The 54,932-nt window shown below is 40.9% G+C and carries 52 protein-coding genes, 2 tRNA genes and 3 pseudogenes; 27 read left to right on the forward strand and 30 right to left on the reverse strand.

What is annotated here, in order from left to right; genetic code table 11:
• Window positions 1–236 precede the first annotated feature (236 nt).
• Window positions 237–596 (reverse strand): PipX family protein, encoded by a 360-nt coding sequence (locus tag ACE1B6_RS16815; protein WP_413258407.1) that lies wholly within the window; start codon window positions 594–596, stop codon window positions 237–239.
• 241 nt (window positions 597–837) lie between these two features.
• Between ACE1B6_RS16815 and ACE1B6_RS16820 the strand changes: the two genes are divergently transcribed.
• From ACE1B6_RS16820 to ACE1B6_RS16860, 9 genes are all read left to right on the forward strand, one after another.
• Window positions 838–2,325 carry a hypothetical protein gene (locus tag ACE1B6_RS16820; RefSeq protein ID WP_413258408.1) on the forward strand — a complete coding sequence of 496 codons (1,488 nt, stop codon included), beginning with the start codon at window positions 838–840 and terminating at the stop codon, window positions 2,323–2,325.
• 292 nt (window positions 2,326–2,617) lie between these two features.
• Complete coding sequence (rimP, locus tag ACE1B6_RS16825) at window positions 2,618–3,079, forward strand: ribosome maturation factor RimP (protein WP_413258409.1); 462 nt, start codon at window positions 2,618–2,620, stop codon at window positions 3,077–3,079.
• A gap of 150 nt (window positions 3,080–3,229) precedes the next feature.
• The gene (gene nusA / locus ACE1B6_RS16830) at window positions 3,230–4,531 is read left to right on the forward strand and encodes a transcription termination factor NusA (protein WP_413258410.1); all 1,302 of its coding nucleotides are present in this window, start codon (window positions 3,230–3,232) and stop codon (window positions 4,529–4,531) included.
• Window positions 4,528–4,836 (forward strand): YlxR family protein, encoded by a 309-nt coding sequence (locus ACE1B6_RS16835; RefSeq protein WP_413258411.1) that lies wholly within the window; start codon window positions 4,528–4,530, stop codon window positions 4,834–4,836. Before nusA ends, ACE1B6_RS16835 begins: the two co-directional genes overlap by 4 nt.
• Before the next feature lie 55 nt (window positions 4,837–4,891).
• Window positions 4,892–5,053: a hypothetical protein gene (locus tag ACE1B6_RS16840; protein WP_413258412.1), complete on the forward strand. Its 162-nt coding sequence runs from the start codon at window positions 4,892–4,894 to the stop codon at window positions 5,051–5,053.
• Window positions 5,054–5,271: 218 nt separating this feature from the next.
• The gene (infB, locus tag ACE1B6_RS16845) at window positions 5,272–8,427 is read left to right on the forward strand and encodes a translation initiation factor IF-2 (RefSeq protein ID WP_413258413.1); all 3,156 of its coding nucleotides are present in this window, start codon (window positions 5,272–5,274) and stop codon (window positions 8,425–8,427) included.
• A 96-nt stretch (window positions 8,428–8,523) separates the two neighbouring features.
• Entirely contained in the window at window positions 8,524–9,186 is a 663-nt protein-coding gene (locus tag ACE1B6_RS16850; RefSeq protein WP_413258414.1) for a low-complexity tail membrane protein, read from the forward strand.
• A gap of 25 nt (window positions 9,187–9,211) precedes the next feature.
• On the forward strand, window positions 9,212–9,409 hold the full coding sequence (locus ACE1B6_RS16855) for a hypothetical protein (protein ID WP_413258415.1): 198 nt from the start codon (window positions 9,212–9,214) through the stop codon (window positions 9,407–9,409).
• A 280-nt stretch (window positions 9,410–9,689) separates the two neighbouring features.
• Window positions 9,690–11,402 (forward strand): DUF1565 domain-containing protein, encoded by a 1,713-nt coding sequence (locus ACE1B6_RS16860; RefSeq protein WP_413258416.1) that lies wholly within the window; start codon window positions 9,690–9,692, stop codon window positions 11,400–11,402.
• A 414-nt stretch (window positions 11,403–11,816) separates the two neighbouring features.
• On the opposite strand, the gene ACE1B6_RS16865 is transcribed toward ACE1B6_RS16860, so the two are convergent.
• Window positions 11,817–12,104, reverse strand: coding sequence for a DUF3493 domain-containing protein (locus ACE1B6_RS16865; RefSeq protein WP_413258417.1), 288 nt, complete (start codon window positions 12,102–12,104; stop codon window positions 11,817–11,819).
• Window positions 12,105–12,215: 111 nt separating this feature from the next.
• On the opposite strand from ACE1B6_RS16865, the gene ACE1B6_RS16870 reads away from it, so the two are divergent.
• The 4 genes from ACE1B6_RS16870 (at window position 12,216) to ACE1B6_RS16885 (ending at window position 15,622) form a co-directional block, all read left to right on the forward strand.
• A complete protein-coding gene (locus ACE1B6_RS16870; protein WP_413258418.1) occupies window positions 12,216–14,039 on the forward strand; it encodes an ABC transporter ATP-binding protein in 1,824 nt (607 codons plus the stop codon).
• A gap of 309 nt (window positions 14,040–14,348) precedes the next feature.
• A complete protein-coding gene (locus ACE1B6_RS16875) occupies window positions 14,349–15,356 on the forward strand; it encodes a hemolysin family protein (protein ID WP_413258419.1) in 1,008 nt (335 codons plus the stop codon).
• Window positions 15,357–15,456: 100 nt separating this feature from the next.
• Window positions 15,457–15,538, forward strand: a tRNA-Tyr gene (locus ACE1B6_RS16880).
• A gap of 12 nt (window positions 15,539–15,550) precedes the next feature.
• Window positions 15,551–15,622: transfer RNA gene (locus tag ACE1B6_RS16885), tRNA-Thr, on the forward strand.
• A 146-nt stretch (window positions 15,623–15,768) separates the two neighbouring features.
• On the opposite strand, the gene ACE1B6_RS16890 is transcribed toward ACE1B6_RS16885, so the two are convergent.
• Complete coding sequence (locus ACE1B6_RS16890; RefSeq protein ID WP_413258420.1) at window positions 15,769–16,512, reverse strand: DUF4058 family protein; 744 nt, start codon at window positions 16,510–16,512, stop codon at window positions 15,769–15,771.
• A gap of 64 nt (window positions 16,513–16,576) precedes the next feature.
• On the opposite strand from ACE1B6_RS16890, the gene ACE1B6_RS16895 reads away from it, so the two are divergent.
• Window positions 16,577–17,254, forward strand: coding sequence for a Uma2 family endonuclease (locus tag ACE1B6_RS16895; RefSeq protein ID WP_413258421.1), 678 nt, complete (start codon window positions 16,577–16,579; stop codon window positions 17,252–17,254).
• Between the two features lie 88 nt (window positions 17,255–17,342).
• Here the strand turns inward: ACE1B6_RS16895 and ACE1B6_RS16900 are convergent, their stop codons facing one another.
• A complete protein-coding gene (locus tag ACE1B6_RS16900; RefSeq protein WP_413258422.1) occupies window positions 17,343–18,734 on the reverse strand; it encodes an NB-ARC domain-containing protein in 1,392 nt (463 codons plus the stop codon).
• Window positions 18,735–18,891: 157 nt separating this feature from the next.
• Here ACE1B6_RS16900 and ACE1B6_RS16905 point away from each other — a divergent pair, with 157 nt between their 5' ends.
• From ACE1B6_RS16905 to ACE1B6_RS16925, 5 genes are all read left to right on the forward strand, one after another.
• On the forward strand, window positions 18,892–19,146 hold the full coding sequence (locus tag ACE1B6_RS16905; RefSeq protein ID WP_413258423.1) for a hypothetical protein: 255 nt from the start codon (window positions 18,892–18,894) through the stop codon (window positions 19,144–19,146).
• 44 nt (window positions 19,147–19,190) lie between these two features.
• Entirely contained in the window at window positions 19,191–19,652 is a 462-nt protein-coding gene (locus ACE1B6_RS16910) for a GIY-YIG nuclease family protein (protein ID WP_413258424.1), read from the forward strand.
• 182 nt (window positions 19,653–19,834) lie between these two features.
• Complete coding sequence (locus tag ACE1B6_RS16915; protein WP_413258425.1) at window positions 19,835–20,644, forward strand: CFI-box-CTERM domain-containing protein; 810 nt, start codon at window positions 19,835–19,837, stop codon at window positions 20,642–20,644.
• A gap of 22 nt (window positions 20,645–20,666) precedes the next feature.
• Window positions 20,667–20,984 (forward strand): ParB N-terminal domain-containing protein, encoded by a 318-nt coding sequence (locus tag ACE1B6_RS16920; protein WP_413258426.1) that lies wholly within the window; start codon window positions 20,667–20,669, stop codon window positions 20,982–20,984.
• 73 nt (window positions 20,985–21,057) lie between these two features.
• Window positions 21,058–21,876, forward strand: coding sequence for a hypothetical protein (locus ACE1B6_RS16925; protein WP_413258427.1), 819 nt, complete (start codon window positions 21,058–21,060; stop codon window positions 21,874–21,876).
• 76 nt (window positions 21,877–21,952) lie between these two features.
• Here ACE1B6_RS16925 and ACE1B6_RS16930 read toward each other — a convergent pair whose 3' ends face one another.
• From ACE1B6_RS16930 to ACE1B6_RS17015, 18 genes are all read right to left on the reverse strand, one after another.
• Entirely contained in the window at window positions 21,953–22,228 is a 276-nt protein-coding gene (locus ACE1B6_RS16930; RefSeq protein ID WP_413258428.1) for a type II toxin-antitoxin system RelE/ParE family toxin, read from the reverse strand.
• A 29-nt stretch (window positions 22,229–22,257) separates the two neighbouring features.
• On the reverse strand, window positions 22,258–22,518 hold the full coding sequence (locus tag ACE1B6_RS16935; RefSeq protein WP_413258429.1) for a type II toxin-antitoxin system ParD family antitoxin: 261 nt from the start codon (window positions 22,516–22,518) through the stop codon (window positions 22,258–22,260).
• Between the two features lie 62 nt (window positions 22,519–22,580).
• Window positions 22,581–22,745 carry a hypothetical protein gene (locus ACE1B6_RS16940; protein ID WP_413258430.1) on the reverse strand — a complete coding sequence of 55 codons (165 nt, stop codon included), beginning with the start codon at window positions 22,743–22,745 and terminating at the stop codon, window positions 22,581–22,583.
• Between the two features lie 56 nt (window positions 22,746–22,801).
• Window positions 22,802–23,239 (reverse strand): DUF7689 domain-containing protein, encoded by a 438-nt coding sequence (locus ACE1B6_RS16945; protein WP_413258431.1) that lies wholly within the window; start codon window positions 23,237–23,239, stop codon window positions 22,802–22,804.
• Entirely contained in the window at window positions 23,232–23,705 is a 474-nt protein-coding gene (locus ACE1B6_RS16950; protein WP_413258432.1) for a hypothetical protein, read from the reverse strand. Before ACE1B6_RS16950 ends, ACE1B6_RS16945 begins: the two co-directional genes overlap by 8 nt.
• A gap of 186 nt (window positions 23,706–23,891) precedes the next feature.
• The gene (locus ACE1B6_RS16955; RefSeq protein ID WP_413258433.1) at window positions 23,892–24,056 is read right to left on the reverse strand and encodes a hypothetical protein; all 165 of its coding nucleotides are present in this window, start codon (window positions 24,054–24,056) and stop codon (window positions 23,892–23,894) included.
• A 51-nt stretch (window positions 24,057–24,107) separates the two neighbouring features.
• A complete protein-coding gene (locus ACE1B6_RS16960) occupies window positions 24,108–24,365 on the reverse strand; it encodes a hypothetical protein (RefSeq protein WP_413258434.1) in 258 nt (85 codons plus the stop codon).
• On the reverse strand, window positions 24,325–24,687 hold the full coding sequence (locus tag ACE1B6_RS16965) for a DUF6972 family protein (protein WP_413258435.1): 363 nt from the start codon (window positions 24,685–24,687) through the stop codon (window positions 24,325–24,327). The genes ACE1B6_RS16960 and ACE1B6_RS16965 overlap by 41 nt, the downstream gene beginning before the upstream one ends.
• Window positions 24,688–24,690: 3 nt before the next feature.
• Window positions 24,691–24,909, reverse strand: a complete 219-nt coding sequence (locus ACE1B6_RS16970; RefSeq protein ID WP_413258436.1) for a hypothetical protein — start codon at window positions 24,907–24,909, stop codon at window positions 24,691–24,693.
• A 123-nt stretch (window positions 24,910–25,032) separates the two neighbouring features.
• The gene (locus tag ACE1B6_RS16975; protein ID WP_413258437.1) at window positions 25,033–25,452 is read right to left on the reverse strand and encodes a type II toxin-antitoxin system VapC family toxin; all 420 of its coding nucleotides are present in this window, start codon (window positions 25,450–25,452) and stop codon (window positions 25,033–25,035) included.
• Entirely contained in the window at window positions 25,431–25,685 is a 255-nt protein-coding gene (locus tag ACE1B6_RS16980) for a hypothetical protein (protein WP_413258438.1), read from the reverse strand. Before ACE1B6_RS16980 ends, ACE1B6_RS16975 begins: the two co-directional genes overlap by 22 nt.
• Window positions 25,686–25,976: 291 nt before the next feature.
• Window positions 25,977–26,300 carry a Grx4 family monothiol glutaredoxin gene (grxD, locus tag ACE1B6_RS16985; RefSeq protein WP_413258439.1) on the reverse strand — a complete coding sequence of 108 codons (324 nt, stop codon included), beginning with the start codon at window positions 26,298–26,300 and terminating at the stop codon, window positions 25,977–25,979.
• Between the two features lie 161 nt (window positions 26,301–26,461).
• Complete coding sequence (locus ACE1B6_RS16990; RefSeq protein WP_413258440.1) at window positions 26,462–26,698, reverse strand: BolA family protein; 237 nt, start codon at window positions 26,696–26,698, stop codon at window positions 26,462–26,464.
• Window positions 26,699–26,772: 74 nt separating this feature from the next.
• On the reverse strand, window positions 26,773–27,255 hold the full coding sequence (locus ACE1B6_RS16995; RefSeq protein ID WP_459563045.1) for a hypothetical protein: 483 nt from the start codon (window positions 27,253–27,255) through the stop codon (window positions 26,773–26,775).
• Window positions 27,256–27,897: 642 nt separating this feature from the next.
• Window positions 27,898–28,623, reverse strand: a complete 726-nt coding sequence (locus ACE1B6_RS17000) for a lysophospholipid acyltransferase family protein (RefSeq protein WP_413258441.1) — start codon at window positions 28,621–28,623, stop codon at window positions 27,898–27,900.
• A 203-nt stretch (window positions 28,624–28,826) separates the two neighbouring features.
• Window positions 28,827–29,297, reverse strand: a complete 471-nt coding sequence (gene tadA, locus ACE1B6_RS17005; RefSeq protein WP_413258442.1) for a tRNA adenosine(34) deaminase TadA — start codon at window positions 29,295–29,297, stop codon at window positions 28,827–28,829.
• A 20-nt stretch (window positions 29,298–29,317) separates the two neighbouring features.
• Entirely contained in the window at window positions 29,318–29,632 is a 315-nt protein-coding gene (gene grxC, locus ACE1B6_RS17010; RefSeq protein WP_413258443.1) for a glutaredoxin 3, read from the reverse strand.
• A gap of 97 nt (window positions 29,633–29,729) precedes the next feature.
• On the reverse strand, window positions 29,730–30,368 hold the full coding sequence (locus ACE1B6_RS17015) for a peroxiredoxin (RefSeq protein WP_413258444.1): 639 nt from the start codon (window positions 30,366–30,368) through the stop codon (window positions 29,730–29,732).
• A 360-nt stretch (window positions 30,369–30,728) separates the two neighbouring features.
• Between ACE1B6_RS17015 and glpX the strand changes: the two genes are divergently transcribed.
• The 3 genes from glpX (at window position 30,729) to ACE1B6_RS17030 (ending at window position 36,825) form a co-directional block, all read left to right on the forward strand.
• Window positions 30,729–31,766, forward strand: a complete 1,038-nt coding sequence (gene glpX, locus ACE1B6_RS17020; RefSeq protein ID WP_413258445.1) for a class II fructose-bisphosphatase — start codon at window positions 30,729–30,731, stop codon at window positions 31,764–31,766.
• Between the two features lie 308 nt (window positions 31,767–32,074).
• Window positions 32,075–33,370, forward strand: coding sequence for a glutamyl-tRNA reductase (locus tag ACE1B6_RS17025; protein ID WP_413258446.1), 1,296 nt, complete (start codon window positions 32,075–32,077; stop codon window positions 33,368–33,370).
• 407 nt (window positions 33,371–33,777) lie between these two features.
• Complete coding sequence (locus tag ACE1B6_RS17030; RefSeq protein WP_413258447.1) at window positions 33,778–36,825, forward strand: UPF0182 family protein; 3,048 nt, start codon at window positions 33,778–33,780, stop codon at window positions 36,823–36,825.
• Between the two features lie 34 nt (window positions 36,826–36,859).
• Here the strand turns inward: ACE1B6_RS17030 and ACE1B6_RS17035 are convergent, their stop codons facing one another.
• Together ACE1B6_RS17035 and ACE1B6_RS17040 are read right to left on the reverse strand one after the other, a co-directional pair.
• Complete coding sequence (locus ACE1B6_RS17035; protein ID WP_413258448.1) at window positions 36,860–37,093, reverse strand: hypothetical protein; 234 nt, start codon at window positions 37,091–37,093, stop codon at window positions 36,860–36,862.
• Window positions 37,094–37,208: 115 nt separating this feature from the next.
• Complete coding sequence (locus tag ACE1B6_RS17040; protein ID WP_413258449.1) at window positions 37,209–39,119, reverse strand: ATP-binding protein; 1,911 nt, start codon at window positions 39,117–39,119, stop codon at window positions 37,209–37,211.
• Window positions 39,120–39,418: 299 nt separating this feature from the next.
• Between ACE1B6_RS17040 and ACE1B6_RS17045 the strand changes: the two genes are divergently transcribed.
• On the forward strand, window positions 39,419–39,628 hold the full coding sequence (locus ACE1B6_RS17045) for a hypothetical protein (protein WP_413258450.1): 210 nt from the start codon (window positions 39,419–39,421) through the stop codon (window positions 39,626–39,628).
• A gap of 285 nt (window positions 39,629–39,913) precedes the next feature.
• Window positions 39,914–40,747 (forward strand): cyanophycinase, encoded by an 834-nt coding sequence (locus ACE1B6_RS17050; protein WP_413258451.1) that lies wholly within the window; start codon window positions 39,914–39,916, stop codon window positions 40,745–40,747.
• A 133-nt stretch (window positions 40,748–40,880) separates the two neighbouring features.
• On the opposite strand, the gene ACE1B6_RS17055 is transcribed toward ACE1B6_RS17050, so the two are convergent.
• The 6 genes and pseudogenes from ACE1B6_RS17055 to ACE1B6_RS17075 all read right to left on the reverse strand — a co-directional run bounded on the left by ACE1B6_RS17055 (window position 40,881) and on the right by ACE1B6_RS17075 (window position 47,948).
• Window positions 40,881–41,648, reverse strand: coding sequence for an amino acid ABC transporter ATP-binding protein (locus ACE1B6_RS17055; RefSeq protein WP_459563046.1), 768 nt, complete (start codon window positions 41,646–41,648; stop codon window positions 40,881–40,883).
• A complete protein-coding gene (locus ACE1B6_RS30110) occupies window positions 41,641–43,029 on the reverse strand; it encodes an ABC transporter substrate-binding protein/permease (protein WP_459563047.1) in 1,389 nt (462 codons plus the stop codon). Before ACE1B6_RS30110 ends, ACE1B6_RS17055 begins: the two co-directional genes overlap by 8 nt.
• 81 nt (window positions 43,030–43,110) lie before the next feature.
• Window positions 43,111–43,872, reverse strand: a pseudogene (locus ACE1B6_RS30115) (transporter substrate-binding domain-containing protein); the annotation flags it as partial.
• Between the two features lie 163 nt (window positions 43,873–44,035).
• Window positions 44,036–45,748, reverse strand: coding sequence for an iron uptake porin (locus ACE1B6_RS17065; RefSeq protein WP_413258453.1), 1,713 nt, complete (start codon window positions 45,746–45,748; stop codon window positions 44,036–44,038).
• Between the two features lie 132 nt (window positions 45,749–45,880).
• Window positions 45,881–46,672 carry an ABC transporter ATP-binding protein gene (locus ACE1B6_RS17070; RefSeq protein WP_459563048.1) on the reverse strand — a complete coding sequence of 264 codons (792 nt, stop codon included), beginning with the start codon at window positions 46,670–46,672 and terminating at the stop codon, window positions 45,881–45,883.
• A 139-nt stretch (window positions 46,673–46,811) separates the two neighbouring features.
• Window positions 46,812–47,948 carry a branched-chain amino acid ABC transporter permease gene (locus ACE1B6_RS17075; protein WP_413258455.1) on the reverse strand — a complete coding sequence of 379 codons (1,137 nt, stop codon included), beginning with the start codon at window positions 47,946–47,948 and terminating at the stop codon, window positions 46,812–46,814.
• Window positions 47,949–48,243: 295 nt separating this feature from the next.
• Here ACE1B6_RS17075 and ACE1B6_RS17080 point away from each other — a divergent pair, with 295 nt between their 5' ends.
• The 3 genes and pseudogenes from ACE1B6_RS17080 to ACE1B6_RS30120 form a co-directional block, all read left to right on the forward strand.
• Window positions 48,244–49,830, forward strand: coding sequence for a glucose-6-phosphate isomerase (locus ACE1B6_RS17080; protein WP_413258458.1), 1,587 nt, complete (start codon window positions 48,244–48,246; stop codon window positions 49,828–49,830).
• 270 nt (window positions 49,831–50,100) lie between these two features.
• Window positions 50,101–53,520, forward strand: a pseudogene (locus ACE1B6_RS17085) (DUF4912 domain-containing protein); the annotation flags it as partial.
• A 123-nt stretch (window positions 53,521–53,643) separates the two neighbouring features.
• A pseudogene (locus ACE1B6_RS30120) lies at window positions 53,644–54,606 on the forward strand (DUF4912 domain-containing protein); the annotation flags it as partial.
• Window positions 54,607–54,932: the final 326 nt, after the last annotated feature.

Below are 54,932 nucleotides of genomic sequence, written 5' to 3' on the forward strand. Positions count from 1 at the left end.
GGGTATTAAAATTCTCTCAGCAAATACCGTTGGGCAAACGGAATTTCAAGCTTGTGGAGAAGCAGTAAGACTCGGTGGTACTTGTACCAAAAAGCGTGTTTCTGAGAAACAAGAATCTCCCGTCACAGCGCCAGCTTGACGGGAGAGTGTCAAGTAGCGAATTGTAGATAATAAACCCGCAATTCCAAATCCGAAACCAATAATTTTGCCAGTAGTCTAATCAAAAATTAATCACTCTACAAAGCCACAGTTTTTACCTGAAAAATTTGCTGATATCTATTGAGGATTTTCTCATATTCCTCTGATTCACCAAGACCTCGCAACTGGCGCAAATGATTTTCTACTAGTAACCTACTATCAGCACGTCCAATAGGCTCTACTTGAATATTAACACCATTGCTAGTAATGACAAAAAACAGCCGCATTGCATAAATAGTCGTGAACAATTCCTGATTATTTGGCAATGGACATATCCCATAAAGTAAACCAAGAGTGGGATGGTTTAAGTAATTTTCCGTAGTTTCATGGACATTTGCTCCAAGGGGACTAATCTCATCAAGCAAAGCATTAAACTTGTTTTTGTGGAAGATCGCCACAGGAAACCACCTTTTAATTACTACTAAAGATAGATGCCAGTTGAAAACCTTAATTGCTCTATTCTCTCATCTATTAGACTTACTGACAATGGACAGATATTAATTTTCGGCAATTAATATGTAATTTTTACTAAAAAACATAAAATAACTTCATAAATTCAAGAGTGTTTACTCTCACTGACTGAACCAAAAGTAACAATTTTGTCCCTTTTCCCTTTCCTGTTTACCTGGAGCATTAATTATGTCAACATTAGAAAAATTTACCATGAGAAAGAAACGGCTAACGCGAAGAATCTTATTGGAAAGAGTGATGGCTGCGATCGCTCTTTCCAACCTAGCATTTGTTATTTTTGATCTGACATACATACCCTGGCGCAATTTCTGGCTCCAAGGAAACATCAAACTAGTTAACTTAACAATTAACGTTCCTTTACCCCCAATTACTCAATGGTACGATCCAGTTAAAGGCATCGAACCTCATCGAGATACACAACGATATTTAAATACAGTAAACCAACTAGAAGAACAAATATCACAAACCGGATTGCCGTCGCCAGAAGTAAAAAAATTGTTAGCCGAACTGCAACTTCAAAGCACAGAAATGATCGATACAAATCCCTTTGAAGTCGCTAATAAAACTGGCACACTAGAGAAAATTAAAAACCGGATGCGCCAACATCTTATTAACGAATCTGCCAAAGAATCCTTTCGCGAATTTTGGAGTTACCCTTTCTTATCCCAAAGAGGTTGGCAACAAGAATTAGCTTATTTTCAAAGAGAGATTCAACCATTAATAGAAACTAATTACTTTCGTCCAATTGGCGAAAGCGGTCAACCAGTTGATTTCTTCTTTGAACGCATTGATTGGATATTTTTCCTGATTTTTAGTATAGAATTAATTGCTAGAGTCATTTATATTAGTCGCACTCATAAAGGCGTAAGTTGGCGAGAAGCAATTATTTGGCGGTGGTACGATCTTTTCTTACTCTTACCATTTTGGCGCTGGTTGAGAATTATTCCAGTTTACATGAGGCTAAAACATTCTCAAATTAGGGGTTTTGAAAAATTACAAAGACAATTCAACCAACTTTTTATTGCTAACTTTGCCGAAGAAATCATTGAAGTAGTAGTAGTGGGAGTAATCGATCAAATGCAAGATTCAATTCGGCGAGGAGATTTAAGTGACTGGTTAACTCACTCGCAAAATCGCCCTTATGTTGACTTGAATAATACCGATGAAGTAGCAGAGATTAGTAATATAATTACCAAGTTAGCAGTTTACCGAATCTTGCCGAAAGTTCAACCAGATATTGAAATATTACTCCAGCATAATATCGAAAGCGTGCTGCAAAACTTACCAGCTTATCGCAGTATGCAAGCTATCCCCGGAATAACCAACTTACCAAAACAATTAACCGAAAAATTGGTAGCAGAAATTTCCCAAGCAACTTATCACGGTTTAACATCTGCGATCGAAGATCCCGTAGGTGCGAAACTATCGGGAAATTTAATCAATCATTTAGGAGAAGCGATCGCTCAAGAAGTAAAAAATCAACATACCATAGAAAGAATTCAGAGCTTACTAATTGATATGCTCGAAGAAATCAAAATTAATTACGTCGAACGCCTATCTCAAGAAGATATGGAACAAATCGTTGCACAAACCAGACAACTGCGGCAAAGAACTCAACCAAAACCAGTAGAAATCATTCCCTACAAGCAAAAATGAACGCGATCGATCGCCAGACAAGAGTCAAGCAAAACTTTAGGTAATCCGTAAGTTAGAATACAATCAAGACTGTGATGCGGTAAAAGTAAGACCAAGAACCCTTGTGGAAAGAACAGTAGATCGCTCCAAGTAGCTTGGTAGTACTGACGCTATCTCTCATCAGCGAGATCTGCAAAAGTCTTAAGTAATCGGTTTCCCTAATCCCCGGAAATCAACCGTGGGATTTTGTTGAAGGAAAATTCTTTCACGGGAAGTGGGTATTTGTCCCACTTTTTTTTATTGGAGTTGACGAATGACTCATCCCTTAGTACCACAAATTATCGAAATCGCTAACCCCATTGCTGAAGCTATTGGCTTAGAAGTTGTGGGAATAGTGTTTCATACTAACCAAAGCCCTCCCGTGTTGCGAGTGGACATTCGTAACCCTGTGCAAGACACTAGTTTAGATGACTGCGAACGGATGAGTCGGGCTTTAGAAACCAGTTTAGATGCTACAGACATAATTCCAGACGCTTATGTACTAGAAATTTCCAGTCCCGGAATTTCTCGGCATCTATCCAGCGATAGAGAGTTTATTTCCTTTAAAGGATTTACAGTACTTGTCAACACATCTGAACCTTATGCAGGTAAGAGTGAGTGGCGAGGAAAACTGATCGAGCGAGATGACACATCAGTTTACTTGAACCTAAAAGGACGGGCTTTCGCTATTCCCCGCACCTTAATTACTAGGGTGCAACTGGAAGAGAAAGAGTAACAGTTTTTAACTTTAGATGGGCAATTTTCGATTTCTGAACTCCCTACCTACACTGTCGTTTTCTGGGAAGTTAGGGAAGCAGTTGCCAATCTAAAAATTCATCTACCACACTGTCACCACAGAAACATAAATTTAGGAGGCTTTTTACTTGTGACGATCGTTAAATTACCAGGACTAAAAGACCTAATAGAAAGTATTAGTCGAGAACGTAGCTTACCCAAACACGCCGTTAAAGAAGCATTGCGCGAAGCACTTCTTAAAGGCTACGAACGTTATCGACGCACGCAAAACATGGATCGACGGCACTTTGACGATGATTACTTCGACAATTTAGAAGTTGAACTAGATGTCGAAGAAGAAGGCTTTCGGGTACTCGCCACTAAAAGCATAGTGGAAAAAGTCACCAACCCCGACCACGAAATTGCCCTTGATGAAGTCAAAGAAGTCGTCGAAGAAGCCCAACTCAGCGACACTGTAGTATTGGATGTCACCCCAGATCAAGGGGAATTTGGGCGGATGGCAGCAATTCAAACTAAACAAGTGTTGTCGCAAAAACTGCGAGATCAGCAACGAAAATTAATTCAAGAAGAATTCCAAGACTTAGAAGGAACAGTCTTACAAGCTAGAGTTTTGCGGTTTGAACGGCAATCAGTAATTCTCGCTGTTAGCAGTAATTTTGGTCAACCAGAAGTGGAAGCGGAACTACCGAAACGGGAACAACTCCCGAACGACAACTACCGCGCCAACGCCACCTTTAAAGTATTCCTGAAAAAAGTTCGGGAAGGCCCGCAAAGAGGCCCACAATTGTTAGTATCCAGAGCATCTGCCGGATTAGTAGTTTACTTGTTTGCCAACGAAGTCCCGGAAATAGAAGACGAAGTAGTACGGATAGTCGCCGTAGCGAGAGAAGCTAATCCACCCTCACGTTCTCTAGGCCCAAGGACTAAAATAGCAGTAGATACGTTAGAAAGAGACGTAGACCCAGTAGGTGCTTGTATTGGCGCTAGAGGTTCGCGGATTCAGGTAGTAGTTAATGAATTACGGGGAGAGAAAATCGACGTAATTCGTTGGTCGCCCGATCCGGCTACTTATATTCAAAATTCCCTCAGTCCAGCTAGAGTGGAAGAAGTGCGGTTAGTTAATCCTGAAGGTCGGCAAGCTCACATTCTGGTGACGGAAGATCAATTGAGTTTAGCTATTGGTAAAGAAGGACAGAACGTTCGTTTAGCTGCCCGGTTGACTGGTTGGAAAATCGATATTAAAGATATTGCCAAGTACGACGCAGCAGCGGAAGATCAAAAAATTGCCGAGGCATTAGCCAAAGGACAAGCAGCTAGCGTTGAGGCTCAAACAGGAGATAGCATCAGAATCTACAGTGCGGATGGTGATGCAGAGGAAACCGACTACGATGAAGAAACAACAGCTGTGCCAGAAGACGAAGAATCAGCGTGAAACCTAACTATCGACGTTGTATCAGTTGCCGAAAGGTAGATTTAAAGTCAAATTTTTGGCGAATTGTCAGAGTCTATCCATCACGGCAGGTACAATTAGATGAGGGCATGGGGCGATCGGCCTATCTTTGTCCCCAAGCAAATTGTCTGGAAACAGCCCAGAAAAAAAATCGCTTGGGTAAGACATTAAGAAGCACCGTACCCCCAGAACTATATCAAGCCTTATGGCAACGTTTATCCAATCAGCCTGAAACAGCGAATCCTCAGTCCTTAAAACAGCCAACATCCGATCCGGTAATGGATTGAGGCACTGAGTTATCCCCAAAAATATCTCAAATAATGGTGGAAAATCAGTAGCCTCATGCCATCCTCATCGGATGCCAAATCATCAAAAGTCAGAATTAAACAACAAAATGGAGTAAATAATCAGCAATCAGAATCACATTTAAGAAAAATTTGGTGCAACATTAGAAGAGTGGGTGTGAAGCGTGCGCGATCGCCTTGGAGGAATCCGACTATTTGACGCACGTAGGCGAAAACAACTAATTTAGAAGTTGGATCTGATTTATTAACCAATCTCAGAAGCCAAAGTCAAGTAAAAAGCCAAACGGGTTTTGTCTTGGCAACACCAACACTATTTGAACTCCGCCAAAGGAGGCAGCGTTCCAATGATGTAAACAACTATCAAAACAGTGGCTCCATTGAGAGTAACCACTGGTAGGATTCAAGGGGAAAGCGTGGATGAACAACGGCAAAGTCAGAATTTACGAGTTATCACGGGAATTGAATTTGGAAAATAAGGATATCCTTGCTATTTGCGACCAGCTGCGAATTCCGGTCAAAAGCCATAGCAGCACCATTCCAGACGCGGATGCAGAACGCATTCGTACAGCTGCGGAAAAATATACCGCTCAGCATTCTTCTCCAAATAAAGAGGTAATGAATCGCGTCTCAACATCAGGATCTAGAAATAACCCCCACTCACAGGGTAGCGCCAATGGGTCGCTATCGGGATCGGGAGCTAAACCCAATGCTCCCAAAAAACAACAAATATTAGGAATTCGCCAGCATCAGGAGATCTCCAACCACAACCCAACTAAACCACAGGGGGCAACAGTGGCAATTCCCCCCAAATCACCAGTGAACGATCAGCCAACGCAGTCATCCGTAAAACCGACAGCGCCGAATAAACCAATGCGTCCTAATCCCCAACAGGAATCAACTGCTAAACCAGCGGATCGGGATCGGGAAGAATCAGATGGTAATCAACCTAAACAATCACCAAATTCGGTTGCCACTCCGACCGTAGCAGCAAAACCGAAACTGGTTGAACCACCATCTAGACCAAGTGCTACCAGTGCTACCAGTCCGAATCCGCCGCAATCGTCAACTCCACGGCCTCAACCCCAACAAGGACAAACAGTTGAGCCGCCGAAGATCGGACAACCGAAGAGCGAAGCACCGCGGAAGAAACCAAAACCAGCGCAACCGTCACGCGATACTACGCAACGCTCGCGCGATACTGGTAACACAACACAACGCGATCGGCAAGAAAAAGTTGCTGCCACTGGCGAAAAACCAAATCGACCAGCCCCAGTAGCCTCAGTAGCACCAGTACCAGAACTGCAACGTCCTAAACCACCAGTCAGACCAAACGCCCCAGCAGCGTTGAAATCTCCTGGGAGAACTGCTGCTGATGCAGAAGATGTAGAACCAGCAATTATAGATGAAGATTTAGAAGTCAAACCACGCAGTAAGACAGACAAAGAACCAAAACGGCCTGTGGCGATCCCACCCAGGACAGCACCGAAGAAAAAGAAATGGGAAGAAGAAGAAGAAGAACATCCGCAAAAGGCAGCTAAGCTGGCAGCTAATAAGGGTAAACGCAGCAAGCAAATCATTGATGAAGATGAAATTGATTTTGACGATCCAGAACTCGGTGATGTAGCTCCGGCAATTCAAGTCAGTTTGTCTGTAGCTCGTCCACCGAAGCCAAAAGCGGCTAAACCTTCTCAACCAACACCCGCAGCTAATTTACCAACAAAAGCCAAACCTTCACGGGAGGGAAATGCTAATCGAGGCGCAAACAACAGGCGCAATCGCGAAGAAGCAGCACCAGAACGCCCACAAAAGCTAGTATTAACGGGCAATATGACCGTGCAGGAATTAGCGGCAGCTTTGGGAATCGCGGAAACGGAAATCATTAAACGGTTATTCATGAAAGGAATTGCCGTTAATTTGACTCAAAATTTGGATATGGCTACCACAACAATGGTGGCAAACGAACTGGGTGTAGAAGTAGAAACGGCTCAGAAGCAATCAGAAGCTACTAAGAGTAGCGAGATGATCGATGCGGAAGATCTGGAATACTTAGAGCGTCGTCCTCCAGTGGTGACGATTATGGGTCACGTAGACCACGGTAAAACCAGTTTGTTGGATGCGATCCGAGCTAGCAAAGTGGCTCAGGGAGAAGCAGGTGGAATTACCCAGCATATTGGTGCTTACCACGTAGATGTTCAGCATAACGAGGAAACTCAACAAGTCGTATTTCTGGATACTCCGGGTCACGAAGCCTTTACTGCAATGCGGGCAAGGGGCGCTAGGGTGACGGATATTGCGGTGTTAGTGGTTGCCGCTGATGATGGGGTACAACCACAGACAATTGAAGCGATTAGTCACGCTAAAGCGGCGGAAGTGCCGATTTTGGTGGCAATTAACAAGATTGATAAGCCAGAAGCACAGCCCGATCGCGTGAAACAAGAATTAACCGAATTTGGTTTAGTCCCAGAAGAATGGGGCGGCGAAACGATTATGGTGCCAGTGAGTGCCATCCAAAAAGAAAACTTGGATACACTCTTAGAAATGATTCTGCTGATTGCAGAAGTAGATGAGAATCTTTTGGCTAACCCGAATCGTGCCGCTAAAGGAACTGTGGTGGAAGCTAACTTGGATAAATCGAGAGGCCCAGTGGCTACCCTGTTGGTTCAAAATGGTACTTTGCGCGTGGGTGACATCCTGGTAGCAGGATCGGCATTTGGTAAAGTTCGGGCAATGATTGACGATCGCGGCGAGCGAGTCGAAGCTGCCACACCTTCCTTCGCCGTAGAGGTGTTAGGTTTGGGTGACGTTCCGGCAGCAGGTGATGAGTTTGAAGTTTACCAGGATGAGAAGAAAGCTAGATTAATTGCGGAAGCCCGCGCCGAACAACAACGGCAATCTCGCTTGATGCGCGGTGTGACTCTCACCACCCTCTCGGCACAAGCTCAAGAAGGAGAACTCAAAGAACTCAACTTAATCTTGAAAGCAGACGTTCAAGGTTCTTTAGAAGCGATTATCGGTTCATTACAACAACTGCCGCAAAATCAGGTACAAATTCGTATCCTGTTAGCAGCACCAGGCGAAGTTACCCAAACAGACGTTGACCTAGCCGCAGCTAGTAACGCCGTAATTATTGGCTTCAACACCACGCTAGCCAGTGGCGCACGTCAAGCCGCCGACCAAGCAGGTGTGGATGTCCGCGAGTACAACATCATTTACAAACTCTTGGAAGATATCCAAGGGGCGATGGAAGGCTTGCTGGAGCCAGAATTGGTAGAAGAACCCCTTGGTCAGGTGGAAGTCCGGGCTGTCTTCCCTGTAGGTCGAGGCGCGGTCGCTGGTTGTTATGTCCAATCTGGTAAGGTGATCCGTAACTGCAAAGTCCGGGTACGTCGTAACAACCAAGTGATTTTTGAAGGCACTTTGGATTCCTTGAAACGGATGAAGGAAGATGCTAAGGAAGTCAATGCCGGATTTGAGTGCGGGGTTGGCATCGATAAGTTCAACGACTGGAAAGAAGGCGATATTATCGAAGCTTACCGCATGGTAACTAAACGTCGGACTTTGATTGGGAATTAGGTGAAAATGTAAAGTTTTCGATAGTTTTGAGTTTTGAGTTTTGAGTTTTGAGTTAAGTTACTAACTTAAAACTCATCACTTAAAACTCATCTCTTTATGATCCCTTCTTTTTGGTCTGAACCCTTCTTGTGGATTCACTTGGCTGGAATAGCAGCTTTTCCAATTTGGTTAGGAATATTGCTGCTTTCTTTAGCAGTGGGCGACCCACTATTGCCCGTGTGGGTGGAATTTAGTTTAGTTGCAGTTATTGGCGTAGCTCCAATTTTGTGGATGCAGTTGGTTAAACCCTTTAATATTTTCTGTATTTTGGTAGTAGCTCTGAAGCCAGAAGCATTAACTGTGGAACAGAGGAAGATTTTGAGTTTATTTAAACGCCCTTTAGAAAAGGTGGGAGCAATAGTAGCACCATTGTTTTTGCTTGGGGTGCTGTGGCAAATTTATAGTTTAGCTCCGGTAGCAGAGGGATTCTCACCTTTAACATCATCATGGCGGATTGTGGCTTTGTTAGTTGCGGGAGTGGCTTTTCTGTTATCTAATCTGTTTTTTCAGATTCCTTTGAGTGTTGTGGGGGTGTTGCTCACGAAAGAATCTACATTTGCCACTACAGAACCTTACCCAGTGGAAAAAATTCCCGATGATTTTACGATCGCCGGATTTCAGGTAGATAAAATTTTACCCCTAAAATCGTCGCCAAAAACACTAAGCCAAGAGCCGAATTCATCCACAATAGAAGATAGCAAGTCTACTTCATCCACCTAATTTGTGATTCCTCTTTGGGACAATTATGGCTAAAAAACCTGCTGCGTCGAACATCCCAGATATTAATGATGCTCAAATCTGGGATAATCTTAAGGAAGCGATCGCTTCTTGTTCCGGTTTTGAACGCTGGCAATATGAGCAACAACTCGATCGAGATAATACCAGCCTCGATTACCGAGTACGGCGTTATCTTCGTGAAACTTTAGAAACTTTAGCGTATTAGTAGCGTATTAGTTCGATCGCTCTCAACCAATTAGTTGCTCATTTTTCCAGACTGCTGCTTTCCAGGTGGCAGTTTTCTCATTTAAAAACGAAATTTTCTCTACCAATCTTACTACTTACGGCTCTTGCATCTACAGGATCAAGTATGGTAAACCAACAACTAAAAACTTCTTGACATCTCTCCCCTTAAGCTGCGCTGTAACCGGAGTCCTCTTGCGACATTTAAGATAGGTAAATTTCTTCTGCCCCAGTGTAAAAATGTAGCATTGACATATCCGAACATGATTAAACACTCAGCTTCTCATATCAATCAGGTGACTATTTTGAACCAAAATTTTCCTAAATCTATTCAACCCACCAAAACCCTAAAAGCTGGATTAGTAGCATTATTGCTTTCTGCTTCTAGTGGCTTTGTTTTACTTCCTGCTGGGGCAAACTCTCAGTTAATATCCCAACAAACAACTCCTACAACTGTACCTATCACTGCCAATATTATTTATGTAAATCCCCAAACAGGCAACGATAGTGCTGGTGCTGGCAATCAAGCTGCACCTTACCGTACTATTACATTCGCTCTCCAGCAAGCGCAACCGGGAACCGTCATTCAGTTAGCACCCGGTTCTTACACCGCCCAAACAGGTGAAGTTTTTCCCTTAACTGTTAAAAGTGGCGTAATTTTACGTGGAGATGATTCCACTAGAGGTCAAAATCTGGTGATTCTCGGTGGTGGTAGATATCTGAGTCCGACTTTTGCAGGTCAAAACGTCACAATTCTAGCGGAAAATGAATCCCAAATAAGCGGAGTCACAGTAACTAATCCGAATAAACGGGGTACAGGTATCTGGATTGAATCAAGCAATCCCACTATTGCTAATAGCACTTTTAGTGATAGTAAACGGGAAGGAATATTTATTACTGGGGATGCTAATCCCAAAATCGAAAATAATTTGTTTACTCGTAATAGTGGTAACGGAATTTCTGTGGCGCGTGCTGCTAAAGGTCAAATTCTGCGGAATCACTTTCAAAGTACAGGTTTTGGGATTGCTATTGGCGGTACATCTTCGCCATTAGTTGCCGGAAATCGAATTTTGCAAAACATGGATGGTATCTATATTAATGATTCTGCCCGTCCAGTATTGCGGAATAATTTAATTCAAAATAATGCTCGTGCTGGTATTGTCGTCACCATTAAAGCTGAACCTGATTTAGGAACCGAAGCGGAACCGGGTAACAATATTATCCGCAATAATGAAAAATTCGATCTTCAGAATGCTACTTCTTCTGTTACTATTTTGGCGATCGGCAATGATATTAACCGCAGTCGTATTTCTGGGCGAGTCAACTTTGTCGCTGCCACCGTAAAACCCCCCACTGGTGGAACTAACGCCGCTTTTGTCGATATTGAAGGACATTGGGCAAAACCTTACATTGAAGCCCTCGCCGCTAAAGGTATCTTAACTGGTTATGAAGATGGTACATTTCGTCCCAGCGAACCAGTCAACCGCGCTCAATTTGCCGTCATTATTCAAAAGGCTTTTTCACCTACACCTCAGCGTCCTAGCATGAATTTTGCTGATGTGAAAAGTAATTTTTGGGGTTTCTCCGCAATTCAAGCTGCTTACCGCGGTGGTTTTCTTTCCGGGGAAGGGCGCAATTTTCGACCTTTGCAACAAATTACCAGAGTTCAAGCATTAGTAGCTTTAGCCACTGGGTTAAAATTGCCCAATGCTAATCCTACTGTGCTGGCTTTTTACAAAGATGCGGCTCAAATTCCTAGTTACGCCGCCCCAGCTGTCGCCGCTGCTACTAACCAAAAGTTGGTGGTAAATTACCCAGAACAAACTCAATTAAATCCAAACCAAGTTGTTACTAGGGCTGATGCTGCTGCTTTTGTCTATCAGGCAATGGTAAATACCGGACGTGCTGAAGCTATTGCTTCCCCTTACGTAGTAACTGTTTCCTCCAATACGCCATCAGAAGCAGGCGGACAATAATCGTTCGTTGTAAACACTTCAGTGTTTCTTTTTGACTAGGAAACACTGAAGTGTTTACAACGAATATAAAGCACCAGCCGCAGGTAACTCTGGGCTGGTGCTTTAATCTGACTTTAAAAAGCTGTCAGTTTTTCTAGATTTGGGGTCTTTATATTGGCTGACCCCTTCAAAAAACCTGGTAATAATTCCAGGGGGGATTTTATAGTCAGGGTCTTTATATTAGCTGACCCCGTTTCAGACAACTTTATTGTGACAGCATTATCGCGAAATCCTAAAATTGTTAATGTTTTTTTTATATTTCTTACCGAGTTTCTTGAATTATTGCGTTTCGTAAAGTTGTGTGGCTTATACGTTACACTAGCGAAATTTCTGCAAATCTTTATACTTTTTTAAGATTTGAGCCATTGATTTAGGTTACAAATCACGCTTGGCTTTTTTGGTCTGAGATTTTCTAGAGGCTCTTTGCTCTAAGCGGAACAACCAAATCATTAAAGCTAATATACCCACTTGCAGGGCAAAATTAGGCAGGGCGGACTCAACTTCTTGACCTGCGGCTAGTTGGGACAAAAATACTACTGCGCCAATGAGTCCAGAAGCGCCAAAAGCTAAATAAATAAACTGTCTCAAGCCTCGATAAGGCGCTTTAATCTCTTCTTTGAGGCGGGCGTATTTTTCGGGGGTCGGAGGTTTGGGAGTATTCATTTGATTTTCGATTTTGAAGCTGCCAAAGTTTTGTAATACAAGTATAATACAAAAAGCCCAGTTAGCTGTTATGGAAAGACTGGGTATGGTTGTCGTTCCCAAAGCCAAGACATGGCAAAATTTGCAGATGTCGTCGGATATTATCGTTCTTATCGGACGATCGCACTTTTGAGCATCACCGCTGCGAGTTTGTTTGAAATCGTTGACCTGATAGTGCCTTACACTATTGGGCAAATTTTAAACGTGCTATCTGGACAAAGTTTAGATAGACCAATGCAAACAGCGATCGCAACAGTAGCCACACTTACCGGGATACCTGCAAATAAGATTTTATCCCTAAGTGTGCTCTTAGGAATCATCTTTATTTTCACCGTAGTTAGAGCACCCATTCAACCTTGGTTTAGTACTTGGTTTCATTGGGATATCGCCCTACGTTCTCGGCGAGATAATTTTGGAAAAGCCTTAGAAAAAATCCTCACCTTACCCTTAGAATTTTATGACGAAAACAATCCCGGTCGAATTGCCGGAAGAGTCGCCAGAGGCATTTCTAATCACACATGGACTTACCCAGAAATTGCCGGACAATTAATTCCCAAACTCGCCAGAGTTCTGGGAATTTTTGTGATTATTTGTTTGATAGAGTGGCGAATTGCAATTCTTTTTTTGCTGTCTTTCGTGTTAATTTTAGGCTTTAGCATCAAAAACTTGCAAGAGATAATGAAGAGAGAAGAACGGCTAGATAAGTATATGGAAAATACCGAAAGCCGAACTTCGGAGATTATCACCAACATCAAGACAGTCAAAGCGTTTGCTACCGAATCAACAGAATTTAAACGGCAAAATCAACGCTTAGACAGAGAATTGAAAGTAGTTGATTTCCGAATTCACAAAGCTTACGTCAAGCTAACTACTTGGCAAAGAACTGTGATTCAATTCTTTGTGTTTATGGTGTTGGGTTTAACTTTGGCTGCGACAGTTGGCGGACAAATTTCTTTAGGGCATTTTGTCACAACGCTAACTATTTCCAGCATGGCTTATTCCGAGTTAGAACCGATTAGTAATTTAGCAGAGGTATTTGCACGGCGCTATGCTTCGATGCTGCGATTTCATGAATTTGTGCAGAAACCATCTGGCGAGGATGCAATTAGTTTAATCTCATCAGAAAAGAGTTTGCTTCCTACTAGTAGCTATCAGTTTACTGGGAAAATTGAACTTAGCAAAATGAGTTTTGGTTATAGTAGCGATCGCCTAGTCCTACAAAACATCAACCTGCTAATCGAACCCTATCAAACTATAGCTTTAGTCGGACGTTCTGGATCGGGAAAATCGACTTTAGTCAAGCTACTATTTCGGTATTTTGAACCTACCCAAGGGCAGATTTTCATCGACGGAGAAGACATTCGCCAGCTTGATGTTACAGCTTATCGACGGAGATTGGCGATCGTCCACCAAGAAGTAGACATCTTCAACGGTACAATCCTCGATAACCTGAAATATGGCAATCCCAACGCCACATTTGCCGAAGTAGAAGAAGCTTGTCGCATCGCCAGAGTTACCGAAGTAATTGAGGAAATGCCCCAAGGTTACTATACAGTAGTCGGAGAAAGAGGCGTAAGGCTTTCTGGTGGACAGAGACAGCGGTTAGGAATTGCCAGGGCGCTGTTAGTTAATCCCGATGTGCTAATCTTTGATGAAGCAACCTCTAGTTTGGATTATGAATCCGAGCGATCGATCCAGCTAGCAATGCGAAGTATCTTAGGCACCCGTACCACAATCATCATCGCCCACCGACTCAGCACCATTCGGGAAGCAGACAAAATCATCGTATTAGACCAAGGTCAAATAGTCGAAGTTGGTACACACGCCGAACTACTGCACCAAGAAGGAATTTATCGTCGTCTCCACTCACTCCAAGAAACAGGTGAGCTAATTTAGGTTAAAAAGGTAAAAATATAATGTGAAAGAAAGCTTTGCTTTCCTTTTGCCTTTTACCTTTTGCTCCATCCCTCTGAGTCCCCTGTAGGACTGACGCAGAAAACCTGTTTTTTCACCAAAATCGTGATTAGACAAGCAAGGTTAATGCAGAAACAGGGTTTCAGACCTTGTTTCCGGGATGGAGTAAATGCCTTTTTCCTTCCTTAGCAACCTGTGATTTTCTTCTCAAATCAGACTTACTTACTAACTACCGGGCAAAGTGGCCCCCTTTTGGGCAATATTTGGCTGGATATTTCATTCTTGGTAATCATGCTGTTATTATCAGCATTTTTCTCTGGCTCAGAAACCGCAATTACCGGACTAGACAACTTTAAACTCCGAGCCTTAATTAAGGAACAAGGAGATCCCCGAAAAATTTTTACTTTAGTATTGGAAAATCGCGCCAAATTTATCACCACGCTTTTAATTGGTAATAACTTGGTAAATAATTTTTCCGCTATTTTGACAAGTAACCTATTTGCTCTTTGGTTAGGAAATACCGGAATTGGAGTTGCCACAGCAGTTATTACCTTTTTGGTGTTAATTTTCGGGGAAGTAACGCCTAAATCCTTGGCAATCACTCATGTTATACCCTTTTTTAAGTTAGCAGTCCGTCCGGTTTACTGGCTTTCTATTCCTTTATCTCCAGTAATTTATCTATTTCAAAACATCGCCCAAAGTGTAATTCGCCTGTTTGGAAGAGGTAGCGTCCCCGAAGGAGAATCTTTAAGAGATCTGCAATTGATGATTGAAGTCTTAGGCGGTAAAGGTTACTTGGATTTAGATAAGCATCAGTTATTAAGTAAAGCTTTAACGCTGGATAATCTGATTGCCCGTGATGTAGTTAAACCAAGAATTGAGATGCGGACAATCTCTCACGAAGCAACGTTAGAAGAATTGGTGAATTTTTGCTTAGAAACAGGTTTTTCTCGCATTCCCGTACAGGAAGATTCCAAAGATGAAATTGTCGGCGTAGTTCACCTGAAACGGGCATTGCAACATCTCAATCATTGCCAAAAGGAAGATTGTTCTCAAGTGCTGGTGACAGAAGCAATGGACTCACCTTTCTATGTTCCAGAAACTAAGCGAGTGCCCAGTTTACTTAAGGAGATGTTACAGTCGCGGTTGCATTTGGCGATCGTCGTCGATGAGTACGGGGGAACCGTCGGTTTAATTACCTTGGAAGATATCCTCGAAGAGTTAGTGGGAGAAATTTACGACGAAAGTGACATTCCCCCCAGAGTCAATGTCGGTAAAACTAAGCTGTCACGCCTTTAAAGCAAACTCTTCTTTGTCAGGGAATCAACACAAAAAAATTTTCGCCAACCCCTTGCCAACCAAAAATTTGAGTGCTACTATTAATAATCGTGGATCAAACGGGTCGATGCCCGAGTGGTTAATGGGGGCGGACTGTAAATCCGCTGGCTATGCCTACGCTGGTTCAAATCCAGCTCGGCCCACCTTCCACGATCGCCCGTGTAGCTCAGTGGTAGAGCACACCCTTGGTAAGGGTGAGGTCACGAGTTCAATCCTCGTCACGGGCTTTTTAAGAATCATTATACAGTAAGGGTTTCAGGCTTTTGTCTTACTTTACATTTTGGATTAAAACTGGTTAATCAAGTCATCTGACATAAAAACTCACCTAAAACTGACCTAATAATTTTCTGATATGTCACGAGTTCAATCTTCATCACGGGCTTTCTTTAGCTAAGTCCAAGCTTTGAATCCAGGCAAAATCATCGTCACTAACAGGTGGTATCGGAGGCTGAGTGTAGTCGATCGCTAAATCCAGCGCCGCCTCTTCATAAGTTTGTTTTAATACAGCTGGCAAATCAATTACAGGCTCTCGATCTCCAAGGCGTAAAGGTAACAAAAAGCACGGTAGCGATTCTCGCAAATTAAAGGGATACAGGTCTGCGGCAGGGCGACAATTTGCACGGCTGACCAAAATCCGGTAATCCGATGCTATTCCTCCTGCCACAAGCATCGGTTCGCCAGTTCGCAGCAAATCGATTTCCACTAAATGAGCGGTGCTATTTAATACAGCTTGGCGTTTGGCATTGTACTTTACTTTGCCTTCTCCTGCCCGCTTGTTTTTAGGTGAGAGTGCTTCTACCACCGTTACTACTGTTCCTGTTCCGACTTCTCGAATTTCTAAAAACCGTTCTTGGGTTTCTTCTCCGAATGGTTCACTTAAAGTAACTACGCTTTGTTGAGGTTCAGTCATCTTAGAGTTTCGCTGAAATACTGTAACATCGGGAATACCAACCAGTAGCGTGTCTGAATAAACTCGTTTTTCAACTGCTGCCCGATATTTAGGTGTAATTATTGCATTTAGCGATCGCGCCAACACTGAAATCAGCCCGAAATGAACCTCTGACCACAATTCAGGGTTTTCCAAGTAGGGATTCATTCCCGGAAATTGGGGCGACATAAACCACACCTCTTGCCGTGATTAAGTCTATTGTAAGAGCAGTCTTGAAAGGAGTTTAACTGCTATGACGATCGCCACCCCTGTTGTTAAGCCCGTTAGCCAGATGGAACTAGCCCCAGGCAGTATTGCGACGCTCAAAGAGGTAACTTGGCAAGAATTTGCAGAGATTTTGGCGGAGTTAGGTGAACGGCGAAACTCGCGAATTGCTTACAGCGAAGGAAAACTAGAAATCATGGTTCCATTGCCAGAACATGAACGCACAAAGATCGTCATTGCTGATTTGGTGAAAGCGATATTGCGATCGCAGCGACGCAATTGGGAACCTCTGGGATCGAGCACTTTCAAACGGGAAGAGGTAGCAGGAATTGAGCCTGATGAATGTTTTTATATTCAAAATCAACAGGCAGTAATTGGAAAGGATCGGATTGATTTAAACATCGATCCACCGCCTGATTTAGCGATAATGCTACGCATCGCTGGCGCGATCGAAAGTGATGTAACTTCTAAAACTCGAACTCAAGCTTATCTTGCTATTAAAGTACCGGAAATTTGGATTTATGATTCAGGTAAACTTAAGATTAGTTTGTTGCAGGGCGATCGCTACATTGAATCTGAAACTAGTCCCACCTTTCCCAATTTAGCGATTCGAGAGATAATTCCCAAAGCGATAGAAAGAGCAAAACAAATTGGCACTAGTCAAGCCTTACTAGAATTTGAAGATTGGCTCAGTCAGCAGAAATAGAAAATCGTTAAACTATCCAAAAAAATGAAGAATATGACTTTATCTACCTCTGATTAAAATTGAAGACTAATTACCGATAAAGATTAAACTAGTTAATTTTTGTTTCCGTATATCGATTTTTAATATACTGTTTCAACACTGGATTTAAACTAAATAACCTTGTCCGATCGCATTCTTTCACATCCAATAACAAACGCATTCCCAATGATTGCATCGCATTGAGTAATTCTGAAGTTGGTAAGTCTAACTTTTTGATGAAATGTGCTAAACAAACAGGTTCATTTTCCTTAGCCAACTGAATCATTACAAAAATTTCTTGTGCTGTTAGACGCTGAAATTGTTGGTCTAATTGTGCTTGCAAAGTTTCGCTTAAAATCAGAGTATCCCATTGCAAAAACTCGGAAACTCTTCCGGCAAATAAGTCTTTAATTAAATCAGAAGTCAATTCTAACCAAAGGGGATTACCTTGATATTGCTCAATCAAACTTTGCCAATAATCTTCATCTAATAATTCTTGTACTCTGAGGATTTCTTTAGCTGCTTCTCCTAAACCTTCCAACAATAAACAATGGATAATATTATTTTCTTTTTTTAATTGAACTACTTCTCTAGGTTTTTCCCAAGAGTTTACTATCAAACAACTCTGATGAGTAACTTGGGTAATTAATTGAAAAAATAAGTGATAATTTTCATAACCAGTTTGATATTGTCCAGCAAGTTGTTTGCTGCTGAAAAGGGTATGTACATCATCAAGGATGATTAAACAACGATGCTGGCGGAGGTAGTTGATAAGTTGGGAAAGTTGGGTTTCAATGTTTTGGGGTGTTTCTGTTTTTGGCGCAAAGATTTGTAGTAGGTTGGTGAGGGTTGTTTCAAGGGTTGGGGAAAAGCGCAGACTGCGATAAATGATGTATTCAAAGTTGTGTTTTATTTGTTCTATTAGTTTTAGTGAAAGGGTGGTTTTGCCAATTCCACTGATTCCTAAAATTGCGATGAGGCGGGAGTGTTGTTGTAAGATCCAGGTTTCTAGGGTGGTTAGTTGGATTGTGCGATCGAAAAAACTGAAAATTTCCGGTGCGTCGCCTAAGTTGATGTGCGGTTGTGTTGGGGTTTGTTCGGTTTGTGGTTTGGGGGTGTCCGATCGGGAATTTTCTCGACAAATATTAAGGGTATTAACTGTAATAGTTTCGCCAACAATAGCTGATGAAATATTATTTCTATAAATTTTCGCCTTCTCTAATATCGCTCGAAAATTCGCTTTAGTAATATCTTCTCCTAAGCCTTCAGATAATATTTTCCATAACTTTGAACCAACATCTCTAACGTGACCTTCACTGGAATGAGTTTCTTCTGCAATTTTCCAATATTTCTGACCTTTTAGAGTACCCCGCAGTATAGATTTTTGCAGATAATCTAAGTGTTGTCCTGTTTTGACGAAAACTAGTTCGTCTGCAAGTTCTAGGATTTCCGAGATGTCCATAAATCAAGGAGATGCTACGCTTTCCCTTATTGTAGCCGACATTTCCGGCATTTCTGACAAATTTGACCCATAAAGTTTCCGACAATTCTGACTGACACAACCTAAATTTTGACATAAGTTGTAAAAAAGATGACTGCTAAGTACAGGTAAAAATAAAATGTCAAACAACGATGATGATTATGAATACGAAGAGGAAGAAAAGTATGGTGCGCGAAAACAAAATCGTGCATCAGCTAAAAAAGACGTAGATAGTGTAGTCAGAGATTTACACTTAACGTCCAGTGAAAGACGTAAATTACATGATGCTCTTGGAGAGGACTATTTAGGATATCAAGAAATTCTCGATAGAGCCAAAACTCTCTTTGAGAAATACAATATTTCGTATAAAGATGGTGAACAACCTCGCTGGTAGCTAACTATAAGCAATAAAAGTTTAATGAGAAGGAACGAAAAGAAATGGAATGGCAATGGAGTGATTGGTACGAATGCGAGTTTGATAGTAGGGGAGAAATAAATACTCGACCATTAGACAGGTATGCTCCAGATAAACCCGGCGTTTATGCAATTGCTATTAAGAGAACGGATGGAACTTTTAGTGTTCAGTATATTGGAATGTCTTCAACAAAGATTTATAGAAGGTTGAAAAAACACTTTGATGAAAAAGGAAATCATGTGATAAAGGCAATTTTAGAAGACAGAAAGGATATACCCAAGAAACCACCAGGTTCAGGTGGAGCAACTCAAATGTTGAATGCGCTGTATTTTGCTTTTCTGGAACTTCCTGGGAAAGAAGCAGCGGAAGTAATGGAAGCTATTTATATAGACGGCAGAGAACCTATTGGCAACTTGATTAGGGGAAAAGTTTCTAAACTTCCACCTGGTTTACGAGAAAGCGATCTTGTAGAAAGAGAAGATTAATCAACTATCAAGTAGCAGCAATACAGGGAGAGGATTAAGAGTAGGCGATCGCTTCATTAAACCTACCAGTTACAGTTTGTTTAGTACTAACCTACAAAAATAAAGGGAATCTTAAAGGTTAGACGATCGATATTTAGAATTTACTAATTTGCTATTAAATAATTAACAATGGGAGTATAAACATGGGTACTATAATGCAATGTTACGATCTAAACCAATCCGCAAAATGCTTTGAAGAAGGTAAACACTATCAAGAAGCCGGATACTACGAGAAGGCTCTTAAAGAATATAATTTTGCTTTAAATTGGTTTAAAGGTACTCTTAAGATGTATGAAGCCGACTATAATTCTACGGTTTATATACAAGATGAAATATCTCTACTTTTTATGCTTTTGGGCTTAGTCGATGAAGTCAAAAAGTGTTATATTGTGCTCAACGAACCTTATAAATCCTTAATTTTTCAAAAAAATTTTGAAGAAATAGTAACTACTATAGCCGAATATGAAAACAAGTTAAATCGCCAACAATTTATTGCGTATAAAAATCTCAGTAAAGCAATAGAATCGCTTTATACAGAAAGTCCATTGATTGCATCTACATCTAGAGAAGTTTTAGACAACCTATTTCCAGTTGCTGATAATGCGGATGATCCTATATTTACCGATCCCATATTTACAGAACTGCGTTCAAATTTTGATGAATGTTGCTCCTATAGAAGATGTCTTTTGCCATCTAGAGGAGTTAGTATTAGTAGTTCTAGTAGCTCTTGCTTTATTGCCACAGCAGCTTACTCAACTTCCAAGCACCCAGACATAGATACATTCCGCAATTTCCGAGATGAAAAACTCTTAACTAATCCTGTTGGTAAACAGCTAGTTAACCTCTACTACCAGATTAGTCCTAGCATAGCTAAATATGTGGAAAAACAGCCAGCAATCAAAAGCTTTGTGAGAAAGCAACTAGAACGTTTAGCCAATTGGATGCGTAATTAAAAATTTAAGAAGAGGTATATTTATGGAAATGAACCCTTGTAGTTTATGGTGTATTCATCCTGACGCAATTGATAAGAGTAAAGTTAGAAAAATGGCAGAAACCTATCTTTACGCCGGGGGATATCCTCCCTCATGGAGACCCATAGAAGTTTACTATTTTAAAGGACGATACTTAATTATTGATGGAAACCATAGAGCTATAGCTGCTTGCCAAAAAAATGGATACACTGAAACAAAAACTGTTCCTGTTATAGAAAGGCGAGATGGAGGAGAGTTTTTGACTGATGAAGATTTAAAAAAAGATTTTGACAAATTTCAGCAGGTGCTTTACTTAACTTAAGTACCCTGTTAGCGGCAAGAATTGGGGGAGAATTAAAAAATAGCGATCGCTTTCTTTTAGGTAGTGAAAAACTATGGAATACATAAATATTGTAAATATAACTTTTTTAGTTAGCGTACTAACTCTTATAGGTGTTATTGTACTTTTAAGGCGGCAGAATAAAGAATTATACAGGAAATTAAAAGATTTATACTCAATTATTCAAGAACTGAAAACAGCTGAAAACATCATTTCTCAAGCAGAAGAAATTAAATTAACAAAAAAATGGTATGACTATTTAAAAAATATCGATCTAAACGATCAAGAGGCTTCTTTTTTAACTGAAGAGGAATTACCTAGCCCTAACTCTTCATCTCAAAAAATTTTAAAGGCTTTTGAAAAAGCTACACAACGAGCCTTACCATCTTACCAGCTAATCAAAGTAGAAAAATGTACTCCCGGTAAAATTAAAGGCTCAGTTCGCATTCTTCTCCCACAAGGAAACGAAAGAGAAATAAAGTTTAATGATTGGCAAGATGGATGGAGAGCAGAATGTGTATTTAAACACGGAAATTCTAAACTTTCATTCCCAATGTATTACAGCGCGAGTTGTATGAATCCCATTCGCGCACAAAATATAAGCGGTATAGACACTTCAGATATAGAATTTATTCCTCATGGTTCTCAAGCAGCACAAAAAGGTATAAAAACTGAAGAATTTAGTAGAGTTATTGAAAGCCAAATCAAAATTTTGCGTAGTAACTTTGAGTGGGCTTCAAATGCTGTGGAAAGAAATGGAACAAGAGTTCATATTGAAGGAAATGGATTAAAAGTTGTTATTCGACGGAAAGGTGGACGCAGGATTGTTCTATGTGATGAAGCAGGACAAAAATTTAAGTTTGAAGAAGATTAAAATTGGTAAATCTAGCGTTTTAGCTGCGATCGCACATCCCCATCTTTTCTGGAAAAAGCGATCGTCTCCTTCCCTCTCAGCTATCATCAACTTCCACAAAAAGTGCCTCTAAGTCCCGATATCCACTCACTACTCGCGCTATCTCAATTCCTGCTTCAGTAGGGAAGTAAAATATTAAGTAATCTTCTACCGGAAAACTTCGTATCCCAGTTACCAGATCGGATCGAGGTTTACCTATACTAGGAAATTTTGCTAAAGTTTGGAATTTTTGGGTGATTTTCTCAACTATGTTAAGTGCTGCCTTAGAACTATATTGTTCTTTAAAAGCAACTATATCTCTCAAGTCTTGCAAAGCTTAGATTGAAATACTATAAGATGCCATTACTTTTTAGATCTTTGGGTAATTTCTTCCGTTAATTGTCTCATTGCTGTTTCCCCATCTATTTTTTCTCCCCGTTCCAGTTGTTCTACTCCAATCATCACTTCCCTTTTCAATTCCTCAAAACGCCCTTTGTAGATTTGCTGCCGTTCTTCTAACAGTTGCAATGCTTCTCGAATCACTGCTAGACCGTCTTGATATTTTCCGCTCTCTACTTGCTTGTTAACGAATTCTTCTAACTCTGGTGTTAATAAGATATTCATAAATTTCTTTTCGTTTGCTATGCACTTGAATTTTAGCATAGAAAATAAACCTTATAGTCCAGTCAACAAGTCTTCTGAACACTTGATTTGCTGATTTCTCCAATTTGTTTTTCACATCGATCGTAGATTACCTTAGCTTGTTCGCACTGTTCTGTAATTTGCTGTTCAAAAGTTTTTGCCATTTGCAGCAGTTCCAGCAATTCCCGTTCCTCTGGTAATTTCTTCATTGCAATCTTTGCATCTAAAAACTTAACTACTCATTTATAGGATTAGCAGAATTAAACTAGAAGGGACGTTTGAGAATTTGAGCGACAGTTCCGTACATTTCCCCTGTTAATCCATCAAGTTCGTGTTCAATATCTTCTAGCCAGCCAAGTTTACTTGTCCACTTCCCATTAGGTAATTGTCTGGCTGCATGAGTGGGAATACCATCCAAGTCAACATATATAGCTATTTTCTGATATCCAGTTTCTAATATTTCATTACCAGCGCGTTCATATCCTAGCGTTAGATAAGCTTGAACATAAGCTTCTAAAGTCTCCTCTTGAGGAACGCCATCAGGCCAATAAAATTGCTCTCCCGGTATAGGTTGCCACCAGCGATCGTTTTCCTCCACAGCCCATGCAAAACAATTATATTCCTCTGATTTTGGACTGGTAACTTGATAACCAGATCTCGACAACTTCGGCCATTTAATTTCTAGATCGGGTCTTCTATACATTTTCTTCGATCGCGTACCCTTTGTTTTTGCCCCATTCAATCCAAGCTGATGCCATTTGCTTAACTCTTCCTCTTTGTGCTGGTTCTATAGGATTTTCACCCGTAATTGTACTCAAAGCTGTTAACCAATAAAGGGGATTTTTTTTTAGTTCTAATAACAACAATGGCACAATTTTAGTTCCCATATTAATAATTTCTTGATAACAAGGATGCTGAGACATTTTAGAAGTAGAAGACATTCCAGCAACTTCATTTTCCCATTGTTTAGCAAGAGTATAAAACTTATTAACTACCTCTGGATCTAATTCGGAAATTTTTCTGATATCTGGCTGGGAATATTCTGATTGTGCCAGCAACTTTTCTAAGCTCATTAAAAGCAAATCTTCTATCGATACATTCAGGCGATCGGCAATTTTTTGTAGCAGCCGCAGGCGCTCATCTGAAATTGCAATTGTGATAGTATTCATCGGATTTACATAATTATGATTTTAACTTTTAGTTTATTATATATTCTTGCCTTAGTGTAGCCTACCGGAGGCATATCGCGCATCCCCATCTTTTCTGGAAAAAGCGATAATGCTACGCATCGCTGCGCGATCGCACATCCCCATCTTTTTTGGAAAAAGCGATCGCATTTTTAATCTCTTTAACAGTCAACAAGTCTTCTGAACACTTGATTTGCTGATTTTACCGATTTCTTTTTCACATCGATCGTAAATTACTTTAGCTTGTTCGCACTGTTCTCTAATTTGCTGCTCAAAAGTTTTTGCCATTTCCAGCAGTTCCAGCAATTCCCGTTCATCTGGTAATTTTTTCATTGCAATCTTTCCAAGCGATCAATAATTTTTCCTAGTCCTAATAACAGAAGATCACATTACTTCCTCAGCTAATAACCTACCATCAACCCTTTCATAATCATCTTCCAATAGCCAAGAATGTGCCTCATCATAAGTTAAACTAGAAAACTTCAATTGATAATTAGCACTTGGATCGTAGACACCGCATTTGCCATCGTTATCACTCACTAACATTAAAATTCGTGGCGGAAAAACTATCGGGTCTACCCATAATTCTAAAAATTGCCAATTACTGACTTGTACGGCGAGGTCTGGTACGTGGGATAACATGATAAAGATCTGTTCCTTTAATAATTTTTATTTCTGCGTAATCAAGCGGAATATTACTGCCATCAGCCCTAATTTGATATCCTATCGGCTCAGAAAAGTACAATCCATAACGCTCATAGTCATCATTTTCATCTTCAATCCCCGTTCTTTCTCCCCTTTCCTTAATGGATTTTATCACCATTTCCATAGTGATTCGGTCTTTAAATACATGAGCTTTTCCCTCTTTTTTGAGTAGTCGTCTAACTTGGTTTGTATCAGGAAGATGTCTATCAAACAAACTAATTCTAGGATCTGGCGTTATTTCACGTTTAATACCAGTCATGTATTAAGAAAAATTTAGCTTTTTCGTCACTGTAGTAATTTTTAATCTTACCATTTGAGTTAGCGGTAAAAAGTCAATTACGGCTGGAAGATTATCTAGATTTTGTATACCTTGAACTGTTGGATTAGTCAAAGAAACTAATAGCAACCCCCGTCTTACTTCATAGTCACAAATATCAGAAGTTACCACATATACACTTCTAGCCAGTAAACAATTACTCATTATTTTAAATAGTTCCTTAAAATGCAATTGTAATAGCTAGAATAGCATTTTTCAAATTTATTAGCTACTGACCCAAAAGTGCGTAGATGTAGCCTGCCGTAGGCATATCGCCCTTCATTAAACTCAAGGCAAAATCTCAAAACTCTTACAATGTCGAGGTCGAAATAATCTAAAATCGCGTTGATCTAAAGTTAATATCTTCGTACTGCTAAAACGTTCTGCCACAGTCATAACAGTTGCATCAACAAAATCAACTCGACTATCACTATATTCATCCAAAATTTCTGCGGCACGCAATAAATCTGCATCTGTTAAAGCTACTAAATGAAATCGACTTGCAGATAATCCTCTTAAGAAAGCTACAACTGTCGCTACACCAGCTTCACGTCCCACCAAATAAGCAACTTCAGTTAATACTGTTTGTAGTAACAAAATCTGTTTCTGTTGTGAATACACCCTAGTAACATTCCCGTGCATTGTATCTGTACGGTTAACTAAAGCTACAATAAAACCCGTATCAACTATAGGTGGTTTTCTTTCCATGTCCACCCAGATTTTTCAGTAATTTCTTGTTGTAAAATATCTTCTGATTTTGTAGCTAAATCGATCGATCCAGCAAACAAACCGACTAATGGATCGGAGGTTAATTCTGACACTTGTTGCCGATCGGATGTCACCCTTTGACGCACCAGCGCCGCCAAATCTTCTAATAGTTGCAATTGTTCATCAGCTGTGAGACTTTCAACTTGACTAAGTACATCTTGATAAACAGCCATAGACTTTGGGTTAGTATTTTTAACTCTTAGTTAATTATATATTCTGACATTGGCGTAGCTTGCCAAGATTGCACATCGCACCCTAATTTTCTGCTTTTATGCGATACAGCTTTTGCTTATATCTTTAGTGGAATGGTGCGTTACACTGGCGTTAACGCACCCTACGAATTTCTAGCGGTAATTAAAAATAAAAACGTCTACGAGGCAAAACTTTTAGTAAATGCTTGTAGACGTTTTTTTAAATTAAAACCCAGTTAGTTAAAGGGAATACTGAGTTAATTCAGCACAGAATTAAGATGCCAGAGCAACTTCTACTTTTTGTTGTAATTCACCTTTTTGGTAAAGCTCAATCATGATATCTGAGCCACCAATGAACTCACCATCAATGTATACTTGGGGAATAGTGGGCCAGTTGGAATATTCCTTAATCCCTTGACGAATTTCGGCATCCGATAATACATCTACGGTTTCATAAGGTACTGCTAATGTGTTGAGAATTTGCACCACATTGTTGGAGAAACCGCACTGGGGCATGAGTTTACTGCCCTTCATAAATACTAAAACTTTATTTTCTTTAACTAACTTATCAATCCGTTCTTTGAGTTCTGGTGTCATAGTTGTTTCGTAGATTCTTGCAGAGTCGGGCTAATTGCGATCGCTTTAATTAAAATGTGACAACTTGGAGCAGATTTGCGCCCAAGAGGATGTAAATTATTACCCTAACTTTGTTAGTGTATCGATAACATCCTGCTTGGTCAAGCAATCCAAGCTACAGTTTAAGATTTTGGGGTAGAAGTTTTCAGTGCTAGGGCGTGGATAGCCTCAGAAGACATAGCTTCTTTCAACACACCATAAACCATTTGATGTTGCTGAACTAGCCCTTTACCTGCAAACATGGAAGAAATCACACTTACCTGATAGTGATCTCCACCACCAGTTAAATCTTGCACTTCCACTTGGGCATCAGGCATTTCTGCCACAATCATCGCCTTCACCTGTTCTGGGCTAATCATTCCATTCCTCTTACGTAACAAAAATTTGACAGTTTGTTTTTAGTGTAAATTAATTATTGAGTCGATCGAGTAGATTAGCGATCGCTACTCCTTCTCGGATAAGGAGAATCCACAAAGCCCAATTCAAATAATTGCTGGTAAGCTTTTTTACCTAAATCTCTGGTGGGATTTTGCGATCGAATAATTTGTACCAACAAAGGCACAGCTAATTCTGGCTTATTTTGCACCCGATGTACCAAAGCTAATTGATAGGTAGCTTCATCCCGCTTTTGGGCAGTCTCTACCGCATTTTTGCGTTGGCTATCCGCAATCTTATTGTCAATTCCCGAAAAACTAGCCGCCAATTCTTGATAAAAATTAGATAACTGGTTAAAAACCTGACGAGCTTCTTGAAGTTTCTTCACTGCTAAATCATAATTTTGGTCAGAAACAGCACTACTAGCCTCAGCCATTAGTGCTTGTCCACCTGACAAGCTTAAAACAGTGTTCTCTTGACTTACAGTTAGTGATTCATAAGCCTTTTTTCCTAACTCTCGCGTTGGATTTTGGGAACGAATAACTTGTACCAGCAAAGGCACAGCTAATTCTGGCTTATTTTGCGCCTGATGTACCAAAGCTAATTGATAGGTAGCTTCATCCCGTTTTTGGGCAGTCTCTACCGCATTGTTTCTCAGGTTATCCGAAATCCGGTTGTCAATTCCCGAAAAACTAGCCGCCAATTCTTGATAAAAATTAGACAACTGGTTAAAAACTTGCCGAGCTTCTTGAAGTTTCTTCACTGCTAAGTCATAATTTTGGGCAGAAGCTGCACTACTAGCCTCAGCCATTAGTCGTTCTCCTCCCGGCAAGCTCAGTAAACTGTTATCTTGACTTAGAGGACGTAATTGGTTGGCATCTGTCCCTTCCAAAGGTTGAGCTTGGGTAGGGGATGCGGGAATAGCGGGTTGTTCTGATTCTGTTTGGGCACTTACTGATAAAGGCAAACTAAAAGCTGCCATAAGTGCCAGAGAAGTCAAACCGCTAAAGCGAAAGAAGCGAACAGTTGCAGGAAAAACCATGAACTCAGCTTTTTTTCTTTGCAGAAATCTAGGATGGATATTAACTTCGGAGTATATTAACATTACCTGGACAAATAAGGTGGGGATTTAAGTGTAACTGGATGAACAATTTGGTTTGGTAATGATAAAAAATTGTTATGTTTAACCAAGGCTTTGATTAAGAGGGCATTCATAAAGTCTTTTTAGGGAAGTTTGCAAATCTTCTGTTAACTGCTGGGCACTACGTTTGACATTATCGCCTCGATAATCAGCGACTTTGAGGGGAGAACCGATGTTAATGGTAATATTGCAGCCGCGGTGGGGGACTTGTTGACTGTACTCGATCGCGATCGGAACCACATTAATTCCCAAATTACACTTACTTGCCTCTGCTTGCAATGCGATCCGCGCAAAACCAGGTTTAAGTGGCTGAATGTAGTTTTCCCGAAAAATATTCCCTTCAGGAAACATCACCAACACTTTTTCATTTTGGAGCAATTCTACTCCGTGACGGATGCTGCTAATTCCTGGATGGTCTGTATCTACCGGAAAACCTCCCAAACGCCGAATAAACCAGCCTTGAATTCCTAACATTTCATTGGCAGAAACCATAAAATGCAGATCTCGACCAGTAACATCTCTTCCTGCGGCATAGCCTAGCATGATTGGGTCCCAACGAGAACGATGAGTAGGAGCGATGATTACTGGCCCTTGTTGAGGAAGATTTTCCTGACCTGTGACAGAAATTTTCCCAAAATAAATTGGAAGCACAATAAATCGTCCGATGGGATAAGCCAAAGAAGCTACCCAAGGAGAAACTTTAGAAGTAAGATTGGTCGATTTTATGGTTGTCAAAGAACGTGAGGGGGAATCAACTTGAGTCATCATACAAAAGATGGCTAGTAATTATATTTAAGCATCCTAATTTCCACCGTAAAGTTTTCTGGCTAAATTGTCTGGTGTTTAGGGACACTTAAAAGGGTGTCATTCGATTTTAGATTTTGGATTTTGGATTTTCGATTGACTTTAAAGAGAAATCTTCTGTCTTTTAGAGGATGTGCTGGTACTTTTACTCTGTTTTTGATTTCTGGCTACTTCCTTTTTTGCTGAAACCAAGATTGTAGCTGTTGACGACAGGGAGATTCAAGAATTCCCCCAAGTACAGATAAGCGATGATTAGAACAGGCGCTATCAGGAATGTTCGCAACTGTACGCACTGCACCAGTTTTGGGATCGTCTGCGCCATAAACTAGCATTTTTAATCTAGCTTGGACGATCGCACCCGCACACATCGGACAGGGTTCCAGAGTAACGTACAAAGTACATTGGTTCAAATGCCAATTTTGCAAAACTTTTCCCGCTGTTCTTAAGGCAATAATTTCCGCATGAGCAGTAGGGTCTTTATCCCGTTCCTTGCGGTTTTCTGCCTCTGCTAATAAATTACCATCTCCGTCAACAATCACCGCACCCACAGGCACTTCTCCTGCTTCTCCTGCTGCTTGGGCGAGTGCAATGGCGCGACTCATCCATCTTTGGTGCATTTCGTAGTTTAATGAAATCATTTAGCAGGGAAAATCGGTAATTAAATGCTTGGTTGCATTAATAATGGGTCTAATTTGGCTTCACTATCTAATTTGTAAATATCGTCACATCCGCCAAGGTGTTCGCTATTAATAAATATTTGGGGAACAGTTCTGCGTCCGTTAGCACGTTCTGCCATTTTGTTTCTCGCTTCTTCGTTACCATCAATTTTATACTCCGTGTAATTTACACCTTTCCACCACAGCAACATTTTGGCACGAATGCAGAAAGGACAAGTTTGCCAGGTGTAAATTTCTACATTGGCTTTCATGCGTTCTGGGTGTCGTCCTAAAATTGGATTCAGAAAGTCGAGCATTTTATTGTACCTAAAAATAGCATCTATAAAAAATCAGGTGAGCATTGCTCACCCTACAAAGGAATTATGACAAATTTTCACCAAACAAAAAACTAAACTATTTGTTCGGTTGTGGAGTCATCCGCAAATAAGGTTTCACTTCTTCGTAACCTTTAGGGAATTTCTCTTTCAAAACTTCAGGATCTTTCAAAGATGGCACAATCACAACATCTTCGCCATCTTTCCAGTTTGCAGGTGTCGCCACACTGTAATTATCTGTCAGTTGCAAAGAGTCAATTACCCGCAAAATTTCATCAAAATTTCGTCCAGTGCTGGGAGGATAGGTAAAGCTCAAACGCAGTTTCTTTTGGGGGTCAATAATAAAAACTGTGCGAACTGTTACCGTGTTGGTAGCATTGGGGTGAATCATGTCGTAAAGGTCTGAAACTTTCTTATCTGGATCTGCCAGAATGGGATAATTCAGTTTTACGCTTTGAGTTTCTTCGATGTCGCCAATCCAGCCTTTGTGAGATTCTACATCATCCACGCTCAACGCTAGTACTTTTACGTTGCGCTTGTCGAACTCTGGTTTGAGACGGGCGACTTCGCCTAATTCAGTGGTGCAAACAGGTGTATAATCTGCGGGGTGAGAGAACAGAACAACCCAGCTGTCTCCAGCCCAGTTATAAAAGTCGATCTCGCCTTCGCTAGAAGCTTGAGTAAAGTTGGGAACGGTGTCGCCTAGTCTAAGCGCCATAATAGGTTTCCTCTGCGCTGAAACCGCTAAAATCATTTACTTTGCAATCATGCCATAAAAACCCGACTTTTCCGATCGGTTTTTAGATATTTTAATGTTTTGCTGAGCATTTTGTAACTTGAGGTACAATTTTTCGGCTGAGAGGCTGCTATGTGTAATTGTTTACCTGCCTGCATTGGAATAATAGCAACAACACCTTTGGGGTGTAAGAGTCAACGGTCAACCAGGCTTTAGCAGCAAAACTTTACACAGGTATTATAAAGACGGTTCAGCAGAGGTATCCACGCTCTGATAGACTTGAAAACTGTTAGAGCCAGACGAAATATTGCCTAGTTAAGCCTTGGGAGGACAGACCCCGTGTTGGAAAGTACGCTCGGATTAGAGATTATTGAAGTTGTTGAACAAGCGGCGATCGCTTCTTCTCACTGGATGGGGAAAGGAGAGAAAAACACCGCTGACGAAGTGGCTGTAGAAGCCATGCGGGAACGGATGAACAAGATACATATGCGGGGTCGCATTGTCATCGGAGAAGGGGAACGCGATGAAGCCCCCATGCTTTACATTGGTGAGGAAGTGGGTATTTGCACCCGTGAAGATGCCAAAGATTTTTGTAACCCTGATGAATTAGTAGAAATTGATATCGCTGTTGACCCCTGCGAAGGTACTAACTTAGTAGCCTATGGACAACCAGGCTCGATGGCGGTACTAGCAATTTCGGAAAAAGGTGGTTTATTTGCTGCGCCTGACTTCTATATGAAGAAGTTAGCTGCTCCTGCGGTGGCGGCTGGTCATGTAGATATTAATAAGTCAGCTACAGAAAACCTGAAAATTCTCTCGGAGTGCATGAGCCGTTCGATCGAAGAATTAGTAGTGGTGGTGATGGATCGTCCCCGTCACAAGGAATTAATTCAGGAAATTCGCAACGCAGGCGCAAGAGTTCGTTTAATTAGCGATGGTGATGTTTCTGCGGCTATTTCTTGTGCTTTTTCAGGAACCAACATTCACTGTTTGATGGGTATTGGTGCAGCACCAGAAGGCGTAATTTCTGCGGCGGCGATGCGCTGCTTGGGTGGACACTTCCAAGGACAGCTGATTTACGATCCAGAAGTTGTGAAAACTGGTTTAATTGGTGAAAGTAGGGAAGGTAACATTGCCCGTTTGCAGGAAATGGGAATTAATGACCCTGACAAGGTTTATAACGCTGATGAACTAGCTTCTGGGGACACTGTGTTGTTTGCGGCTTGCGGTATTACTCCGGGAACTTTAATGGAAGGAGTTCGTTTCTTCCACGGCGGCGCAAGAACTCAAAGCTTGGTTATTTCTACTCAGTCGAAGACGGCTCGTTTTGTGGATACCATTCACTTATTCGATAATCCCAAGAGTTTGCAATTGAAATAAGCGATCGAGAAAGGGAACGGGGAACGGGGAATGGGAAATAGTTTTTTCTCTTTTCTTGTTGTCTTTCCTGATTTTCTGATGTCTTAGAGTCATGAGGAGAAGGGTAAAGGTAAAGATTCTTTTCTAAACTTTACCTATTTCTCTTTTTTCTTGTAACATATTCAGGTTTTCTTGCCTGATTTTCCAGCTGCCTTGATTTTTTTAAAATAGTAGGTAATTGGTAATCAGTAATGGATAATAGATAAGAATATCAGCCAATTACCAACTAGCAAATTAACAATTAGCCGTTAGCAATTAACCATTAGCAAATGAATATTGCAGTAGTAGGGCTTAGTCACAAAACAGCACCAGTTGAAATTCGTGAAAAACTGAGCATTCCCGAAGCACAGACGGAAAGTGCGATCGCGCAACTGAAAAATTATCCTCATATTGAAGAAGTTGCGATCCTCAGCACTTGTAACCGTCTGGAAATTTACGTGGTACTCTCAGAAACCGAACAAGGGATTTCTGAAGTGCGTCAGTTTCTCTCAGACTACAGCAAGTTACATCTGGGTGAACTGAGGCGACACCTGTTCATTTTGTTGCATGAAGATGCTGTCATGCACTTAATGCGGGTATCGGCTGGGTTAGATAGCTTAGTCTTGGGAGAAGGACAAATTCTCGCTCAAGTCAAAAACACCCACAAAGTTTGTCAACAATACAAAGGTGTTGGACGAATTTTAAATCAATTGCTGAAAGCGGCGCTTACTGCTGGTAAGCGAGTTCGTACAGAAACTAACATCGGTACTGGCGCTGTCTCCATTAGCTCCGCTGCTGTGGAATTAGCACAAATCAAAGTTTCTTGTTTAACTACCAGTCGGGTAACTATTTTGGGTGCTGGGAAAATGTCGCGCCTTTTGGTACAACATTTAATCAGCAAAGGAGCTACACAAATTTGCATTGTGAATCGCTCTATGCAACGTGCCCAAGAGTTAGCTAAACAGTTTTCGGAAGTGGAAATTCAGTTACATCCGCTATCAGAAATGATGTCGGCTATTGCGTCTGCTGATATTGTTTTTACTAGCACTTCTGCAACTGAACCAATTTTGAATCGCTCTAAGTTAGAGGCGGTTTTAGATGATAGTCGTTCTTTAATGTTGTTCGATATTTCTGTACCGCGCAACGTGGCTGCTGATGTTAATGAAATTTCCCATGTTCATGCTTTTAATGTGGATGATTTGAAGGCTGTTGTAGCTCAAAATCAGGAAAGTCGCAGACAAATGGCGCAAGAAGCGGAAGCACTTTTAGAGGAAGAAGTTGCTGCTTTTGATATGTGGTGGCGCAGTTTGGAAACTGTTTCTACTATTAGCTGTTTGCGCGATAAAATGGAAACGATTCGGACTCAAGAGTTAGAAAAAGCTCTCTCTCGTTTGGGTACTGAATTCGCGGAAAGACATCAGGAAGTAATTGAAGCGTTGACTAGGGGAATTGTGAATAAAATTCTCCACGATCCAATGGTACAATTACGCGCCCAACAGGATATTGAGGCGAGACGCAGAGCTATGCAATCTTTGCAAGTGCTGTTTAATTTGAGCACCGAAACTCAATCTGGGGAAGCAATATAGCTGAAGCTGTCAGTTAGTTGTTACCAAGTAATTTTAGATTTTAGGTTTCGGGTTTTTGTTAAGAAAATCGGAAATCTAAAATCTAAAATAGTTTTTAGGATAGAGATACAAGGTAGGGGAGAGAATTTTAGTTGTAGTTGTAGGGTGCGTCAGACCATAAATCTGATCGACAACATCAGGGTTTTAGGTTCTGACGCACCCTACTAATTGGATCGTACAGAGGCAGGGGAGAAAATTTTAATTACAATAGTAAATAATTCGAGTTGTAGGGTGCGTCAGACCATAAATCTGATCGACAACATCAGGGTTTTAGGTTCTGACGCACCCTACTAATTGGATCGTACAGGGGCAGGGGAGAAAATTTTAATTACAATAGTAAATAATTCGAGTTATTGGGCTGCAAAGTAATGCAATCTAACACTGGAAAGCAAAAGTTCGATCGCATTTTTCACAGATTTACCCAAGTAATTTTATGGTTATTGGGTTTGTGGTTGGGTGTTGAGTTATTGTCTCGGCTAATAGCAGAGGCTTTATGGTTTGCGGAAGTTGATTTTCAACCTGCTTTTTGGATTAGGTTAGTAACTCAGGTGGGTTTGTGGACGATCGCTCTTTTTTCTGTAGGCTTTTTGCTGTTTAATTTAAATATTGCGGAACGTCATCTTAATCCTAAGCCTAATTCTTCATTTGGGGAACTAAGAAAACCTGTTCTAAATGTTACGTCTAATTACTCGCTTCCTGAAGTAAGAAAACCTCCCTTAGCGACTAAATATAAAATTGAAAGTGAGGAAAGAAGTTTTAGTTTGGGTTTACGTTTGCTGTTAACTTGCACAATTGGCTTAAGTTTATTAGTTGGATTATTACTTTTTCATTATATTACAGTTGCGATCGAATATTGGCAACCAAATGTAGATGTTACTGCTGTAACTACGACACTTCCGGCGCATTTTGATGTATCGACAGTTTGGCAAAGGTGGCAAAATTCAACTAATTGGCAGTTAATTTTGCTGCCGATAGTTTCCCTATTAATTATTATAAAACCTAGAGTGGTTTTAAAAGCGATCGCCATTCTAATCAGTTTGAGTTTGGGAATGGTTTTATCGGCGCAATGGATCAAGTTTTTAGAGTATTTCCAAGCGCAAAGTTTTCAAATGACCGATCCTTTATTTAATCGCGATATTGGTTTTTATATTTTTGGTTTACCGATTTGGGAACTATTAGAATTTTGGCTAGTAGCGTTATTTGGCTTTGGTTTTGCAGCTGTTGCTTTAATTTATTTACTATCAGGAAATAGCATAAGCGAAGGGAAATTTCCTGGGTTTAATAAGGCGCAACAAAACCATTTATTGTTACTTGGCGGCGCAGTCATGCTGTGCGTAGCTTATAGTTATTGGTTGCGACGTTACGAATTATTATATTCAACTCAAGGGGTGGTTTACGGCGCGAGTTTTACTGATGTAACAGTGCAGTTACCAATTTATACTTTGCTGAGTTTGTTGGCAATTGCGATCGCGTTTTTACTACTTTGGCGATCGATTTTCCCCGAAACTGCCAAACTGAGAAAAAATCAGCAAGGAAAACGCAGTAGATATTTTTTAATTTCTACAGGGGCGCTGTTACTTTTTTCCAGCTTATTTGTCTTGTCGTTTATCTTTCCTGAAGTTGTCCAAAAATTAGTAGTTCAACCTAACGAAGTAACCAGGGAAAGACCTTTTATTGAAAATAATATTAGATTAACTAGACAGGCATTTCAACTAGACAAAGTTGAAGTAAGAACCTTTTTTCCTCAAGGTGGATTAAGTGCAACTGATATTGTCAATAATGATGAAACAATTCGGAATATTCGCCTTTGGGATACTCGTCCGCTTTTAGATGCTAACCGACAATTACAACAATTTCGACCTTATTATAGATTTCCGAGTGCAGATATCGATCGCTACACTTTAGCAACTACACTACCCAAAGAAACTGAAAAAAGACAGGTAATTCTAGCTGCTAGAGAGTTAGATTATAATGATGTTCCCGACCCGGCAAAAACCTGGGTAAATAAACATTTAGTTTATACTCATGGTTATGGATTTACCATGAGTCCGGTTAATATAGCGGCACCGGGAGGATTACCATATTACTTCGTCAAGGATATCGGTACGGAGACAAATAGCGGGAATTTACAAACATCAGATCCCTTTATTCGTTACAGTATTCCTACTGACAACCCGCGAATTTATTATGGAGAAATTGCGAATACTTATGTGATGACTAATACCCAAATTAAAGAGTTTGATTATCCTAGCGGAGATGAGAACGTTTATAACACTTACGATGGTTTAGGGGGAATTAGACTTAATGTTTGGTGGCGAAAATGGGCATTTGCCAAATATTTGAATGATTGGCAAATGTTATTAACGAGGAATATTACAGAGGAAAGTAAGGTCTTATTTCGCCGAAATATTAATGATAGAGTACGAGCGATCGCACCTTTTTTAAATTACGATCGAGCGCCTTATTTAGTAGTAACAAATACTCCTGAAGAACCAGAATTAACCAAGAGTGTCAAAAACCATTTGTACTGGATTATCGATGCTTATACAACTAGCGATCGCTATCCCTATTCTGACCCCGGAGAGACGAAATTTAACTATATTAGAAACTCGGTAAAAGTAGTAGTTGATGCTTACAATGGTGATGTCAATTTTTATGTTGCCGATCCCGACGATCCAATTATTAAAAGCTTAAATGCAATCTTTCCGAAAATGTTTCAACCGCTGTATACGATGTCTGCGGCACTGCGGACTCATATTCGGTATCCGATCGATATTTATAGCATTCAATCGGAAAGACTACGCGCCTATCACATGACAGATCCCAGAGTTTTTTATAACCGGGAAGATTTGTGGAAAATTCCTACAGAAATTTATGGAGGTCAACCACAATCAGTTCAACCTTATTATTTGATCATGAAATTGCCCACCGCTAGAGAGGAAGAATTTATTTTATTACTTCCTTTTACACCTACAGCTAGAACCAACTTAATTGCTTGGTTGGCAGGTCGTTCTGATGGTGCAGAATATGGTAATTTATTACTCTATCAATTCCCCAAACAACAGTTAGTTTTTGGGCCAGAACAAATTGAAGCTTTAATTAACCAAGATCCGGTAATTTCTCAGCAAATTTCTCTATGGAATCGTCAAGGTTCAAAGGCAATTCAAGGTAATTTGTTAATTATTCCCATTGAACGATCGCTACTTTATGTAGAACCACTTTATTTAGAAGCAGAACAAAATAGCGTACCAACTTTAGTGCGGGTAATTGTTGTTTATGAAGACCGCATTGTGATGGCAGAAACTTTAGAAAAAGCACTTGATGCAATTTTCCAACCTTTACCAGCAACTCCCGCACCTATTGTTCGTCCGGTGGAAAATATTCCACCAGAACCTTTACCGCCTTTAGCACCATAAAATGCTGAGTAATGAAGAAATTAGATTTCTTTCTTTACTTGCTGATAATCAGTGTCACACCACTTACTCCCCAAGCAGCAAAAAATCCGCGAAATAATTCTTCGCTAGCGGCAGTTAGTTCCCCATCTTCACCGACTATTCCCCCACTAACTAATTTTCCGCGATCGCTCACAAAAGTCAACCTTTGTTCGTTATTTTCATCCTTCTGGATTAACAAACGACCTCTCGCTAAAATTTGACCAGCACTACTCGAAATTGCACAACGCATTGTTTATTTATTGTTCATAGTTCCTTGTTTATTTTACAGGACTAAAGTACGTTGTTGTGCTTCAAAACTAAGTCTGGCGCTGAAGCGCAACAACGTACCGAAAATAGCAAGAGTTTTACAAAAGCACTCCAATTTGTTTGAGGTAAACTGGTGTAAAAGGTTCATCTGGTCTGAGTTGGTAATTTTCCATCCAACCTTGACGGCGAATTGAAATATTATCTCCTTGTTTTTCCACTACGGTAGCGTCTTCGTAGACATTTCCCATTAAAGTTTTTTCGGTTGCAGTGGGATTATCTAAAACCAGAATGTTGCTACCTTGGTAAAACATTCCATCTCTTTCTAAGATATCTTCGCAATATTCAGCTATCAGTAAATCCAGCTTAGGATTACGTAATAAACTTTGCACGTTTGTATTGTAATCTTTGTGCATAACTTTTTCGGAACGGTTCACAAATACCCCTTCACGGCAAATTGCACCGATCGTCCAATTAGGATATTTTAAGAGAATGTGATCGATCGTATCTTCCAACTCTTTCAGCGAAATTCGGTTAAAAGTAATAATCGGAATTCTCGCCTCATCCGCATTCTTAAAGAAAGTTTCAATAATAAAAGATGGCACATCTACACTTTCTCCAAAAGCCGGATTTAAGTGCATGAAAATTCCCGGTGCTGAGTTAATTTCCAGAATCGCAAAATTCCCAGCTTTCCAAGACTCCGCCAGACTTTCAGCAATCACATCAATCCCCATGCAAACTAACCGGAAATGCTGGGCAATATCCTGAGCCAAAATAATATTATCAGGGTGAACTGAAGCCGTAGCATCTATACTAACTCCACCAGCAGAAAGATTAGCAACTTTACGCAAATAAACAATTTTTTCTGCTGCAATTACACTATCCATTGACAAGTTTTGTTCAGCCAAAAACATCTCCATTGCATCATCAACTTGAATTTTTCCCATTGGTGAAGTCGGAGTATCTAAGCGTTCGGTTTTAGCATTTTCCTTACTAATTAATTCGGAAATAGTCGAATTTCCATCCCCAACTACCCAAGCGGGACGACGTTCAGTAGCAGCAACAAATTTACCATTGACACAAAGTAAGCGAAAATCCGAGCCTTTATAGCTTTTCTCAACAATAATATCTACAGGTTGAGTCGGAGGAATAGCTTTTAAAGCCCGATTAAAAGCGTGTTCTAATTCCTCACCATTTTGGACATTTGCTGTTACCCCAATTCCTTTATGACCCACAACTGGCTTAACTGCTACTGGATAACCAACGATATCAGCGGCATCTAAAGCACCTCGAAAAGTGCCAACAATTTCACCTTTTGGTACGGGAAAACCAAGGGTATGTAAAAAAGCCTTACAGTCATCTTTACGAGTAGTAAAATCAGAGTCTAAATGGCTATCATGGTCAAAGGTTGTCGCCACTCCCCGCACTAATTTTTTCCCATAACCATACTGCATTAATCCTTCATCCCACAAGTAAAATACGGGAATTCCTTTTTCCGTTGCCGTGCGGAATAAAGAATAAACTGTCGGGCCTCCATAAACTGAGGCACGAAACATTTCTTGCAGAGATTTAAACTTTTTGTGAAATAGGAAGTCGTCATTTTGGGTAATAGCTTCTAACCAATCCCAAACAAAATAAATTACTGCTTTGGTAGTCCGGGCATGGATAGTTTCTATGGCAATTATTTGATAGTTTTTATATGAATTAACGCTCCATTCTTTGGGGTGTAAGCCCATCTGCAATTTACCTACTTCCATGATTGTTTCAGCTAATAAATGCCCGTAAATTTCATAATTTCTATCTTTTAGTTGTGGGCAAAATTTGCTAATCTCTGTTACATAATCTTCAATAGTTAGAGGTTCCAGATCTCCGGTAAGATCGAAATCAAAAACGATCGCTCCTGTACTTAAATATGGATTAGGCCCTAAATAGTACTTAATGTTAAAAATGTCAAATGCGTCTTTTTCTCTAGCATTAATTCTGGGATCGTCATTAATTCTTTCCCTGACCATTACTCTCTCCTTTGGTAGAATAGGCTCCTCTGGTATCAATCTAGGTTAGTTTGTTTTGGGGAAATTTTCTTCTATCTATAGTCAGTATTCTCTAATCTATCCAAACATTATTGTTCTTCGCCTCAAAAATTAGTTTAAAAACTCTTTTTTACCTCAACATTTAGAATGATTTAGTTTTATGCTTACTAATAAATACTGTAAACTTCGGCGTTAAAAGCTATCCCTTGAGAAAGATGTCTTTGCTAAAACAACAACTTAAATTAAATGTAAATAAGATCACATTTTAGGAGGACAGTAAAGTGACTGTCACCAAAACTCCTCTAAGAGAAGAAGTTCATCAACTAGCTGAAAAAGCTTTTCACCTCAACTTGATTTCGGGTTATGGAGATGGGGAATATAACGATGAATATCAAATTGTTTACCAAGGTAAACCTAGACATCTCCCATTAGAAAAGGCTCGTTCTTTTTTAAGCAAATTAATCCAAAATCAAGTTAGGAACTGTTGCTAAAATTAAGCAACAAATATAAATTTCTTTCTCCTGATTCATACCTTGAATTAGGAGCTTTTGTTTTGCAAAGAAATAAATAACTTCGCCAACTACCTCAGAATATTTTACACTTTTACTCTTTTATTTTTCATCTCTCTGAGAGTATAAGCTTTAAGAAGTAGAGGATATCACACTTTAGAATTTCATTCTGTATAAATATCTACCAAACGGCTGTTTCAACTAATTAAATAACCATGTTTTACTTAAACTACTTCCAAATTTACTAATTTTAAAAAGTGAGTTTATATGGCTGACAATCAAGAACCTGGGCAATTAATAATAATTGGTGGTGCCGAAGAAAAGGACGGAGATTGTAAGGTACTTCGGGAATTTGTGCGCCGTGCGGGAGGTACAAAAGCCCGAATTATTATTATGACGGCAGCCACAGAATTACCCAGAGAAGTAGGAGAAGATTACACAAAAATATTTGAACGTTTAGGCACAGAAGATGTTCGGATTATTGACACTGTAACTAGAGATGACGCTAGTTCATCGACATATTTAGAAGCAGTAGGAAAGGCTACTGGTATATTTTTTACTGGTGGCGATCAATCGCGAATTACGAGTATCATTAAAGATACTGAACTCGATACTTTAATTCACAAACGTTACGCTGAAGGTGCTGTAATTGCGGGTACTAGTGCCGGGGCAGCAGTAATGCCTGATGTGATGATTGTGGAAGGAGATTCTAAGACAAATCCGCGTGCAGAAGTTGTAGAAATGGGCCCTGGAATGGGATTTTTACCCGGAATTGTTATCGATCAACATTTTTCTCAACGGGGACGTTTAGGGCGTTTAATTGCAGCATTAGCACAGCAACCTGCTGTTTTAGGATTTGGAATTGATGAAGATACAGCAATAGTAGTTAACCAAAATGTAATTGAAGTAGTGGGCAGTGGTTCTGTAACAATTGTTGATGTTGCGGAGATTACTCACAGCAATGTAGATAATCTTTTGAAGGATGAACCAATGGCAATTTGTGGCGCTAAATTGCACATTCTTCCTGACGGTTATCGCTATGATTTGAAGAACAGAAAACCAATTTTAGAACGCATCATTCAACCCTTAGCCGCTGCGTAGGGGCAGAGGGGCAGGGGGGCAGAGGGGGGAATTAAATTTCACCTTACTTTACCCTTTCTTCCCTTAGAGTTTTCTACTTTTCCTAGTCCCTAGTCCCCAGTCCCTAATCCCCAGTCCCTAATCCCTTTCCACTTTATAAAATATTATCGAGAAATTGTTTTGCCCGATCGCACTTTGGATGCGAGAAAAACAGTTCTGGGGGTGAATCTTCGGCGAGTTTTCCTTGATCTAAGAATAAAATGCGATCGGCAACTTCTTTGGCAAAACCCATTTCATGAGTCACAACTGCCATTGTCATCCCGGATTTTGCTAAGTCTTGCATGACATCTAAAACTTCTTTCACCATTTCTGGATCGAGGGCAGATGTAGGTTCATCAAATAACATGATATCCGGTTTCATGGCTAGGGAACGAGCGATCGCCACCCGCTGTTTTTGTCCTCCCGAAAGTTGGGCAGGATAAACATTCGCCTTCGCTTCTAAACCCACCTTTTTTAACAAATCCATTCCCACTTTTCGCGCCTCTTCCTCAGAGGTATTTTTTACTTTCATCGGTGCATACATGACATTTTTAATTACTGTCATGTGAGGGAAAAGATTAAAATGTTGAAACACCATTCCGACATTTTGCCGCACTTTCATAATGTCAGTTTTGCGCGAAGTAACTTCTACTCCATCAATAAAAATCTTGCCGGAAGTAGGTGTTTCCAGTAAATTCATGCACCGCAAAAAGGTAGATTTTCCCGATCCCGAAGGGCCAATTAATGCCACTACTTGACCTCTATCAATCTCGGTAGAAATCCCTTGTAAAACGTTGAGAGAACCGAAGGATTTATACAGATCCTCAACCTTTATTGCAATTTCTGTTTTGCCGTTTGATGCCGTAGCATCTTTGTTAAGCACTACGTTGTAATCGTCGTTCAAGTTTAGAACCTCCCCATGTTAAAAGCATTACCAAAACGTAATAAATTAAGCCAGCTACTAACAGCGGTTCAAAATAGATATATTTTTCTGCACCCACAATTTGCGCCCGACGGAGTACATCCACCACACCAATTGTTGACACCAATGATGAATCTTTTAAAAGAGCGATACTTTCATTCACCAAGGAAGGTAAAATATTTTTCACTGCCTGGGGTAGGATAATATCTTTCATCATTGGTTGATAAGGTACTCCTAAAGATAAAGCTGCTTCTTTTTGTCCTTTATCAACTGCGAGAATCCCTCCTCTAATTGTCTCAGAAATATAAGCACCTGAGTTGAGAGTGAAGGTAATTACACCTGCTAATAATGCGGGAATATCGTAACCAGTTAATTGCGGTGTTGCATAATATACTAATGCAATTTGTAATAGCAGCGGTGTACCTCGGAATACAGAAGTATAAACCTTCGCAAATATATTCAAAGGTTTGATGGTAGAAATTTTAAACAATGCCAGAACAATTCCCCAGAGGAATCCGAAGAATGCGGAAATTAGGGTAAATTGTAATGTTACTATTATTCCTTGAGCGATGAAGGGAATACTAGCCCAAGCTGTATCAAAACTGGATGGTTTTTTGTCGTCTTCAGCTGCTTGATTTCCGCCTTGGTTTTCAAACCATTTTTTCACTAGTGCTTCCATTTCTCCATTTTCTTTCATTTGTTGGAGAACTCTATTAAAGGGTTGCACTAATGGGGAACCTTTGGGAAATGCGATCGCCGATCCTGCTTCTTCCGAACTGTTAGGAATAGTCGTAAATTCTAAATCAGGATTATTAGCAATAAATCCCTTAGCAATGGCATCTTCAATAATTGCTGCATCGATGCGATTCGATTTAATTTCTTGAATCAAATCCCCGGTTTTATTCAAAGCAACTATTTTCGCACCTTTGATTTTTTCTTTGGCAAATTTTTCTTGTGTCGAACCTAATTGCACGCCGACTCTTTTACCAGCTAAAGACGCAATTGTTTTTAAATTTGTGCCTTTTTTGGCAACAATTGTGTTTTTTGCTTCGTAGTAAATCTCAGAAAAATCGACATTTTTCAACCGTTCGGGAGTGGGAGTCATCCCCGCCATTGCGAAGTTTGCTCTTCCTGATTGTAAAGCCGGAATAATCCCACTAAAATCTGTATCTCTTATTTCCAGTTCGTAGCCTAATTCTCTGGTAATGTACTTCGCAATATCAACATCAAAACCAATAATATCATCTCCACTACCCGTTTTTCTAAACTCATAAGGTGGGTAGTCAGCGGAAGTCACCATTATTAATTTTCGCCCGCTGTTCTGATTTTGGGCAACTGTAATATTGTCGGGAGTAGCAGCATTAGCTACCTTATTGTTGGGTTGATTGCTAAGTTTTTCAATGCCATCACTACCAAACCATTTTGTTACCAATTTTTGCAATTCTCCGGTTTGTTTCATTTCCCGAAGAACTTGATTAAAAGAGTTAACTAATGGGGAGTTTTTGGGAAATGCGATCGCCGATCCAGCTTCCTCCGAAGTAGTAGGAATTGAGTGATAAATTAATTCGGGATTATTAGCAACATATCCTTTAGCAACTGTGTCTTCTAAAATTGCTGCATCCAGCCGTTTTGACTTTAAATCCTGAATAATACTTCCCGGTCTATTTAATGCTACTACTTGCACATCTTTCAAGGATTTAGCCGTTTTTTCTTGAGTTGTTCCTAACTCAACTCCGACTTTTTTTCCGGTTAAATCTGCGGTACTTTTCAGGTTAATATTTTTCTGGGAAACGATCGTATTTTTAGCTTCATAGTAAAGGTCAGAAAAAGCCACATTTTTCTTTCTTTCCGCCGTGGGAGTCATTCCCGACATCGCAAAATCTGCCCTTTTCGACTGCAAAGCCGGAATAATTCCACTAAAATCTGTATCCCTAATTTCCAGTTCATAACCTAATTTTTTGGCAATGAATTTGGCAATATCAATGTCAAAACCTACAATTTCACTATTTCCGCTAGCTGTTTGACGAAACTGATAAGGTGGATAGTCAGCAGATGTCACCATGACTAATTTTTTATCAGCATTGTTTTGTGCTGTTACATAGTCAGTTCTGAAGTTTCCGACTATTAGAGATATGACTAATGTGGCAATAAATAAAATCGCCAGGAACCATTTTTTTCTGAACATGGTTGATAACTTTCCTAGTTATTTATTCCTAAAAAAAGCCAATTTTTTTAATTCCCCCTTGGGTTGGAATTAATGATATATGGCTTATTAGCTGATTGATTGTATTTTTAGTTACAAAATATTTTACCAAATCTATCTTTAGATAGATACCCGTTGATTGTACCTAAAAAACAAAAGAAGTTCTAATTACACCGACTATCGCATCAGGATTTCGTGCATCGTGATTAGGTGCAGTTAACCACAAAAAGCCGGGAGTAATCGAGATGTAATCATTAAGTTGAATGCGGTAAAATGCTTCAATGTGGAATCCGGTATCGCGATCGCTTCTGCGCCCATCTGGTAAACCAATTGCAGCTGCTAAAGCTGCATTACTAGTACTTATTAATTTCGGCTGCATTCCAAACACAATTCCCCCATAATTTCCCTTTTTACCTAAGTCTGGAAAAGCCAAAGTTGCCGCATAATTCAAAACCTCAGCATCACCTTTTATCCCTAAAGCACGCGCCGCCGTATAACCAACCCAGCCGCCTAATTCAAAATTGGGATTAAACCGATAATTAGCTTGAAGACCATAACTATTTCCCACAACGGGACCTGCGCCAATTACTTTGGCTGCACTGCTTCCCGCTAAAGTATCAACCCCAAATTCAGGAGAATAGGAATTAAGATAAAGTAAGCCAAATTTTAGCTTTTCTCCAGAATAAACTAACTGCGCCCAAGCACTGTAACCACCATTAAACCAACCTTGTTTGTTACCTGGTAAATTGGGAGTTCCACTTTCGCCAAAATAAGCAAAGTCTAAACTTAAGCCTTTAGTAATTAAAAAGTTACCCCCAATTCCCGCCTGATTTCCTATAGGGAAATAAACCGGATTCACTTGTCCAAAATTACTCAAAGCACCAGTAGCAGTGTCAATGAAAGGAATAATTGTATCAGTGACATAAGTCGGATCGGTAGAAGCAGCATCCAGATAAAAGGTTAGTCGATCTCCTACAGGAAAACGATACTGCAATTGATTAATTGTTACCTCATTATTCCCGGATAAAGTACTAGGAACAAAACGAGTTTCTCCTGTTAATCCGGCGGGAGATAATTCGGAATTTCCGCCAAAAATCGCCCCTGTATCGATCGGTCTTAAATTAGTCGCTTGCAAACGAGTTCTTAAGCGATCTTTTCCGGTAAAACTACTATTAAAATCAATTCTCGTTCGATAAGATAATGTAGTTTGATTGACATCATCTGCCCTTTCCCCAAAAGCATCAGAAATATAAGTAATGACTTCCACCGCGAGTTTAGTAGTTGGGGAAAATTGCTGTGCTTCTACTTTATTTACTCTTGCTTCTAAAGCGTCAATTCGACCCCGTAAATTAGCTAATTCGCTGGCAAATTCTTCTTGTAATCTTCGCAGTTTATCTAAGTCTTCTTTACTAACTCCTTGAGGTAAAGCTGCGATTAATTCTTGAATTCTATCCAAACAACTGTTTAAACCTGCGGCGAATTCATAGCGGGTCATGGCGCGATTTCCGCGATAAGTTTGGTCTGGGTATCCTTCAATACAACCGTATCTTTCAACTAAAGATTGTAATGCCTGAAAAGCCCAATCTGTAGGTTGCACATCGCGCAATTGAGAAACCGAAGTTACCTGTTCTAAATTATCGGAATCTTCAGGAGTTTCTAACCTAGAATTTAATGATTCCGAGTATTGAACAATTTGTTCTAAACTAGTAGTATTTTCCGGGTTTTCAGTTGCATTTACCTGCTTTTGTTCTCCTAAGTCTTCCCTAATTTCTCCTGCTTGAGTCATCGGGGAAAGTAGCCCAACATTAATCAGAACAGCAACACCCAATGGTATCGCTTTTCCCAAACATTTATTCATTATGATCCTCACACCAAAAAATCTAGGCTACTCTAGAAACCCAGTTTTTTAAAAAACCGGGTTTCTGTTTACCTAAATTTTAAATTTTAGAGGAAATATTAAATTTAAATGTTAGCTACTATACAAGAGTTATTATTGTCCCAGATAAGCTTCTAGAACTTCAGAGTTATTTTGAATTTCTTCGGGCGTACCAACAGCGAGGTTTCGCCCTTCCGCTAATACCCAAACCCGATCGCACAAAGACATGATCACATCCATGTTATGCTCAATAATTAAAAAGGTCATTCCTTGGCGATTCCAACTTAAAATTCGATCGCAAATCTGATTAATTAAAGTTGGATTCACCCCCGCCGCTGGTTCATCTAATAAAATTAATTTCGGTTGCGACATTAACGCCCTTCCCATTTCTAAAAGCTTGCGTTGTCCACCCGACAAAGAACCAGCATAATCATTAGCTTTATCCGCTAATCCTACTGATTCTAAAACAGCGATCGCCCTTTCGCGCAACTCTTTTTCCTCACGCTTCAACTCATGCGCCCGCAACCACACATTCCAGAAGTTTTCTCCTATTTGTTTTTGCGCCGCTAACAGCATATTTTCCATAACTGAAAGTCGAGAAAGTACTCGCGCTACCTGAAAAGTGCGAATCATTCCCATTTGGGCAATTTGATAAGATTGTAACCTTTCTACAGGTTCCCCATCAAAAATTACCCGCCCAGAATCAGGACGAATAAAATTAGAAATTAAATTAAATAAAGTCGTTTTTCCCGCACCATTGGGACCAATTAACCCAGTAATACTACCTTGACTCACTTCCAAAGTAGCATTATCCACCGCTTTTAACCCACCAAAACTTTTATTTAAACCATTAGCTGACAACAAAATATTATTACTTGATTGCTGTCTTTGTGGTGCATCTTCCACCTGTTTGAGGATATCCTCTATATTACTTTGTGGTTCATTCAAAACTATTTCTGGAGGTCGGTCTTCTACCTGTTTAAGAATGTCCTCTATATTAGTTTGTGGTTCATTCAAAGGTACATCTGAAAGTGAATCTGATGGATTATTTACCAAGGGTTAATTCCTCCTTCTTCCCTAAAATACCTTGTGGTCTGACCATCATCAAAATAATTAATAATAAACCGATTACCATAATCCGAAAAGCCCCCAAACGGGCATCATCAAAAGGTAATAATCCCGGTAAAACAAAGCGGGTTCCTTCAAAATAAGCCCAAAAAATTACCGCCCCTAACAAAGTTCCGTAATTGTTTCCCGCCCCGCCTAAAATGACGATCGTCCAAGCATCAAAAGTAATCTGCGGTTGAAAGTTATCCGGGTAAACTGTAGCTAATTGCCAAGCATAGAAAGCCCCAGCCATTCCCGCGATCGCACCCCCCAACATCAAAGATTGTAACTTATACCAAAACACATTTTTTCCCAAAGCCTTTGGTACTTGTTCATCTTCCCTGATTGCCTTTAAAACTCTTCCCCAAGGCGTATTTACCAACCTTTCCAAACCCCAAAATACTACTGTTAAAACCAACAGTAATACTACCATTAACCCAGTTTTGTAATTAAAATTATTCGCATCAAGTATGGATATTAAACCGACAATATAAACAATTAAACCTAAAATTACGCCAATAATTGCCATAATTAAAGATGCGATCGGTAAAGATTGCCGTCCCTTTGCCAGTTGTAATTGTTTCCCAATCCAGCGCCACAATTGCCAGCCACCTAAACCAGCAATTCCTGTGAGCACAGCTATCAAAAAAAACTGTAACAACGGATTCAAAGTAACATTAGTAAAAGGTAAAGGAAAACCTTGTAAACCGAACACACCCGATCGCCATTGACCATTCCCGATCGGCAATTCCTGATTATTCACAACTAAGCGGATCATTTCCGATACCCCAATTGTGACAATTGCCAAATAATCTTCCCGCAAACGTAGCGTTGATATACCTACCAACAAACCCAAAAAAGCCGCTAAAACCGCACCAACTAAAGCACCAATAAATAGCGGAACTCCCTGCAAACTTAATAATACAGTAGTGTAAGCTCCCACAGTCATGAAAGCCACATGACCAAAATTAATTAAACCAGTAAAGCCCCACTGTAAATTTAGTCCTAAAGCGAAAAGCCCATAGACTGATATAAAAATGATTAGCGAAACTAAATAACCAGGAGTAAGCGTCATTAGAAGTAACTTTCTCAAAAACAAGTATCTTACTTTGTTAAGGCATTTTACCTTATATTAGGAGTATTATTTGAATTGGGAGAAGGAAAATTTTCCCATCCGGGTTTTGCTCACCCTGGAGAAGTTAAACCAGCCTTAAATAATTGAGAAACTTTGCTGTTCCCGGTGAACTGTTCCTGGTTGCCTCTTCATTAAATCATTATGAGATTTGTTCAAATTATATATTTAATCTTTCTATCTCCTTTAAACTGTTGGAAGAAAAAGACACTGTTAAACTTTTAGGATGAAAATTGCTATGGATGCAGCGGCACTCTGGCAACGTTACCAAGACTGGCTTTACTATCACGAAGGACTAGGATTTTACCTAGATGTCAGTCGCGTCGGATTTGATGACAACTTTTTACAAGCGTTGCAGCCAAAATTGGACAAAGCATTTAAAGATTTAGCTGCATTAGAAGCAGGTGCGATCGCCAACCCCGACGAAAACCGCATGGTAGGGCATTATTGGCTACGCGATCCCGACAGAGCACCCAGCCCCGAACTCAAACAAGGAATCATCGATACTTTAGAAAAAATCGAAACATTTGTCCAGAAAATCCACAGCGGCGAAATTCACCCCCCCAACGCCCCCAAATTTACCGACCTTCTCTCCATCGGGATTGGCGGATCGGCATTGGGCCCAGAATTTGTTGCCGAAGCCCTAGCCCCCGACATTCCCCCATTAGCAATTCATTTTATCGATAACACCGATCCAGCCGGGATCGATCGCACCCTCAGCAAACTCCAAAACAAACTCGCCTCCACCTTAGTATTAGTCATCTCCAAATCAGGCGGCACACCCGAACCCCGCAACGGCATGATCGAAGTACAACAAGCCTTTGCTACCCAAGGACTAGACTTCGCCAAACAAGCGATCGCCACCACCGGAGTCGGCAGCAACCTCGACAAAACCGCCCAATCCCAAGGCTGGATCGAAACCTTCCCAATGGAAGACTGGGTAGGCGGACGCACCTCCGAAATGTCCGCAGTCGGCTTACTCCCCGCAGCCTTACAAGGCATCGACATCCGCGCCATGTTAGCCGGGGCAAAAGAAATGGATATTGCCACCCGCATTCCCAACCTAAAAAGTAACCCAGCCGCCCTACTCGCCCTCTCCTGGTACTACATCGGCAACGGCAAAGGCGAAAAAGACATGGTAATCCTACCCTACAAAGACAGCTTGCTACTCTTTAGCCGTTACCTACAACAGCTAGTCATGGAATCGCTAGGCAAAGAAAAAGACCTCGACGGCAACATCGTCCATCAAGGCATAGCAGTTTACGGAAACAAAGGTTCCACCGATCAACACGCCTACGTCCAACAACTCCGGGAAGGAGTCCCCAACTTCTTCGCCACATTCATCGAAGTCTTAAAAGATCGCCAAGGCAAATCCCCCGAAATCGATCCCGGAATCACCTCCGGCGACTATCTTTCCGGCTTCCTACAAGGAACACGCAAAGCACTTTACGAAAACGATCGCCAATCCATCACCGTCACCATTCCCCAAGTCAACCCTTACACAGTCGGCGCACTAATCGCCCTTTACGAACGCGCCGTCACCATCTACGGTTTCCTCGTCAACGTCAACGCCTACCACCAACCCGGAGTCGAAGCCGGAAAAAAAGCCGCCTCAGAAATTTTGGATTTACAAACCAAAGTAGTCAAACTAATTCAGCAAGAAGGCAAACCCATGTACTTAAGCCAAATTGCCGAAAAACTAAGCGCAACCCAAGACACAGAAGCAATTTACAAAATTGTCCGACATCTGGCAGCTAACGATCGCGGCATCACCCTCCACGGCAACTTAGGCAAACCCAGCAGCCTAACCGTTTCCACCACTTAGGGGTTAGGGGTTAGGGGTTAGGGAAGATCCCCCCTGCACCCCTGCCCATTTTGAGAATATTAAAAAAATCTAAAATTAATTAGCAAAAACCACAAGCAAAACTTTTAAATCTAAAATCTAAAATTAATAATTATCCTAGCTTTTGGCAAGACTTACTCCTTCCCTAATTTAAGTAAAAAGTAGCATAGCTTAATCGGAAAGGAGAGCTATATAATAAAGCTCATATTAGGGAAAAATTAACTTCAATCCGAGCTTTTGAGCAATTTTTAGATGTTACACAAAAAGAACACTTCAATAGCCACTTTAGCTTTACTGCTAGCCCTAGCTGTGGTTCCTAAACCAGCAACTGCATCTCAAAAAAACCAGCCTATTTTAGCTCAAACTTCCACCACTACTACCACGATTCCCTTACAAAAGTCAGTAAAATCTGGCACTAGAGTAAGGATTGATGGTTCTAGCAGTGCAGCCACATTCAACCAAGCTCTTAAACAACGTTTTGAAAAAGAATACCCAGGCACAAAAGTAAATATTGGTTATCGGGGAACAAATACGGCTTTAAACTTATTACAGAAAGGACAAATAGATATAGCTGCTATTGGTCGTCCTTTAACAGATAAAGAAAAATCACTTGGTTTAGTTGCCGTCCCTCTACCGAGAACTAAAATTGCTGTGGTAGTCGGGCCAAAAAATACTTTTAAAGGAAGTCTCACAGATACCCAATTTGCCCGCATCTTTCGCGGCGAAATTCGAGATTGGTCAAAAGTGGGCGGTAAACGTGGTCGAATTCGCTTGATAGATCGACCAATAAATAGCGATACCCGCCAAGCTTTGCGAAATTATCAGGTTTTTCGCAACCGTCCCTTTCGCTCCGGCTCTAACACCATCAGAGTATCGCAAGATACTACCAGCGCCGTCGTCCAACGATTAGGAACTAATGGTATTGGCTACGCTATTTCTACCCAAGTAACTAACCAACCTAATGTTCGGATCGTCTCAATGCACAAGGTTTCTCCTAACGATCCCAAGTATCCTTTTTCACAACCAATTTATTACGTATACAGACGCAATAACCCCAGTGCGGCAGCTTTGGCATTTTTGGGTTTTGCTAGCGCACCCGCTGGAGAACAAATAGTAAAAGCCGCGGCTGGTGTTCCCGTTGCTACTGCTGCACCGAAAGCAGTTGCCCAAAAACCAGCCGCAAAAGCGATCGCCCCCACTGCTGCACCGAAAGCAGTTGCCCAAAAACCAGCCGCAAAAGCGATCGCCCAAACCCCACCCAAACCACCCATACCCCCAGCCCCCACCCCAAAATCAACTCCCGCCTCCTTTGTCGAACCAGAAACCGCAATTGCTGTAGGCGGACTAGGTTGGATGTGGTGGTTGATACCTTTGTTAGCTTTATTCGGTATCCCCCTGTGGTGGCTACTGAAAAACCGCCGCACCTCAACAAATGCGGTAGATAGCCAAACAACACCACCACCTCTAACAGGAGATACCACTGGGGAAACACCTACAGAAAACTTGGTTCCTGATGATACTAATGTTACAGAAACGATCGTCATTTCCCCCAGTCAACCATCAGAAACAGCTACCACTGAAGATACACTTTGGGGAGAAGATTTCTTACCCACCACAGAAACCCAAAGCCCAATAACTACCCCACCAGCAACACCCGATTGGCTAGGAGGTGCAGCAGTTGGCGGAGCAGCTTTAGCCGCAGCCGCAGCCGCAGCCAGAGGAAGAGATGGGAATAGCAGCATCAATCTCAGAGCAGAAAATAGTCAAGAAGCCTTGGCAACTTGGCAAGTTTCCGAAGCTCACAAACAAGCAACCAGAGAACAAGGTGGCACAAAGCTAGCAATTAGGCTTTACGACATTACCGACATTAATCAAATTCAAACCGAAGGTTGGCAGATATTCCAACAATTTCCTGTAGAGGAACAAACCAACCAAATGTTATTACCGATCTTGGTTGCCGATCGCGACTATAACGCAGAAATTGGCTATTTAACCGAAGAAGATAATCAACGCTGGTTGCCTCTAGCCAAATCTCAGCCAATCAACATTCCTGCATCTTTACCCACTGTAGAGAATTTGTATAAAACCTCCCTACCCGTATCCATATCAGTATTAACTCCCACCACCCCCGCAGACTGGGGTAGCAGCATGACTCTAACAGCACAAGGTAGTCAACTCGCCCTTGCTGCTTGGAAAGTATCCAATAGACATAAACAAGCTTTACAACAACAAGGCGGCAGACAGTTAGTATTGCGGCTTTATGATGTCACAGAAACACGAGTAGACGAGCAAATTCCCGCTAGCTTTCCTCAATTTGCCGTCGATGAACAAGCTACCCAAATGTTAGTAGCTATACCAGAAACTAACCGCAATTATGCAACAGAATTAGGTTATTTAACAGATGATAATCGCTGGTTATTATTAGCTCGATCGGCTCCTGTTCGCATAGTTCCATCTATGCCCGTCGTTGCCGAAATAACCCCAACTATTCCCAGCCAACCTATTAATTTAACACCAAATACTAGCAGCATTAGCTTAACAGAATTTGACCCTCAACAAGCCCTCGCTGCTTGGCAAATCCCAGAAGAACATAAACAAACTCTCCAACAACAAGGCGGTACACAGCTAGCTTTGCGGCTTTATGATGTGACGGAAACTTCTACCCAATTTCCTACGGAAAATTGGCAATTTTTCCAACAATTTAATGTGGATGAACAAGCTAGCCAAATGTTAGTGCCGATCATAGTTAGCGATCGCGAATATGCCGCAGAAATTGGCTATTCAACAGAAGACGAACGTTGGTTATTATTAGCCAGATCCGCACCAATCCTCATTAGTACCGATACTCCCTCAAACACAGAAATTGACATAGCCCCAGGAGTCGCCGACGCAGTAGCCTCACCTCCCACTACTAGCAGCATTTCCCTAGCATTAGAAAATCCTCACCAAATTATTGCTAACTGGCAAGTTTCATCCAATCATAAACAAGCATTGCAACAACAAGGCGGCAGACATTTAGTATTAAGGCTTTATCATGTTGCAGAAATTAATCCAACTCAGCAAGAACCAGAACTTTTCCAACAGTTTGCTGTGGATGAACAGGCAAGTGAAATGTTACTGGAAATCCCGGCTAGTGATTCACAGAATTTTGATTACACCGCAGAAATTGGCTACTTAACTGATGATAATCGCTGGTTACTATTGGCAAGATCGGCACCAATCCCAATCGTTTCCTCAATCTCACCAGTAACAGAAATTATCCCAGAAATTCCCGAAGTTACGCCAACTTTAAGCACCACAACAATAGAACAAGTTTCAGAAATAGAAAACTTAATACCTGAAACTCAAGACCTAAGACATGATTGGAATAGCACGATCGTCCTAATTCCAGAAAACTCTCGGCAAGCGATCGCCAATTGGCAAGTTTCATTCAACCACAAACAAGCATTGCGACAACAAGGTGGCAGACAATTAGCAATCAGACTCTATGACGTTACCGAAATCGATTTGGCTGAGGATAATCCGCAAATTTTCCAACAATTTACCGCGGATGAACAAACAAACCAAATCTTACTGTCTATACCGCTAATCGATCGAGATTATGTCGCCGAAATTGGCTACCTTACTAATGATGAAAATTGGTTAATGGCAGCTAGATCGGCACCATTAAAAATTGCGTCCGATACTATACCAATTACAGAAATTGATTTAGGTGCTTTAGGTGCTGAAGTCAATGAAGTACCTGCAATTATGGATGATAGCGATACGTCTTACAGCACGCTACACGAACGCACGCAATCCGAAATAGAAGCCGCCAAATTTAATTTAGGTTCGGAACAATTTACTCCAGAAATCTTAGCCGCAGTAGACGAAGGACTTCCCGACTTGCCATCAGGTTACAACGAAAGTCGCATAGTTTTAATGCCTCGCGATCCTCAATGGGCTTACACTTATTGGGATATTCCCAGCCAACATAAAGAAGAATTGCGACAACAAGGCGGCGCGAAATTAGCTTTGCGATTTTATGATGTCACCGACGTAGATATAAATTACCAAAATCCTCACAGCGTTCAAGAATTTGAGTGTGATGAAATGGGGCGAGAATGGTATTTGCCTGTACCTGTGAGCGATCGCGACTACATCGCAGAAATCGGCTACCTTACTAATGATGGACGCTGGTTAATGTTAGCTCGATCGAACTCCATCCACGTCCCTCCCCTCTATCCCTCAAACTTGTCAAACGATCAATTTATTACTATTCGTTGGGAAGACGAATTAGAAAACAAGCAATTTTTAGATTTAAGTTCTTCCACTCAGGAAGCAACTACCACACCAAGTAACGGCTTCCATGACTCATTTTTCGGCATGGTACCAACTCCAAATTTAGCCGCACAATCAGTGAGTTCTTATATTTTCCCCTCTGGGATTGGCAAATGGGCATCAGGAGTGGGAATGATGTCAGGAGTTGGTTTTTCCTCGGAAGTTGTACCAGAAAGTTCTCGCAACTTCTGGTTAATGGCAGATGCAGAACTGGTAGTTTACGGTGCTACTGAGCCCGATGCTGTAATTACCATTGGAGGTCGTCCGATTAAAGCAAATTCCGACGGCACTTTCCGCTTCCAGCTATCTTTCCAAGACGGGATGCTTGATTTTCCGATCGAAGCATTCGCCCCCGACGGCGAACAAACTCGTTCCGTTCATCTCAAATTCAACCGCGACACCCCCTTGCGAAATACTAATCCGAAAGCCGAGGAGTAGGCAGAGGGGAGAGGGCAGGGGGGCAGAGGGGCAGGGGGGCAGGGGGGCAGAGGGGCAGAGGGGCAGGGGGGCAGGGGGGCAGGGGGGCAGAGGGGCAGGGGGGCAGGGGGGCAGGGGGGCAGGGGGGCAGAGGAGATGCCAGTCCCCCATCCCCAGTCCCCAGTCCCCAAACCCCCCTCCCCCCTACCCAGGGCCCCAAACCCCGCGCCCCAGCCCCCAGGCCCAAAACCCAATCCCCCGGAGACACACACCCCAAACCCCCGCGCCACGCGCAAAAACACAAAACCACGAAACCGAAATCTAAAACAAAAAAAAGGAAAAAAAAA

The organism is Floridaenema fluviatile BLCC-F154, assembly GCF_041929135.1.
In the GTDB taxonomy this organism is placed as follows: domain Bacteria; phylum Cyanobacteriota; class Cyanobacteriia; order Cyanobacteriales; family Aerosakkonemataceae; genus Floridanema; species Floridanema fluviatile.

What these genes read in the sequence shown, in the direction of transcription:
- ACE1B6_RS16820 (WP_413258408.1), top strand. Translation starts at nt 838, where the DNA reads ATGTCAACATTAGAAAAATTTACCATGAGAAAGAAACGGCTAACGCGA.
- rimP (WP_413258409.1), top strand. Translation starts at nt 2,618, where the DNA reads ATGACTCATCCCTTAGTACCACAAATTATCGAAATCGCTAACCCCATT.
- ACE1B6_RS16840 (WP_413258412.1), top strand. Translation starts at nt 4,892, where the DNA reads ATGCCATCCTCATCGGATGCCAAATCATCAAAAGTCAGAATTAAACAA.
- infB (WP_413258413.1), top strand. Translation starts at nt 5,272, where the DNA reads ATGAACAACGGCAAAGTCAGAATTTACGAGTTATCACGGGAATTGAAT.
- ACE1B6_RS16850 (WP_413258414.1), top strand. Translation starts at nt 8,524, where the DNA reads ATGATCCCTTCTTTTTGGTCTGAACCCTTCTTGTGGATTCACTTGGCT.
- ACE1B6_RS16855 (WP_413258415.1), top strand. Translation starts at nt 9,212, where the DNA reads ATGGCTAAAAAACCTGCTGCGTCGAACATCCCAGATATTAATGATGCT.
- ACE1B6_RS16860 (WP_413258416.1), top strand. Translation starts at nt 9,690, where the DNA reads ATGATTAAACACTCAGCTTCTCATATCAATCAGGTGACTATTTTGAAC.
- ACE1B6_RS16865 (WP_413258417.1), bottom strand. Translation starts at nt 12,104, where the DNA reads ATGAATACTCCCAAACCTCCGACCCCCGAAAAATACGCCCGCCTCAAA.
- ACE1B6_RS16870 (WP_413258418.1), top strand. Translation starts at nt 12,216, where the DNA reads ATGGCAAAATTTGCAGATGTCGTCGGATATTATCGTTCTTATCGGACG.
- ACE1B6_RS16875 (WP_413258419.1), top strand. Translation starts at nt 14,349, where the DNA reads ATGCTGTTATTATCAGCATTTTTCTCTGGCTCAGAAACCGCAATTACC.
- ACE1B6_RS16890 (WP_413258420.1), bottom strand. Translation starts at nt 16,512, where the DNA reads ATGTCGCCCCAATTTCCGGGAATGAATCCCTACTTGGAAAACCCTGAA.
- ACE1B6_RS16895 (WP_413258421.1), top strand. Translation starts at nt 16,577, where the DNA reads ATGACGATCGCCACCCCTGTTGTTAAGCCCGTTAGCCAGATGGAACTA.
- ACE1B6_RS16900 (WP_413258422.1), bottom strand. Translation starts at nt 18,734, where the DNA reads ATGGACATCTCGGAAATCCTAGAACTTGCAGACGAACTAGTTTTCGTC.
- ACE1B6_RS16905 (WP_413258423.1), top strand. Translation starts at nt 18,892, where the DNA reads ATGTCAAACAACGATGATGATTATGAATACGAAGAGGAAGAAAAGTAT.
- ACE1B6_RS16910 (WP_413258424.1), top strand. Translation starts at nt 19,191, where the DNA reads ATGGAATGGCAATGGAGTGATTGGTACGAATGCGAGTTTGATAGTAGG.
- ACE1B6_RS16915 (WP_413258425.1), top strand. Translation starts at nt 19,835, where the DNA reads ATGGGTACTATAATGCAATGTTACGATCTAAACCAATCCGCAAAATGC.
- ACE1B6_RS16920 (WP_413258426.1), top strand. Translation starts at nt 20,667, where the DNA reads ATGGAAATGAACCCTTGTAGTTTATGGTGTATTCATCCTGACGCAATT.
- ACE1B6_RS16925 (WP_413258427.1), top strand. Translation starts at nt 21,058, where the DNA reads ATGGAATACATAAATATTGTAAATATAACTTTTTTAGTTAGCGTACTA.
- ACE1B6_RS16935 (WP_413258429.1), bottom strand. Translation starts at nt 22,518, where the DNA reads ATGAATATCTTATTAACACCAGAGTTAGAAGAATTCGTTAACAAGCAA.
- ACE1B6_RS16940 (WP_413258430.1), bottom strand. Translation starts at nt 22,745, where the DNA reads ATGAAGAAATTACCAGAGGAACGGGAATTGCTGGAACTGCTGCAAATG.
- ACE1B6_RS16945 (WP_413258431.1), bottom strand. Translation starts at nt 23,239, where the DNA reads ATGTATAGAAGACCCGATCTAGAAATTAAATGGCCGAAGTTGTCGAGA.
- ACE1B6_RS16950 (WP_413258432.1), bottom strand. Translation starts at nt 23,705, where the DNA reads ATGAATACTATCACAATTGCAATTTCAGATGAGCGCCTGCGGCTGCTA.
- ACE1B6_RS16955 (WP_413258433.1), bottom strand. Translation starts at nt 24,056, where the DNA reads ATGAAAAAATTACCAGATGAACGGGAATTGCTGGAACTGCTGGAAATG.
- ACE1B6_RS16960 (WP_413258434.1), bottom strand. Translation starts at nt 24,365, where the DNA reads ATGTTATCCCACGTACCAGACCTCGCCGTACAAGTCAGTAATTGGCAA.
- ACE1B6_RS16965 (WP_413258435.1), bottom strand. Translation starts at nt 24,687, where the DNA reads ATGACTGGTATTAAACGTGAAATAACGCCAGATCCTAGAATTAGTTTG.
- ACE1B6_RS16970 (WP_413258436.1), bottom strand. Translation starts at nt 24,909, where the DNA reads ATGAGTAATTGTTTACTGGCTAGAAGTGTATATGTGGTAACTTCTGAT.
- ACE1B6_RS16975 (WP_413258437.1), bottom strand. Translation starts at nt 25,452, where the DNA reads ATGGAAAGAAAACCACCTATAGTTGATACGGGTTTTATTGTAGCTTTA.
- ACE1B6_RS16980 (WP_413258438.1), bottom strand. Translation starts at nt 25,685, where the DNA reads ATGGCTGTTTATCAAGATGTACTTAGTCAAGTTGAAAGTCTCACAGCT.
- grxD (WP_413258439.1), bottom strand. Translation starts at nt 26,300, where the DNA reads ATGACACCAGAACTCAAAGAACGGATTGATAAGTTAGTTAAAGAAAAT.
- ACE1B6_RS16990 (WP_413258440.1), bottom strand. Translation starts at nt 26,698, where the DNA reads ATGATTAGCCCAGAACAGGTGAAGGCGATGATTGTGGCAGAAATGCCT.
- ACE1B6_RS17000 (WP_413258441.1), bottom strand. Translation starts at nt 28,623, where the DNA reads ATGATGACTCAAGTTGATTCCCCCTCACGTTCTTTGACAACCATAAAA.
- tadA (WP_413258442.1), bottom strand. Translation starts at nt 29,297, where the DNA reads ATGATTTCATTAAACTACGAAATGCACCAAAGATGGATGAGTCGCGCC.
- grxC (WP_413258443.1), bottom strand. Translation starts at nt 29,632, where the DNA reads ATGCTCGACTTTCTGAATCCAATTTTAGGACGACACCCAGAACGCATG.
- ACE1B6_RS17015 (WP_413258444.1), bottom strand. Translation starts at nt 30,368, where the DNA reads ATGGCGCTTAGACTAGGCGACACCGTTCCCAACTTTACTCAAGCTTCT.
- ACE1B6_RS17025 (WP_413258446.1), top strand. Translation starts at nt 32,075, where the DNA reads ATGAATATTGCAGTAGTAGGGCTTAGTCACAAAACAGCACCAGTTGAA.
- ACE1B6_RS17030 (WP_413258447.1), top strand. Translation starts at nt 33,778, where the DNA reads ATGCAATCTAACACTGGAAAGCAAAAGTTCGATCGCATTTTTCACAGA.
- ACE1B6_RS17035 (WP_413258448.1), bottom strand. Translation starts at nt 37,093, where the DNA reads ATGCGTTGTGCAATTTCGAGTAGTGCTGGTCAAATTTTAGCGAGAGGT.
- ACE1B6_RS17040 (WP_413258449.1), bottom strand. Translation starts at nt 39,119, where the DNA reads ATGGTCAGGGAAAGAATTAATGACGATCCCAGAATTAATGCTAGAGAA.
- ACE1B6_RS17050 (WP_413258451.1), top strand. Translation starts at nt 39,914, where the DNA reads ATGGCTGACAATCAAGAACCTGGGCAATTAATAATAATTGGTGGTGCC.
- ACE1B6_RS17065 (WP_413258453.1), bottom strand. Translation starts at nt 45,748, where the DNA reads ATGAATAAATGTTTGGGAAAAGCGATACCATTGGGTGTTGCTGTTCTG.
- ACE1B6_RS17075 (WP_413258455.1), bottom strand. Translation starts at nt 47,948, where the DNA reads ATGACGCTTACTCCTGGTTATTTAGTTTCGCTAATCATTTTTATATCA.
- ACE1B6_RS17080 (WP_413258458.1), top strand. Translation starts at nt 48,244, where the DNA reads ATGGATGCAGCGGCACTCTGGCAACGTTACCAAGACTGGCTTTACTAT.